The 57,671-nt window shown below is 59.2% G+C and carries 48 protein-coding genes and 1 pseudogene (1 of these 49 running past the window's edge); 27 read left to right on the forward strand and 22 right to left on the reverse strand.

Going from position 1 to position 57,671, the window contains the following annotated elements; translation table 11 throughout:
* The first annotated feature begins 1,691 nt into the window (after positions 1–1,691).
* The 7 genes from DIE15_RS15305 (at position 1,692) to DIE15_RS15340 (ending at position 10,036) form a co-directional block, all read left to right on the forward strand.
* The gene (locus DIE15_RS15305) at positions 1,692–2,135 is read left to right on the forward strand and encodes a hypothetical protein (protein WP_124833706.1); all 444 of its coding nucleotides are present in this window, start codon (positions 1,692–1,694) and stop codon (positions 2,133–2,135) included.
* 119 nt (positions 2,136–2,254) lie between these two features.
* On the forward strand, positions 2,255–3,868 hold the full coding sequence (locus DIE15_RS15310) for a recombinase family protein (protein WP_124833806.1): 1,614 nt from the start codon (positions 2,255–2,257) through the stop codon (positions 3,866–3,868).
* Positions 3,865–4,767, forward strand: coding sequence for a ParB/RepB/Spo0J family partition protein (locus DIE15_RS15315; RefSeq protein ID WP_046544129.1), 903 nt, complete (start codon positions 3,865–3,867; stop codon positions 4,765–4,767). Before DIE15_RS15310 ends, DIE15_RS15315 begins: the two co-directional genes overlap by 4 nt.
* Complete coding sequence (locus tag DIE15_RS15320; RefSeq protein ID WP_069353979.1) at positions 4,764–5,666, forward strand: plasmid partitioning protein RepB C-terminal domain-containing protein; 903 nt, start codon at positions 4,764–4,766, stop codon at positions 5,664–5,666. The genes DIE15_RS15315 and DIE15_RS15320 overlap by 4 nt, the downstream gene beginning before the upstream one ends.
* A 1,031-nt stretch (positions 5,667–6,697) precedes the next feature.
* Entirely contained in the window at positions 6,698–8,233 is a 1,536-nt protein-coding gene (locus DIE15_RS15330; protein WP_260428266.1) for a recombinase family protein, read from the forward strand.
* A complete protein-coding gene (locus DIE15_RS15335) occupies positions 8,226–9,140 on the forward strand; it encodes a ParB/RepB/Spo0J family partition protein (RefSeq protein WP_069353976.1) in 915 nt (304 codons plus the stop codon). The genes DIE15_RS15330 and DIE15_RS15335 overlap by 8 nt, the downstream gene beginning before the upstream one ends.
* Entirely contained in the window at positions 9,137–10,036 is a 900-nt protein-coding gene (locus tag DIE15_RS15340; protein WP_069353975.1) for a plasmid partitioning protein RepB C-terminal domain-containing protein, read from the forward strand. Before DIE15_RS15335 ends, DIE15_RS15340 begins: the two co-directional genes overlap by 4 nt.
* A gap of 353 nt (positions 10,037–10,389) precedes the next feature.
* Here the strand turns inward: DIE15_RS15340 and DIE15_RS15345 are convergent, their stop codons facing one another.
* The 5 genes from DIE15_RS15345 to DIE15_RS15365 all read right to left on the reverse strand — a co-directional run bounded on the left by DIE15_RS15345 (position 10,390) and on the right by DIE15_RS15365 (position 14,865).
* Positions 10,390–11,451 carry a hypothetical protein gene (locus tag DIE15_RS15345; RefSeq protein ID WP_124833708.1) on the reverse strand — a complete coding sequence of 354 codons (1,062 nt, stop codon included), beginning with the start codon at positions 11,449–11,451 and terminating at the stop codon, positions 10,390–10,392.
* Between the two features lie 80 nt (positions 11,452–11,531).
* On the reverse strand, positions 11,532–12,542 hold the full coding sequence (locus DIE15_RS15350; protein ID WP_124833709.1) for a hypothetical protein: 1,011 nt from the start codon (positions 12,540–12,542) through the stop codon (positions 11,532–11,534).
* A gap of 56 nt (positions 12,543–12,598) precedes the next feature.
* Positions 12,599–12,901, reverse strand: a complete 303-nt coding sequence (locus DIE15_RS15355; RefSeq protein WP_124833710.1) for a DUF6388 family protein — start codon at positions 12,899–12,901, stop codon at positions 12,599–12,601.
* A gap of 242 nt (positions 12,902–13,143) precedes the next feature.
* The gene (locus DIE15_RS15360) at positions 13,144–13,710 is read right to left on the reverse strand and encodes a hypothetical protein (RefSeq protein WP_069353647.1); all 567 of its coding nucleotides are present in this window, start codon (positions 13,708–13,710) and stop codon (positions 13,144–13,146) included.
* Positions 13,711–14,088: 378 nt separating this feature from the next.
* Positions 14,089–14,865 (reverse strand): HNH endonuclease, encoded by a 777-nt coding sequence (locus DIE15_RS15365; RefSeq protein WP_124833711.1) that lies wholly within the window; start codon positions 14,863–14,865, stop codon positions 14,089–14,091.
* A gap of 335 nt (positions 14,866–15,200) precedes the next feature.
* Here DIE15_RS15365 and DIE15_RS15370 point away from each other — a divergent pair, with 335 nt between their 5' ends.
* The 3 genes from DIE15_RS15370 (at position 15,201) to DIE15_RS15380 (ending at position 19,912) form a co-directional block, all read left to right on the forward strand.
* A complete protein-coding gene (locus DIE15_RS15370) occupies positions 15,201–16,790 on the forward strand; it encodes a hypothetical protein (protein WP_124833712.1) in 1,590 nt (529 codons plus the stop codon).
* Positions 16,787–19,279 carry a hypothetical protein gene (locus DIE15_RS15375; protein WP_124833713.1) on the forward strand — a complete coding sequence of 831 codons (2,493 nt, stop codon included), beginning with the start codon at positions 16,787–16,789 and terminating at the stop codon, positions 19,277–19,279. The genes DIE15_RS15370 and DIE15_RS15375 overlap by 4 nt, the downstream gene beginning before the upstream one ends.
* Positions 19,280–19,444: 165 nt before the next feature.
* Positions 19,445–19,912 carry an HAD domain-containing protein gene (locus DIE15_RS15380; RefSeq protein WP_124833714.1) on the forward strand — a complete coding sequence of 156 codons (468 nt, stop codon included), beginning with the start codon at positions 19,445–19,447 and terminating at the stop codon, positions 19,910–19,912.
* A gap of 16 nt (positions 19,913–19,928) precedes the next feature.
* Here DIE15_RS15380 and DIE15_RS15385 read toward each other — a convergent pair whose 3' ends face one another.
* The 8 genes and pseudogenes from DIE15_RS15385 to DIE15_RS15415 form a co-directional block, all read right to left on the reverse strand.
* Positions 19,929–20,405: a 3'-5' exoribonuclease gene (locus tag DIE15_RS15385; protein WP_124833715.1), complete on the reverse strand. Its 477-nt coding sequence runs from the start codon at positions 20,403–20,405 to the stop codon at positions 19,929–19,931.
* 76 nt (positions 20,406–20,481) lie between these two features.
* A complete protein-coding gene (locus DIE15_RS15390; RefSeq protein WP_124833716.1) occupies positions 20,482–20,817 on the reverse strand; it encodes a helix-turn-helix domain-containing protein in 336 nt (111 codons plus the stop codon).
* 110 nt (positions 20,818–20,927) lie between these two features.
* Complete coding sequence (locus tag DIE15_RS37695; protein WP_260428267.1) at positions 20,928–21,998, reverse strand: hypothetical protein; 1,071 nt, start codon at positions 21,996–21,998, stop codon at positions 20,928–20,930.
* 399 nt (positions 21,999–22,397) lie between these two features.
* Positions 22,398–22,763, reverse strand: a pseudogene (locus tag DIE15_RS38145) (TniQ family protein); the annotation flags it as partial.
* Entirely contained in the window at positions 22,760–23,755 is a 996-nt protein-coding gene (locus DIE15_RS15400; RefSeq protein ID WP_124833718.1) for a TniB family NTP-binding protein, read from the reverse strand. The gene DIE15_RS15400 and the pseudogene DIE15_RS38145, both read right to left, overlap by 4 nt.
* Before the next feature lie 11 nt (positions 23,756–23,766).
* A complete protein-coding gene (locus DIE15_RS15405) occupies positions 23,767–25,746 on the reverse strand; it encodes a Mu transposase C-terminal domain-containing protein (protein ID WP_185734473.1) in 1,980 nt (659 codons plus the stop codon).
* A complete protein-coding gene (locus DIE15_RS15410; protein WP_185734474.1) occupies positions 25,709–26,272 on the reverse strand; it encodes a TnsA endonuclease N-terminal domain-containing protein in 564 nt (187 codons plus the stop codon). The genes DIE15_RS15405 and DIE15_RS15410 overlap by 38 nt, the downstream gene beginning before the upstream one ends.
* 391 nt (positions 26,273–26,663) lie before the next feature.
* A complete protein-coding gene (locus DIE15_RS15415) occupies positions 26,664–27,074 on the reverse strand; it encodes a helix-turn-helix domain-containing protein (RefSeq protein ID WP_124833721.1) in 411 nt (136 codons plus the stop codon).
* A gap of 376 nt (positions 27,075–27,450) precedes the next feature.
* Here DIE15_RS15415 and DIE15_RS15420 point away from each other — a divergent pair, with 376 nt between their 5' ends.
* The 5 genes from DIE15_RS15420 (at position 27,451) to DIE15_RS15440 (ending at position 35,094) form a co-directional block, all read left to right on the forward strand.
* Complete coding sequence (locus DIE15_RS15420; protein ID WP_124833722.1) at positions 27,451–27,759, forward strand: hypothetical protein; 309 nt, start codon at positions 27,451–27,453, stop codon at positions 27,757–27,759.
* Between the two features lie 580 nt (positions 27,760–28,339).
* Positions 28,340–30,019: a class I SAM-dependent DNA methyltransferase gene (locus tag DIE15_RS15425; protein WP_124833723.1), complete on the forward strand. Its 1,680-nt coding sequence runs from the start codon at positions 28,340–28,342 to the stop codon at positions 30,017–30,019.
* Between the two features lie 35 nt (positions 30,020–30,054).
* The gene (locus tag DIE15_RS15430) at positions 30,055–31,308 is read left to right on the forward strand and encodes a restriction endonuclease subunit S (protein ID WP_221624175.1); all 1,254 of its coding nucleotides are present in this window, start codon (positions 30,055–30,057) and stop codon (positions 31,306–31,308) included.
* On the forward strand, positions 31,301–32,026 hold the full coding sequence (locus DIE15_RS15435; RefSeq protein WP_185734476.1) for an abortive infection family protein: 726 nt from the start codon (positions 31,301–31,303) through the stop codon (positions 32,024–32,026). Before DIE15_RS15430 ends, DIE15_RS15435 begins: the two co-directional genes overlap by 8 nt.
* Positions 32,023–35,094 (forward strand): type I restriction endonuclease subunit R, encoded by a 3,072-nt coding sequence (locus DIE15_RS15440; protein WP_260428268.1) that lies wholly within the window; start codon positions 32,023–32,025, stop codon positions 35,092–35,094. Before DIE15_RS15435 ends, DIE15_RS15440 begins: the two co-directional genes overlap by 4 nt.
* Before the next feature lie 303 nt (positions 35,095–35,397).
* Here the strand turns inward: DIE15_RS15440 and gyrB are convergent, their stop codons facing one another.
* From gyrB to dnaA, 3 genes are all read right to left on the reverse strand, one after another.
* Positions 35,398–37,872 carry a DNA topoisomerase (ATP-hydrolyzing) subunit B gene (gyrB, locus tag DIE15_RS15445; RefSeq protein ID WP_057924829.1) on the reverse strand — a complete coding sequence of 825 codons (2,475 nt, stop codon included), beginning with the start codon at positions 37,870–37,872 and terminating at the stop codon, positions 35,398–35,400.
* 192 nt (positions 37,873–38,064) lie between these two features.
* Positions 38,065–39,171, reverse strand: a complete 1,107-nt coding sequence (dnaN, locus tag DIE15_RS15450; RefSeq protein ID WP_006756934.1) for a DNA polymerase III subunit beta — start codon at positions 39,169–39,171, stop codon at positions 38,065–38,067.
* A gap of 169 nt (positions 39,172–39,340) precedes the next feature.
* Entirely contained in the window at positions 39,341–40,918 is a 1,578-nt protein-coding gene (dnaA, locus tag DIE15_RS15455) for a chromosomal replication initiator protein DnaA (protein WP_221624176.1), read from the reverse strand.
* Between the two features lie 421 nt (positions 40,919–41,339).
* On the opposite strand from dnaA, the gene rpmH reads away from it, so the two are divergent.
* From rpmH to yidC, 4 genes are all read left to right on the forward strand, one after another.
* Entirely contained in the window at positions 41,340–41,474 is a 135-nt protein-coding gene (rpmH, locus tag DIE15_RS15460; RefSeq protein WP_004198824.1) for a 50S ribosomal protein L34, read from the forward strand.
* Positions 41,475–41,489: 15 nt separating this feature from the next.
* Positions 41,490–41,951, forward strand: coding sequence for a ribonuclease P protein component (gene rnpA / locus DIE15_RS15465; RefSeq protein ID WP_006756936.1), 462 nt, complete (start codon positions 41,490–41,492; stop codon positions 41,949–41,951).
* A 75-nt stretch (positions 41,952–42,026) separates the two neighbouring features.
* On the forward strand, positions 42,027–42,293 hold the full coding sequence (yidD, locus tag DIE15_RS15470) for a membrane protein insertion efficiency factor YidD (RefSeq protein ID WP_006750110.1): 267 nt from the start codon (positions 42,027–42,029) through the stop codon (positions 42,291–42,293).
* Positions 42,294–42,301: 8 nt separating this feature from the next.
* Complete coding sequence (yidC, locus tag DIE15_RS15475; RefSeq protein WP_057924671.1) at positions 42,302–43,966, forward strand: membrane protein insertase YidC; 1,665 nt, start codon at positions 42,302–42,304, stop codon at positions 43,964–43,966.
* A 128-nt stretch (positions 43,967–44,094) separates the two neighbouring features.
* On the opposite strand, the gene DIE15_RS15480 is transcribed toward yidC, so the two are convergent.
* A complete protein-coding gene (locus DIE15_RS15480; RefSeq protein ID WP_057924670.1) occupies positions 44,095–44,532 on the reverse strand; it encodes a helix-turn-helix transcriptional regulator in 438 nt (145 codons plus the stop codon).
* A gap of 337 nt (positions 44,533–44,869) precedes the next feature.
* Between DIE15_RS15480 and mnmE the strand changes: the two genes are divergently transcribed.
* Both mnmE and DIE15_RS15490 read left to right on the forward strand, forming a co-directional pair.
* A complete protein-coding gene (gene mnmE, locus DIE15_RS15485; protein ID WP_124833727.1) occupies positions 44,870–46,264 on the forward strand; it encodes a tRNA uridine-5-carboxymethylaminomethyl(34) synthesis GTPase MnmE in 1,395 nt (464 codons plus the stop codon).
* Positions 46,265–47,104: 840 nt separating this feature from the next.
* Positions 47,105–49,447: a DUF5010 domain-containing protein gene (locus DIE15_RS15490; protein WP_124833728.1), complete on the forward strand. Its 2,343-nt coding sequence runs from the start codon at positions 47,105–47,107 to the stop codon at positions 49,445–49,447.
* 133 nt (positions 49,448–49,580) lie between these two features.
* Here the strand turns inward: DIE15_RS15490 and DIE15_RS37700 are convergent, their stop codons facing one another.
* From DIE15_RS37700 to DIE15_RS37010, 4 genes are all read right to left on the reverse strand, one after another.
* On the reverse strand, positions 49,581–49,706 hold the full coding sequence (locus DIE15_RS37700; protein ID WP_260428269.1) for a hypothetical protein: 126 nt from the start codon (positions 49,704–49,706) through the stop codon (positions 49,581–49,583).
* 149 nt (positions 49,707–49,855) lie between these two features.
* Positions 49,856–51,214, reverse strand: a complete 1,359-nt coding sequence (locus tag DIE15_RS15495) for a diguanylate cyclase (protein WP_124833729.1) — start codon at positions 51,212–51,214, stop codon at positions 49,856–49,858.
* Between the two features lie 110 nt (positions 51,215–51,324).
* On the reverse strand, positions 51,325–51,573 hold the full coding sequence (locus tag DIE15_RS15500; protein WP_057924665.1) for a DUF2795 domain-containing protein: 249 nt from the start codon (positions 51,571–51,573) through the stop codon (positions 51,325–51,327).
* A gap of 103 nt (positions 51,574–51,676) precedes the next feature.
* A complete protein-coding gene (locus DIE15_RS37010; protein ID WP_162840546.1) occupies positions 51,677–51,847 on the reverse strand; it encodes a hypothetical protein in 171 nt (56 codons plus the stop codon).
* A gap of 152 nt (positions 51,848–51,999) precedes the next feature.
* Between DIE15_RS37010 and speG the strand changes: the two genes are divergently transcribed.
* From speG to DIE15_RS15515, 3 genes are all read left to right on the forward strand, one after another.
* Positions 52,000–52,542: a spermidine N1-acetyltransferase gene (speG, locus tag DIE15_RS15505; protein WP_124833730.1), complete on the forward strand. Its 543-nt coding sequence runs from the start codon at positions 52,000–52,002 to the stop codon at positions 52,540–52,542.
* Between the two features lie 489 nt (positions 52,543–53,031).
* Complete coding sequence (sap1, locus tag DIE15_RS15510) at positions 53,032–53,379, forward strand: surface attachment protein Sap1 (RefSeq protein ID WP_057924664.1); 348 nt, start codon at positions 53,032–53,034, stop codon at positions 53,377–53,379.
* A 176-nt stretch (positions 53,380–53,555) separates the two neighbouring features.
* Positions 53,556–54,110 (forward strand): YaeQ family protein, encoded by a 555-nt coding sequence (locus DIE15_RS15515; protein ID WP_057924663.1) that lies wholly within the window; start codon positions 53,556–53,558, stop codon positions 54,108–54,110.
* A 10-nt stretch (positions 54,111–54,120) separates the two neighbouring features.
* On the opposite strand, the gene DIE15_RS15520 is transcribed toward DIE15_RS15515, so the two are convergent.
* Positions 54,121–54,534, reverse strand: a complete 414-nt coding sequence (locus DIE15_RS15520) for a VOC family protein (protein WP_034179392.1) — start codon at positions 54,532–54,534, stop codon at positions 54,121–54,123.
* Positions 54,535–54,974: 440 nt separating this feature from the next.
* Between DIE15_RS15520 and ada the strand changes: the two genes are divergently transcribed.
* From ada to gshA, 3 genes are all read left to right on the forward strand, one after another.
* Entirely contained in the window at positions 54,975–56,066 is a 1,092-nt protein-coding gene (ada, locus tag DIE15_RS15530; protein WP_057924662.1) for a bifunctional DNA-binding transcriptional regulator/O6-methylguanine-DNA methyltransferase Ada, read from the forward strand.
* Positions 56,063–57,037 carry a DNA-3-methyladenine glycosylase gene (locus DIE15_RS15535; RefSeq protein ID WP_057924661.1) on the forward strand — a complete coding sequence of 325 codons (975 nt, stop codon included), beginning with the start codon at positions 56,063–56,065 and terminating at the stop codon, positions 57,035–57,037. Before ada ends, DIE15_RS15535 begins: the two co-directional genes overlap by 4 nt.
* A 477-nt stretch (positions 57,038–57,514) precedes the next feature.
* Positions 57,515–57,671, forward strand: partial view of a glutamate--cysteine ligase gene (gene gshA, locus DIE15_RS15545; protein WP_185734478.1) — the start only. Its footprint extends 1,457 nt past the window's final position; only the first 157 of its 1,614 coding nucleotides appear in the window; its start codon is at positions 57,515–57,517; its stop codon lies off the right edge, out of view.

Raw genomic sequence — 57,671 nt, forward strand, 5'->3', positions numbered from 1 at the left:
GACCGTGAAACGACTCTACGCCGATGATAGTGCGGATTCCCGTGTGAAAGTAGGTAATCGTCAGGCTCCCTAAGCCAGAAACCCCCGCCCGAACAGGCGGGGGTTTTTGCATTTGTAGCTCGGATTTTCTGCCGCAGGAAATCTGTCGGGCGGGTTTAGACTTCGATGAACGACGAGATCTGCGAAGCAATCAGACGCGGCGCCGGTTGATGCATCGCGATCGGAGAAGTGTCTCCGATTGTCACGTTTTGCTGGTTGGGCGAGGTATCGGTGATACGAGCAGATATGTCATCGTGCTGTATGAGTAGAATCGCAGGACCGATGCGATGGCGGAGCGACAGCTACGATCGGTGATTGATGTTGTAACGGTTGTTGAAGTTGAGTGCTGAAAACTGCGCGGCTATTTGGGCTAGGGACGGGCACAGCAAGACTTTCCGAGCGTTGAGCCAGCCGCCGAGGCAACAAGGGCCGCATAAAGCGGCCCTGCCAATTTACAGCGCAAACGGGTTTCGGCCGCCCGGTTGGCTTCGAAGACCTTCACCAAGCGCTCTTTACCCACCTGGATGGCGACAACGTCCGCCCACTGTGGGAGGACGTTCGTATTTCACGGGTGAGTGATGGCATCGACGTGCAACTTCTGCGTGAGGACGGTACCGTACGCTCGATAAATAAGATTTTCACGCGCGTCACCTGCCCCCAGTCTGGGGCTCCCGGTTCGTCAGGATGAGGACGATAGGCCTCCGCAACCATACGGTAACCGTCGTCGATTGGGATGACAATCCGGTTGTCCGCGGTCTCGTCGAATTTGCCAAAGCCCCATTCAACATACTTAAGCGGAGATTCGGCCGCGCGCAAGTCCGCCAGCCGGCCATGAATTGCCCGACCAACGGCCTCCCCGTAATTCAGCTTTGCCGAGCGCGGGCTCTCACACACCTTTCGGAGCTTCTCGTCTTTAAACGCCAGTTTTATGGGCATCGTATGAACTATGCCGGCGGCCGAGAAGCTGGCCAGCCTACGTAACGCTTACATGGAGAGCGTTGTCGTCTGTCTTTATGGATTGCGCGAGCTTCTGCGGGACTGCAAGCCATCGGCCCGAAAACCCGGAGGCACGCTTCACGACCGAGATTTTATCAACAACCCAGAATAGACCGATGGCAGGCGATGCAAGCAGGCTGCCAGCACCCTGGATTGTCGTCGCGACCGAGAAAGTGAGAACCACCTCAAGACTGTGGCCCTCGCTTCTGCCGCTGTGACATCAATTGGGTGCCGCTATCTGAGCTATCGGAGCGCATCCACCCATAAATGTCTCAGTGGATGCGTCCCAAAATCTCAGGTTATGGCTCCCGCTACAGTGTCGGGTGTCGTAAATATTGAAAATTCGCCCCATTGAATTTATTGGAGTTTTTCACTAACTCTGTCACGGCGCTTCGAGCTTTTTGACGCGAATAGTGAAAAAACTCGGCAGCCACGCCACAAAACGTGAAAATTTTTGCGGGTGGACCGCAGAGGCCCGCGGCACAAGGCTCTGCGCCGCGCGAGCTGAGCGTCGAACTGATAGGCATGAATCGCACAAGCATCGCGAGCGGCGGAAAATCTGCGAGGGTGGGACGCCGCGTCCCGCGAGCTGGCTTCAACTGACCCTGGCCCCGAACACGTCCGACCCCACTGCGATTCCTCTGTGGAGCACGGCCATGAAATCGGATCGGATCTGTGCCGCCTGCGGCGCACCCTTCACTCCGCTCTTACACATCCCGCATCAACGCTTCTGCTCGGCCAAGGCGTGCCAGCGTGCTCGCCGGCGTGCATGGCAGCACCAGCGCATGCGAGTCGATCCCGACTATCGCGAGAATCAGATCCGCGCCCAGGCCAACTGGCGGGCCCGACATCCTGACTACTGGCGGCACTACCGCGAGACGCACCCGGCCTATCGAGATCGCAATTGCGCGATGCAGCGACGACGAAATGTGCGGCGCACCGCTGGTGCTGTTGCAAACATGGACGCGTGGTCGGCCCATCGCCCGCTGGCATCTGGGTTCTATATCCTGCGCAACGCGGTTGAGGCCGGCGTTGCAAAGATGAACGCGTGGACGGTGCACATCGCCGTGCTGTCTGAGCCGAGGCCTGTTCCGGCGTGATTGCAAAGAGATGACGTGTACGACAAGGGTCTATGGCCTGCTACCTTGGCTGTGTACTCGCTCGCATTCGACGTCGTTGCAAGGCGCGACGCGTCCGCCGATACAAGTCCATGTAGTTGATGTCGTGGACGGCGCAGCGAGGAGCGGTTGCCGGTGGGAGCTGGATCGTGGACCTCGAATGCACATGCGAATCCGTTGGCGAGCAGACTTGCAGGATGCGGGCTGCTGAATACGTTCGGATGTCGACGGAGCACCAGCAATACTCGACGGAGAATCAGCGTGATCGGATTCGCGACTACGCTGCTCGTCGCGATCTCGAGATCGTGCGGACCTACGCCGACGAGGGTAAAAGCGGTTTGCGTATCGATGGGCGCCAAGCGCTGCAGCAGCTGATCCGGGACGTGGAAACCGGCATGGCCGATTTCCAGGTGATCCTCGTCTACGACGTAAGCCGTTGGGGACGATTCCAGGATGCAGACGAAAGTGCCTATTACGAGTACATCTGCCGGCGCGCCGGCATCCAGGTCGCTTATTGCGCTGAACAGTTCGAGAACGACGGCTCGCCGGTTTCGACGATCGTCAAAGGTGTGAAGCGTGCGATGGCCGGCGAGTACAGCCGTGAGCTGTCAGCGAAGGTCTTCGCAGGTCAATGTAGGTTGATCGAACTCGGTTTCCGGCAAGGCGGCCCGGCAGGCTATGCGTTGCGCCGGATCCTGGTCGACGAGCATGGCCTCATGAAAGGGGAATTGCAACGCGGTCAACACAAGTGCCTGCAGACGGACCGCGTCATTCTGATGCCCGGCCCGGATAGCGAGGTGCGTATCGTCAACCTCATTTACAGCTGGTTCATCAATGAGTCACTCAATGAGCACGAGATCGCCGCACGCCTGAACGGCATGAATGTTCAGACGGACCTTGGGCGTCCCTGGACTCGGGCAACTATTCGGGAGGTGCTGACCAACGAAAAGTACATCGGCAACAACGTCTACAACCGTGTCTCGTTCAAGCTGAAGAAATCGCGCGTCACGAATCCGTCGGAGATGTGGATACGCAAGGAGGGGGCGTTCGAATCCATCGTGCCGAGCGAAACGTTCTATACCGCGCAGGGCATCATGCGGGCGCGCGCGCGGCGCTACTCGAGTGAGGAGCTTATCGAGCGTCTGCGAAACCTGTATCGAAGCCGAGGCTTTCTATCGGGCGTCGTGATCGACGAAACGGAGGGTATGCCGTCCACCTCGGTTTATGTGTATCGCTTCGGCAGCTTGATTCGTGCGTATCAGACGGTTGGCTTCACGCCAGGACGTGACTATCGTTATATCGAAACGAATCGCTTCATTCGGCAACTGCACCCAGAGATCGTTGCCGAGACGGAAAAGAAGATCGCAGATCTCGGCGGATCCGTGTCGCGTGATCCGGCGACAGATCTGCTGACCGTGAATCGGGAGTTCACTGCCTGCATCGTGCTGTCACGGTGTCAGGTGCGCAGCAGCGGCCGTAACCGCTGGAAGGTCCGGTTCGACACGAGCCTACTGCCGGATATCACCGTCGCAGTCAGGTTGGACCAGAGCAACTCGACGGCGCTCGACTACTACCTGCTGCCGCACATTGATTTTTGGCAGCCTCGTATCAGCCTCGCGGACTGGAATCCGATCGAGTTCGAGAGCTATCGCTTTGACACGCTGGACTACTTATACGGTATGGCACAGCGTGCTCGGCTGAGGAGACGAGCATGACTCAGCGTGAACAGCCCGGCGAGGTTCGGATGATCCCCATCAGCCAGATCGAGGTGATCAATCCTCGCGAGCGCAATGGTCGAGTCTTCGACGAAATCGTCAGCAACATCAAGACGATCGGCCTGAAGAAACCGATCCTGGTCACGCCACGGGCAACGGCAAGTGGCGTGGAGAAGTATCTGCTCGTGTGTGGCGAGGGGCGACTGAAGGCGTTCCGATCGCTCGGCGAAACGACGATACCAGCGCTGGTGGTGAGCGTGAGCGACGAAGACGCTTTCATCATGAGCCTGACGGAGAACATCGCGAGACGACAGTGCCGACCGCTCGAACTGCTCGCCGGCATACGCGAACTGCAGGAACGCGGATACGCCCCGAAGGCGATCGCCGAGAAGACGGGCCTCACACAGCACTACGTGCAGGGAATCCTGACGCTGCTGCATCAGGGCGAGGAGCGACTTGTGATCGCGGTGGAGAAAGGCCGAATCCCGCTGAACGCAGCGTTATCGATTGTTGGTGCCGGCGACGACGATGAGGCGATCCAGGCCGCACTGCAGGAGGCATATGAATCGGGGAGATTGCGTGGGCGCCAGCTGATGGACGCTCGGCGCGTCATCGAGCGGAGGAAAGCGCTCGGCCGCACGGCGAATCGAAACATGACGCGCAAGGTGATGGACGTGACCACATCGAGCCTCGTCCGAACGTATCAGCATGAAGTTGAGCGGCAGAAGACGATGGTGCGGAAGGCAGAGTTTACGCAGCAGCGGTTGCTGTTCATCGTCGGCGCCCTGAGGCAGCTATTTGCCGATGAGAACTTCGTCAATCTGCTGCGCGCTGAGGAGCTAGCGACTTTGCCGAAGTATCTGGCAGAACGTGTATGGCCGAGCGGGAGTCCAGCATGACCGGCGTAGCACTTGGGTTCATTCCCGAACCACTTTCCGTTCCAATCGCGAGCATCTTGCCATCGCGACGCACGCCTGCCGGCATGATGAACTCGCGAAAGTTCAAGCAAATCAGAAGCTCCATCGAAGAGGTGGGCTTGATCGAGCCGCTTTCCGTGACGCCGGTCGACCAGGCATCGGGCAACCACGTCCTGCTCGATGGGCATCTGCGATTGATCGCGTTGCAGGAGCTCCAGTTCAACACCGTGTCCTGTCTAGTTGCAACTGACGACGAGAGCTACACGTACAACAACCGCGTCAATCGACTATCGACCATCCAGGAGCACTTCATGATTCGTCGGGCGGTTGAACGAGGTGTGTCCCCGGAGCGGTTGGCGAAGGCGCTGTCGGTAGATGTGTCTCAGATCATCAAGAGGATGGCATTGCTGGATGGGATTTGCGCTGAAGCGACCGAGCTCCTGAAGGACCGGCAGTTTTCGCCGGAGCTCGCGCGAGCGCTCCGGAAGATGAAGCCGACGCGGCAAGTCGAATGTGTTGAGCTCATGGTGGCAGCAAACAACCTGTCCGTCTCGTACGCTGAAGCGTTGCTCGTTGCGACGCCGGCTTCGCGGCTGGTCGAAGGGAAGAAACCGAGGAAGCTTGCCGGCGTGAGCCCCGAGCAAATGGCGAAGATGGAGCGGGAGATGAGCAATCTGCAGGGGCAGTACAAGGTGGTCGAGCAGACTTATGGACAGGACGTGCTCAACCTCGTGCTCGCAAAGGGCTATCTCGCGAGGCTGCTTGAGAACGAATCCGTGCGCCAGTACCTGCAAGCCCAACAAGCGGATTTGCTATGCGAACTGCAGTCCGTCGTCGATACGATCGCCTTAGAGCAGCCGGCCCTCGATCCCACTGCCTGAGCTCAGATAGTTTGGCGGAGTATCGTTTCAAAAATCGGTCTGCTGATCACGAAAATTGCGTGATCCAAAATTCGTATGTTGAGACGTTGCGAATTCGTCTAAAGAATTTTACCTTTATGTCGTTATGTGCTTAAAGGGGCTCACTGCGTGTTGCAGTCGAGTGGTTCCATAGCCTAGATCGTGAAAATAATGAGCAATATGACTTGTACTCACTGCCGCACTGGGGTTCCGCGCGGCGCGACGGTTTGCACCGGGTGTCAGGCTGAAGTTGAGTATGGGCCCGCAAGAGGACTTTTCGGCGCGGCGCTACTTGCTGCCGCGTTCGCGGGCTATCAAGCGCATCGCCACCTGCCCGAGTCCATGTCAGTAGGTGGCTGGGTTACAGGTGCAGTGGTGTTTGTTGGGCTTAGCCTGCTCATACAAAAGATGTTCGGCGACCGCGTCGTGTTTAAGCGCGTGTACAAAACCCGGCGATAGCTGCAGAGCATCACGATTTCTCAGTCGGCCATGTATCGGCGAGGCTGCTCATATGTGCCTGTCATGGATCGTAATGAATGCCCTCTTCTAACTACTGCCGGCAAGTAGACCGAGCGCCTCACGAAGTAGCGCTATCGACATTTCAATTTGCGAGGCGGATGCATCGCTTCGTCCTGCGAGCGACAAATACGCTTCGTGCACTGCATTCGAATGTTTGGCCAGAGCTACCAGATGTGGGCCGCTTGGTCCCCGAACCGCAGAGAGCCAGTTCTGTACGGTGCGCTCGCTAGCACCCGTCCACCGCGCCAGTGTTTTTATCGCGCGCCGTGAACCTCCCACTTCTCCTTTGAGCGCAAGGGCGATGACGAGTGGGTATTCGCTTCCCACCTTTGATGTCTCGTTGTCGCGCAACTTCTTGCTTGTTTTCGGCAACATTTTTCGCGTCTCCAAAACTATAGTCGTTTGACGGAGTGTCTTGACGCAGGCGGGCGTGGGGTAGCTTGCCGGAGGGAGGCAGCGTGGTCCGCTCGACGCGACAGGCAGCGCATGAGGGCTTGGATACCGAACGCCGGGCGGTCGCGTACGTCCGTATGTCCACGGAGCATCAACAGTATTCGACCGAAAATCAGCTGGACGTCATTCGCGTATTCGCGGAGACACGAGACCTCGAGGTCGTTCGCGTCTATGCCGATGAAGGGAAAAGCGGTCTACGTCTCGACGGCCGGGATTCGCTTAAGGCATTGCTGCGCGATGCAGAGTCAGGCAACGCGGACTTCTCTGTCGTATTGGTCTACGACGTTAGCCGATGGGGGCGATTTCAGGACCCCGACGAAAGTGCCAGCTACGAGATTCGATGCAAGCATGCTGGGGTGAAAGTTCTCTATTGCGCAGAGCAGTTCGAAAACGATGGGAGCCCCGTCTCCAGCATCATCAAGAGTGTGAAGCGGACAATGGCGGGGGAGTACAGCCGCGAGCTCAGCGTGAAGGTTCATGCTGGGCAAAGCCGACTGATCCGTTGCGGAAATCGACAAGGCGGTCCTGCCGGCTACGGATTGCGCCGCATGCTGGTCGACCAGGCGAGAGAAATCAAAGGCACGCTCGCGCGCGGCCAGCAAAAATCCATTCAGACTGACCGAGTCATCTTGTCTCCCGGCCCGGCAGAAGAAGTGGACACTGTTCGCGGTATCTACAGCGCCTTTGTCGAGGATGGACGAACCGAGACCGAGATAGCAGCGTCACTGAATGCCGAAGGCCTTCGGACTGATAGAGGGACTTTGTGGACGCGTGGCACGGTGCATCAGATTCTCATCAACGAAAAATATGTTGGGCACAACGTTTGGAACCGCACCTCGTTCAAGTTGAAACAACAGCGGGTTAAGAACCCACCCGAGCAATGGGTGCGAGCGGACAACGCGTTCAAGCCAATTGTCAGTCCCTTGTTGTTCGAAGCTGCACGGCAGATCATCATGGCACGCTCATATCGTATGAGCGATGCCGAGATGCTCGAGCGCTTGCGTCAGCTTCTTCTGAAGAATGGTTTTCTGTCAGGCATCGTCATTGACGAAGCTGTCGGCTGCCCGTCCAGCAGCGCGTACATGCACCGCTTCGGGAGCCTGCTGCGAACCTATGATCTGATCGGCTACTTGCCGAGTAGAGACTATCGCTACGTGGAGATTAATCGGCAACTGCGCCGACTTCATCCTCAGATCGTCGCTCAGGCGATACAAGCTATGACGGAAGCCGGAGCAGATGTCGTGAAGGATGCGCGATCCGATCTGCTATGGGTCAACGACGAGTTTCGTGTTTCTCTCGTTCTTTCCCGTTGCCGGCCGACCGCAGTCGGAAGCAATCGGTGGGTGATCCGCTTCGACAATGCCCTACTGCCCGACATCACTGTCGCGGCGCGTATGGAGTTCGATGCCAAGTCGATCCGCGACTACTTCTTACTGCCCGCAGTCGAACTGCGGGTCGATATGGTGCGCCTTCAAGACTACAACGACTTTGGGTTCGAGGCATATCGCTTTGACGATCTTGATGTGCTCTGCCAACTCGGGCGTCGTGCGGCACTCAAGGGAGTTGAGTATGAATGATCGACTGGACAGGCTCGGGTCAACACTCGCGCGTAGCGACGCGATTGTGCAAATTCCGTCGAACCAACTTCGAGTACTGAACCCGCGTACACGAAACCCATATTTCTTCTCCCAGCTAGTCGAGAACATTGCCACGGTTGGACTGAAGCGGCCCATCACAGTGGCCAACGGAGGTAAGAACGAGGAAGGAGATTGGTACGAGGTGCTATGCGGGCAAGGGCGACTCGAGGCGCTCAAGGCCTTAGGCGAGACGATGATTCCGTGTTGCATCGTCGAGGCCAGTCAGATAGATCGCTTTTTGATCACACTGACCGAGAACATTGCCCGGCGGCGGCACTCCGCAGTGGAACTCATGAACGGCCTGCAAGTACTTCGAGCCAAAGGCTACACAAATGACCAAATCGCAAGAAAGACGAACTTGGATCCCGCGTACATCAGCGGAATTCTTGTGCTGCTCGAAAGAGGCGAGCAGCGGCTGCTACAAGCCGTCGAGAAGCGTGACATGCCACTGTGGCTCGCCGTTGAAATTGCGCGCTCGTCTAGCGAGGATGTGCAAGCAGCTATGCTTTCCGCCTATGAGTCGAAGACGCTGAAGGGCGAACAATTGATTCGAGTGCGGCGAATCATAAGTAAGCGGGAGGCAACCGGAAAGAAGATGAGCGGTCGACTGCATTCCAGGGACAATACGACGCCGCAGAAATTGCTCAAAACATATCAGACAGAAGTCCGAAGGAAAAAAATCGTCCTTCAGAACGCGAGAATTCAGGATCAGCGTCTGCTGCTCATCATCTCTGCGATCAAGCACTTTTTGTCCGACGAACATTTCCGAACATTGCTCCGCGCAGAGGGGATAAAGGACATCCCCGAAGCGGTTGCGACGCGACTACCGCAGGAACTGCTGCCATGACGACCGTTAAGCGAGGCTTCGAGGAACGGATCATTGAGGTGCCGATTGAACTGATCCACCCGGGCTCACCCCTCTCCAAGGGGATGGTCCTGACGCGCAAGTTTGGCTCGATCATGACCTCGATTGAGAAGCTGGGCATCATCGAACCGTTGGCTGTTTTCCCGTCAACCGAGCGCCTGGGACACTATGAACTGCTAGATGGGCGTTTGCGACTTGAAGCGTTGAAGCAGCTCGGTCGCGCTGTAGCACCGTGCATGATTTCGACGGACGATGAGGGATTCACGTTCAATCGGCATATCAACCGCCTGTCCGCAGTGCAGGAACACAAAATGATTCGGGCCGCTCTCACGAAAGGCGCGTCCGAAGAGCGCATTGCAGAAGTCTTACGGACCGATGTTCGTAGTATTCGTGAGCGAGCGACGATGCTCGACGGCGTCGCGCCTGAAGCTGTTTCTATCCTCAAGAACCGGCAGGTACTGCCCAAGATATTCATTCTGCTCAAGAAAATGAAGCCGTATCGGCAGATCGAGGCGGCCGAAATGATGGTGGCGGCGAACAAGTTCACAGTCCCATACTTGGAGATGATCCTCGCGACAACCAGGCCTGAAGGATTGAATGACTTCGCGAAGCCGAAGAAAAAGAGCGAGATATCGCCGGAGGATCTAGCTCGCATGGAAGCGGAGATGGAGCGCCTGCGTGAAGACTGCCAAGCTGTTGAGACGGAAGTGGGCGATACCATGCTCGCGCTGGTCGTCGCCAAAGGGTTCATGAGCCGCTTGCTCCGTAACAACAATATCCACGGGCATCTGAAACGGTATCACGGCGACTTGCTGGACAGCCTCGTCTCGACGATGGACGCCATAGCAGCCGACAATCGGGCATCGGAACAGGAGTAGCCCTACACGGACTCCCTCACTTCATCACCATTGTGCCTAACGCGCATGTGAATGTGGAAGCGGTCGGGCCGAGCCGCTTACGAAAATGATAGAAGTTATGCAAAAAATTACGACGCAATTCGAAGATGCCAAGTCACTTGCGGCTGAGTTCGATCGAGATATATTCGGCTGGTATAAAACTCAATGGAAGCAACGTACGGAAACGAGAGCGGTACTTCCTGAGGGGATCGTGGTGCCATTGGGATAGCGAGGATTGATCGAATTTTGATAGCCCACGCTTGCTCGGGCGACAAAGGAAATTTGTCAATTTAATTTGTCGCCGTGATATTTTGATGGGCGAAATTGATCGTAAGTTAATTCACGGTCGTTTTTGAGGTGGCGTGGTTACATGGGATTACTCCCTCTAGAGTCGGGAGAATAGCCTTTCGTTCGTCCGCGTTTAAAAGGCGTATCGGCCGTGCTTTCGTGCTTGAGCTATTTTTTGAGCCCCAAATGCTCGTAAAAACATACGCCTTCGATTGATCTGGGCCAACAAATACAATTTTCCTCAATGGGCCAGAAGCGGGATCATCTCCAGTGCATGCCTTCTCATCCAGCATATCGAACTCCCATGCCAATTTAGAAATTGCTAGTGTTTCAATGTCTGACATTCCTATTGCGTTTTGGGCGCCGTACGAGAGACAAGTTGTAAAGAAAGCTGCTATTGCGGTCGCGGCAGCAATGATGCGCACCTTGACGGGAGTTCTCTTGTTCTTGATTTCAAATAGGCCAAAAAGTGGAAAGATAAGGGCTTGAAGTGCTAGGAGCAATAGTGCTGTCCAAAGCGACAAAATGCCAATTGATGACATGAATACACCCGCACTGAAGGCAATGGGAAGGTGCATTGATGCTCCAAGGAAGTGCGCAGAAATCCGACTGGTCGCGTCGGAGTGCCCAATCCATATTAATATTGCCAACCCTGTCCATCGAATCCAAGCACAGAACGGACAATTTAGTGCTTCGACTAGAGTGTCTCTTCTGCAAAAATGAACCGCGAGTGCTGCTAACGGCAGCATGCTCGTTGCGATTAGTGTAATCATGGCGTTGAAGACATCAGTTTCTTTATAATATAGAAAAAATAGTTTAAGGGCGGATGCGAAGAGGGTCGTGTACAGTAGGACTACACGAGGCATAGAGAACTCTTTTGTAATGGATTCGCTGAAGGCATCCATCTTTTGACGAATATGGTTTCTCTCAATAAACAGCCTAATTCTCTTTCCGATAAAAATCGCGCAGTGCGTCATGCTGGTGATGATCCAGCTGCGTCTGATAAACCGTAAAAACTTGCTCAGTATCAGTATCGTTGAAATTGCAGCGCCTGGTGTGGCCAACACTAGAAGAGCGCCGATTATAATTTTGATGGCATAGGCAATCATTTTATTTTAAATGAATTGTGTGTGATGGTGTCGTCGGGTTGCTGATTCAAATATCGTTTCCGAGATGCAGGGGGCAACCCCTAACCTTTGGAAAGCATACGTTGCGCGTGGGCGACATAGGCGAGCGGGCGATTCATCGGAGCACGATTGCCTCGAATGCTGTTGATCGCTTGATAGGCGGCACCTGCGAGCGACAGTGCGGCACCCGCATATGCAGTTACGTTACCTGAGTCTGTTGCCTGAAGTGTCAGGCCGGCACCACATAATGGGATTAATGCTCCAAGGGCTACCGATCCGAACGACGGGCGCATAGCATCCTCGATTTCAGCGATATCGGATTTGCAGTTCCGCAAAAATGCTTCGTTAGCACCAACACGATCGTCAGCATCCGGAAGAGTTGCAACATAGACACAATGCGCTTCGATCCGAGCGCGCAGAGGGGGGAGAAGATGGCCGTATTGACTCTTGAATCGCAGAAGCTTGTCCAACTGCACGGGGCCAGTTGGAGTCGGAAGTAGGTGCTGCAACACGACTTCTCGAGCTTTTTGGCGATGAAGGTCCCGTGCCGATGACTTAGGGCGAGCCAGTAACCCGGCGGCAAAAGTCATCTTATTGGTCACGGGCGTTGCATTGACCTCAGGGATCGCCCCCAAGCATGCAGCCAGATAGGACATGAACATGGTCGCTGTGGTTGTCTCCACGTCGTACCACGGCCAGTCGACTTCCTTGGCCAGGCCAACCTCCACTAAGAAGCGAGGTATTTCACCAAGCTTCTCTGCATGAATTCGGGTGAACGTGTGTCGGGGGGGATGTTCTGGGGTGCGCAGGCGGAGCCACTTCAGCCGGTGTTCAATCAATGCGATGAAGCTGTCATCGAAGCGGTCTAAACGATGGATGTACGCAGCAGGTATTACTGGTTCCACAAGGCCTTCGTTGAGTAACACCCTCATGAACCAGTTCATCTGTTCGGGATGGTTCATATGGTCCATCGGAACGATGGATGATAGTTTGTCCCAATACAAGAGCGACTTCACTGTCCACGCGTCGTCAGGAAGCGTGATGTAGGGAAAATAGAGTGCGTTGGCGCGCATGTGGTTCTTGTGATCTATAGTTGCGTCGATTTGCAACGAGGTGGTATGTCTTGCGACTAGCGCAAGCCGATAGCACGCTCTATTGCTTCTTGGCGGACCTGGAGAATCTGCCGTCGCTCCGCTTCTGAATCAACCGCAAATTGAAGTAGATATTCGAAGGGATCGATGCCCAAACTTTTTGCAACTTCCCCCAAGGCGGTAGCAGCTTCGATTCGGCGGAGTTCGTCAAGATCAGCACCAATGATATTGGCAACTTCTTGAGATAACTTGTCGACACGTGCCCTGGCCGCAGGAAATTGTGACAAGAATCGTTCGTAGCCGACGGCGATTTGTTGAGCTGATAGCAATGGTGAACTCATAGATGTATGTTCAGTGTCGAAGAGGTATTCCGAGAAAGATTCGATCCCAGTTGACAGAGTGCATCGAGATGCTGGAGCACGAAACAGTCGAGGCCAGCTCAAGAGAACATGTCTAACATATATTCAAGTGGGTGACTGTAATGTGGCGTGCTCCGTACGGGGTTGACTCATCTATTTTGACTCGAGTTAATTAGAACGTCCTGAGGAAACGGTAGGTAAATTTTATCCGAGGACGTCTTCATTCAGTTTTCACGATAGCAGATTGCGCCAAAGACGAACATAAAGGCGGCCGTAGCCACCAGCCAGGGAAAGACCTGGGTTCCATGTATGGCCGGCCACTTACCAATTAAGAGAACCAACGTTGCTGCCGAACAGTGAGTCAAGATCGAAGATACTTCGTCCGATATCTTGCCCGAGAAGCGGACGGCCCATTGCTCCATCTTAATTGGACGTCCTCTGCCAAAGCAGCGACTTAATTTAATGCAGACGTAAAGGACAATGATGAAAATTGTGTCGACCAGGATTGCTGCGGAGCCGATCAGAAAGACGGCCGTTATGTCGATCGGTTGGTCGGTGCCAATGTTTCCTACCACGAGAAACGGAGAGGTAAAGCTGCGTCCGAGCTCGTTGAACGCGCTGATGAACAGTGAGGTTCTCAACAGGACTGCGACGACGGCCCATATTACAAGAACCTGTGGCACCCTCCTCTTCATGAACTGACTAACTCTCGAGAGAGTAACGAAGTTCTTCATCATCTGCCGCCCGTCGATTATCTGCCACTCGTCTTTTTTGGGCTTTGTGCTGTTCATTTTGGTTGGTCCCCGATTCGTACGGATTTTTGCATAGTGCACCCAGCAAGAACTCTATTTTCACTGTTCTGGACGTAAATCGAACGGATATCACATACCTTTGCGCTTCCTCAAGGCGCAAATTATCAGCATATCAAGCGTTAGGCTGTTGGTACTCGTTGATCGAACACGCCGCGGCGATCCAAGGGCATCGGGTGCGCCACTCAGGGAAAGCGACCAAAATATGGCCATCGCGTACGACGGCACGACCGGTTTCAGGGTCATCGAGAATTTCCGCCCGCGCGTCGCCATCCTCGAGATTGATTTATCTGGCATGAACGGCTTTGTCCGCATTCGCGTCCACCGTGGGGTGCGCTCCGGTGATATTTTCAGGGCCGCTCAGGTGGACGACCTGAGCCGTGTTGCGAGGACATCAACTGCGAGTGGCGGGTCCGAGCGATGAATCATCGCGTGACAGTTGGCGCACAAAGGGATCAAATCCTTAATCGGATCGATGACGTACGAAGCCCCGACCGAACTCAGCGGCCGCAGGTGGTGCACGTGAATGTAACCGCGTCCGATGTCGCCGTAGACTGCCTCGAAGTCAAAGCCACAAGCAGCACACCGATACCCGTGGAAGGCTAGACAGGCCTTGCGCGCGACGGGGTTACGTTCGTAAGCGTTTACCGTCACGCGCTTCATCGCACCTTCGAGGATCGTGGGTGGTACGGCAGCAGCCATGTCTGTCGGAATTTCCTCAGCCAAGGTGCCTTCACCTCCATGGGCGGCGTTCGTAAAGCGCCAGCGCACCCGAGCGGGTATATCGTCCGATACAGATATGGCGCGGCCCAGACCGGCGTACGTGAAGTTGTCGCGATCATTCTGGCGCCAGAAAATGTGAACTTCCGCGTCAGGCGCAGTCATCTTGGCAATCATCGGCTGAGTTCGATGACTCCTGGTTTTGCCGCTCCAAACCAACTCATCGCCCTCGAAGCGGTTACCGTAGTCGTGCCCAGTCCGGCCCGGCGTCCCAACGCCGCAAAAGACGAGAAAGGTTCCATCATGTTGGACGTATCCCGTGAGCCAACTTCCGCCGCTCGGCAGATCGGGAAGTCCAACTGCCAGCGCGACATCACGACGGCTATAGCTGCCTCCCACATCGAACTGAAATTTCATAGATTATCGTTCCCCGGACACGCCTCAGTTTGGTGTCATGCTACCGCATAGGCTTTCAGGCGACCGCCGGTGCATTGCGATGTGTGCAACTGGCATTTGAAAGGTGCAATCCGGCACAGATGCTTTTCGGGGCGTCTTTGGACACGAGATGGAGCCGAAACGAAAGTCAGCCGGAATCGTAGAGCGGTAGTCTCACCGTTGATCAAACGGACGTCGGCAAAGGCCCAAACCGTGCCCGTCGCTATGGACTCAATGTCGTTTGCGATGATCCGTTAACTATATACACACAGACGGTCGCCAAAAGCCTCGAACAATAACGACAAGAGGAGAAACAGATGAACGAAGCATTCAAGTCTGCCGGCACGGGGTTGCCCATGTGGACGTCGAAGGAAGACAAGCGTGGCCTTGATCCGCTGGGCATGCAGACCACCAGCATCGCCCTTTATCAGGAACTGCTTCCGGGCATTAGCAACGTGACGTTGCGCATGCGTTATTACGGCTTCTATGCGTGGGTCGCGCAAAACTACGCTGAACGGATCGGAGAGACATCGGTGGAGCGCTGGTGCATTTGTCTGCGACGTGCTGAAGCGCTGTACGCTCTCGTCGCGGCGGTGGCGAACAGCGAGCGTGGCGTGGCAGGCGTCATCTGGGCGAGCAACAAGTTGGCGCAAACCGCGTCGGGAGATCTGGTGTTTCATCCGAACACAGATCGGGGCAGCCATCCGCAGTATCTGAAGCAGAAGTTCGGTGCATTTGGTGCGGCTTATGGCTCGCAACTTATCGAAATCGGGGCGCTTGAGTACGTCGACGCGCATCAGGTGCCGGTACCGACAGCGGATGTCGGCGACCGGCTTGCGAAGCTGTTCAACACGTCGGTCGGCGACGCCGCCGAAGTCTTCTGGCATGCCGCTCACGAGGGCACGGTCTCGCGGCAAGAGCTTGTAAAGCTGGAGATCATGCTGCCGTCGCGCATCGAAGCGGGTAGCGAGGAATGCCGTTTGTACCAGGACTTGCTGTTCGCCAAGCTTCATCCGAAGCGGCCTGCAGCGGTCGTGCGCAGCCAGACCTTGCGCCTGATCCTGCGCGCGGCGCAGGCGAATGCCTCTGGCATCGACGTGGAGCAGGTGCGCTGGACGCTTTATGCCGGGCGAAACGCGGACGGCGAAGCATTCGATGACGTTCCCTCGACCGAGGACGAACGCTGTTTCGCGTGGAGCGTATATCACGCCAACGATCTCCTGCACGTCGCCTACGAGGCGATTCTCAGGTTCGTGCTCGATGTGCTTGCACTGACGCCCGCTGGCCTGCCACTGGAACACCTGGTCGCAAGAGTAGCCGAACGGCTGACTGACGCGTTGGCGCACCATGAGGCTGGCACATGGGACGTGCTCCTGACGAACATCCGGCTCGCCACCGACCCGTGGTCTGACAGCGATGCACTCTCCGAATATCGGCTTCACAACGACGTGCTCGCCATCAGCGATTCGGACGAAACCGACGGCGATGCCATCGCTGCGCGGGCGGTCTTGCTGCTGGCCGTTCTGCACAAGCGGTGGGAGGACCGGTTGGAGCGGGTCAAGCTGTGTTGCCCGGTCGTCGCGGAAGGCGAGTTCGTACAATCCATCGTGACTGAGCTGTCCGACCTGCGCGCGCATGCACATCTCCCTCTGCCCGAACTGCTCATGCGGTTGGTTCGGTGCAGGATCGTCGAGCGGCACCTTTGGGTGGCGATTCAGAAGTTCCGTGGACAGGGCGATTACACTTTCCTGCTCGAATGCGATGACGGACGCGTGCGGCTGCGTCAGGGTACGGGGCCGGTACTGACTAATCCGCGTCTGTCGTCCGCAATTACTTTTCTTAGAGACCTGCACCTATTGAACGATGCAGGTCCGACTACCGCCGGCCTTGAGGTACTCGCCGCATGAAGCTCTTCAACTCCTTTGCGGAAACGGGCTATCACACCACCATCGTGACGACCTTCGGCGTGGACTTTGCCGCCTACGAGTCGATCGCGCTGCCGCGCTTACGCGAGGCGGGCAGCAGCAACAATGTTTTAGTCGCCGATGCGCGGATGGTCGCGCAGGCCATGGAAGGCGGCCTCCGGCGACCGCGGTTCGCTGGCCGCCGCTATTCGGTTGTCGGCATTCAACCGGCTGGCGTCTTTCACCCAAAGCTAATCCTTCAGCTCGGGAATGCGTCGGGACGGCTGATGGTCAGTTCCGCGAATATGACCGCGGCAGGCCTCGCGGGAAATCTCGAGGTCATCGGAGAAGTCAGGACCGATGAAGCCGATCCGTCTGCCGTGCCGATCCTGCGCGCCGCACTCGACTACCTTGAGCGCTTGCTGCCTGAGGTGTCGGTGGCGCGGCGTCAACTGGATTGGGCTTTGAAGCGGACACGCTGGCTGGCGGAGGCAAAGCCTGGCAATGGCACCGTGATGTCCGACGACGGTGGCGTGCTGGCATTTCTCGCCAGCGGCGGAAGGCACGGCATCGGCGCGCGCTTCATCGAGCGGATCGGCGCGCGACGGGTCACGCGCTTCATTGCGGTCAGCCCGTACTGGGACGCGGACCTCGGCGCGCTCGATCGCTTCAGGCATGAACTTACGCCTGCTAGGACGGCAGTCCTGCTGCGCCCCAACACGCGGCTTTTTCCCGTGCATCGATGGCGGAACGACGCGAACGTGAGCCTACACGACCTCAAGGACGTAAAGAGCGCAGGCTCCAGCCGCTTCGCGCACGCTAAGATTTTTATCGCCGAAACGGAGACGGCCGACTGCGTCCTGTTCGGCAGCGCCAATTGCACGACGGCGGCCCTGGGCGCGGAAGAAGGGGACGGTGTCAATGAAGAAGCGTGCTTGTATCGCGAGACCGCGCCGGGCCGGGCGGCCGAGTTGCTCGGGCTGGATAGTGCACTGATCGATGCGACGGCCATTTCACCGGAGACGGTCGCTTCATACCATCCCGCCGACGATATCCCGATGGCAGAGTTTCAACGCCGCCTGCCAGGACGCTTCGAACTCGTCGGCGACCGGCTGTACTGGTGGCCGCCAACTGGGCTGGATGCAACCCACGCGGAAATCGCGCTGTTCGACAGCACTGGCGCGCGCCTGACGGTTAGCCTTGAGCGCGTTGGAAGCGGTGCCGAACGTATTTGCTATCGATGCCGTGCTGAGGCAGTGCCACACTTCGCGCAAGTGAGCGCGGACGGCTTTGAGTCGTCGCTCGCTATCGTGACCATCGAGCAAGCCCTCAAGGAAGCGCAACGCCGCTCTAGGAGCCGTGCCGTCGATAACGCGCTCGCGTTACTGGACGACGAGGATGCCATCGAAGGGCTGTGGCTGCTTGAAGTGATTCAGAAACTTCAAGCAGCGGAGCGCGAGGCCGAGACCACAGCCGGAGGTCGGGCATGCGGTCACGAAAGAGAGGAGCGCGACCGGCAGGGTGAAAAGGATGAAGGCGTTTCGCGCACGCTGAGTTACGAGCAGTTTATCGCTGGCCGCAGAAAGGCCGCTGACGGAGAAGACGATGCATCGGTCAGCCATCTGACATCGTCGCATCAGGAGTCGGTGCGCGGGTTCCTGAATGCGCTCATCGGGCGCGGACGGCTGCCCGTTGAGACCGGCGACGAAGACGACGCGGCGGGCCAGAACTGGTCGCTTGGCGATGAGACGTCGAATGGCGACGGCGCGCTCGATAACGACGACCGGTTCGGCTCGGACGATCTGGTGTCGTCAATTAAAGTCGATGCCGCCACGCAGCGTTTCCGACGTCAGCGCCAGTACGTCAACGACACGCAGAAGAGTCTCATCGAAGCCGTTGAAGACTTCATCGAACTGCTCCAGAGCGAGGCCTCGAAGCGCGATCTAGATGTCGTGGACTTACTGCGTTTGCGTGCGCTGCTCGTCGTGGTGTTGGGCGCCGGCAGCCGGAAATCCAACTTGATGCCCGGGGATACCAATACGAAGGTGTCGCGGCAGCAAGTGCTGCCGAGTGCGGGCGATGCAAGCTGGCAGCGACGTGTCACCCGGCTGCTCTATGAGCTGTTCCGCACGAGGAGCGGCGGACAGCCACTGATTGCGCGGGTTGTCGTAGATCCCGGCCTCGGCAGCGGACTGCCTGAGGATGTGCTCGAGTGCTGGGCGACGTGCTTCTGGGCCCTGTGCGCAATGCGCGTCTTTGTTAGCGAAGAGGGAGTCCCGGTACAGAACGGGCACCGAGAGGATCGATTGGCTGCGGCCCTCTATCGCTTCGCCTCTCTGCTGCCAGAAGAAGCACTTGGCGATGCAGTGAGAGAGGTCTTCGCAGGCATGTCCCATCGTTACGGAGCGCGCCTCGGTGTAAACGAAGCGGCGGTGCTTGAGGAGCATGCCCGCCTTTGCACACAAGCGCAGGAGGTGGCTCAATTTGCGTGACGACCAAGGACACTAGCGAGAATTGTTCGTCCGCGACATGTCAGTATTGCTTCAGCGGGGCGAGGACCTACGAAGACTAAGTGCGGTCGCCTAGAATGCTATTGGGTACCAGCCCAAGTGGTGATGGCGTAATCTCGATCCGTTTCTGCGAAGTTGAGTCTAGCTATGAGCAAGAGGACAACGATATTCCTCGACATCGATGGAGTTCTACATCCAAATTCTGTGGGCGAGCTCGAATACGGGCCCAACGGACCGGGGGTGGTCGGGCAGGGAGTTTGTTCACTGCAGACCAAGCTGGCCGAACGGGTCAGCGGGAAAGCAGTCGACATCGCAATCCACAGCACCTGGATTTATATGTTCGACCTCAAACGCTTGCAAGATGAGTATCTGCGCGAGCTGAGCGCAGCTACCAAAATTTATCTCACGAACCGGCGTATCGAGAGCCGCTCGCTACGGATAACGGACTATATGCGAAGGCATCGGCTGACTTTAGCCGATGTCCTGATTCTGGACGACGCCCCCAAGGAATTCGCATCCGCCCCGGAACTACTATCCCGCCTTGTCGTATGCGATCCGGCCCGCGGGATAGACGATCCCGCCATACTTCGACAGATTGATGAGTTCGTTTCATAAGCGATACTGATCGATGTCAGTCGGATCTCGATTTCGCAGGATGCGTAGACGCAGGTCTATCTTGCATCGCGTAATGCAGAGCGCGGGCATCGTGTAGTGCATGGTGGCGACCGCCGAACTGTTTGTAGTAGGACTCCAACCGAACCTGGTCTATCTGGTCACGTATGAGAAGCCCCTGCCAGCCACTCGGTACACCATCGAGGATATCTACAAGAAGATCCCAGTCTCCTGCAAAGTCCATGCAGAAGATGCCGCCCTTGAATGGGCGCAGCCACTCGTGAAGCGCCCGCTGGAGATCTTGGCGCGAGAACACACGGTCAGGATATTGACCTAGTTGCGGCAGCACCGCTTCATGGACAAATGCACTACAGGCGCGTCGATCGACGTCGTTGCACTCGGCGTAGAACTCCCGGCCATCATCGGCGACCAACGCAACGCTGATTAGATGGCAGTCGATGAAGTCGGTGAACTCTGTATCAACAAAGATTCGCATTGTTCCCCCTTGGTGTTGAGCACCAGATTGGTAACGACATAAGGATGGCGTTTCGCATTCGCCATGTAGGCTCGCGTTACTCTGTCGGCGCTGGCACAAGCCGTGACTCGACGATCGAGAGAAACTCTACAATCGAAAAATCAAGTCCTCTGCACAGCGCCACGACGGTGTCGAGCGTTGGCGAACGGCGGCCCTGCTCCAAGAGCGAGATGTACGTCCGGTCTAGGTTTACAGCAAACGCGAGCGTTTCTTGCGTGAGATTTTGCGATGTTCGGAGCTTTCGCAGTGTGAGGCCGAATGCGACGTTATGATTGCCGCGAGCTGGATAGGTGTCGGACTTAAGAAGATAAGGAGTATCGCTTTGCGATGCACTGCTTTGTATTTTCTCAAGATCGATAGGTTCGATTTTCATTGGATGTGAAATTGTAGGTCGATTCTCAACTGCGCGAACCGTCGCCGGGTGAGATCGCCCAGCGACGATTCGTGCTCTTGCCGGTTCCTGCTGTAGTACGCGGCTACTTGTTAAGTGGCAGAGACGTCCGCAACGCGATAGAAATACTGTCGTGAGCGATCCACTGACGGCCCCGTGATTGCGTCGACCCCCCGTTCGCTGAGGCGGCGCAGAGCCGCCTTCGGAGAGACGTTCCAACGTTTGGCAATATCGACCAGTGAGACGTAGGTTGATCGGAACTTCACAACGTCATCTTTAGTGACTAGATCTATCGTTCGACCATTGACCCGATACACATCATGAGGCAATAGACCAGATCGGATCAGGTGATACGCAACCTCCTCCTTTATTGAAAGCACCTGTGCGACTACCTGGGCGCTCATCGTCGATGGCGGAAGACGCTTTGCATCGCAGATAACCGAGCGGACGTCGTCCTTGTGCACCAGATATGCTCCAATTCCGCGGACGCCTGAGGCCTTCCCGAAGGTTCGTACTGCACCGCTAAGCAGCGACTCAATGACGCTCACGAACACTGCATTGTCTCTACACATGTGCCGGAGTACATGCCTGAGCAGCAGGGTCTCCTCGGGCGAATGGTCCGCGCGGTCGCATGTTGGAAGGTCAAGCAGGCGGCGCACTTCGTGCACAGATATAGACCACTTGCTCCTATGATAATTCGGAGCTTCCCCGATCAAGCCGGCGCTCAGCAAGATGCGAATGCGGCGACGGCTTATGCCGAGTAGTTCACTAGCTGCGTGTAGATCGATGACATCGCGAAGAGCGGCCCTCGTCTGCGCAACACTATTCGCGTCCGCGACAGCAAAGCGTCGTCCCATAGGACTACGTAAAATACGAGCATTGAGTCCGCCAGTCGAAATCAACCGCCAGATCACGCCACGCGAGCACCCCAATTCTCGACGAATATCGGCTGCGGAAAGCACGGTGTGCCACTTTCGCTTGCTGAATGCGCGATGCCGTCCATCGATTGCCCCATACCAATGGCCATCAAGGTAAGCTTCGAACTCTCGCCTCATGAAGTCGAATTCATTGCCCGCGAGTGTCTTGTAGAGTAAGCGATAAAGGGCGGAGTATTTTCGACGAATGCTCGTTTCTGTCGTGGTCCTTTCGTCGTACTTGGCCATCATAGTCTGGAAGCTATATGGCCAGTGCAGCAAAAGTTGAGCGCATTGATCCACATAGTTTGCGGCCGTGCTCAAATTCTGAAGCCCGGGTGTCCGACCATGACGATGTGTAGGGCGAGCGGATATGTGCGGCGCCAACGCATGGAGCAGGCGCAAGAGTTGAGTCTGTGAAAGGCGTGCAAAAGGCGTGACAAGACGTCGCGACGCTCGTTGCTCGGAACTGACTAGCTGCCTCGAGCCGTTACCGCTGTACCACTGCATTAACGTCGTATGCGTTTCCGGTGCTCGCTCCATTGTCATCTCGGTAAACCTCCGACCACACGTGCACTGCATGTGGGATCCGCTCCTCCACGTCAGCACCTTGCCGCATGCATCGCACGACTCTCTTAGCATCGTGTTGTGTGTTGGGCATGCTACGAAAATGCTTAGCGACCATGCTGACCTCATGTAGTGGTCTTCGGCCAGGCATGCTGGGCACCAGCGCATACGGATTCTATTGAGCCACGACTCCTTCTCAGGCGAAGCGGTGTTGCCCTCCCGTTTAATCCATGAAGGCCACGGCTCCGGCAGGCAGTTCAGTTGTTTGGTCGAAATGAAGGTTAGATCGGTAAGATCTTCGATAGTGACGGGATTTTTTTGAAGGATGTCCTTGACGAAATCGAAGCTTCCTGGGTATCCATTGATACCCAGGAGCCGGCGCAGATACTCAGTGAGATTCTCGTCTTTGTGAGGTGGATCGCGGAGTAAGAGAGGTGTGCGGCTCATCTTGCCCCCCTCCTCGACTGACGGCTCGTCTTGGGTTTCACACCAATGCTCTCTGCCGCAAAGGGTTCTAGCCGTCTGTCTAAGCGACGAAGACAGAAGTCCTTGTTAAACGGATTGAGTTGGCCATAGCCAGCCTCCCAAATTTGTTCGACGAAGGCTTGTTCTAGGATGGCTTCTGAAACTGTTGTCGAATCGGAGCGGAATGCAAGCATCAGCGCGCGTTGAAATAGCGAGACCAGATACCCGATCCGACCATCGGTCGCGTAGTACAGTCGCTCGAGTGCCTCATACGACGATAGCTGGAGTGCACATTGAATTGGTAGCGCGTCGAATAGCGTCGACACAAGAGTCACAAATTCCTGAACCCGTGTCTCGTTGTCGAACGTCATCGGGTTCATGGGTAGAGCTGCCGAAAATCGACGTCGAAGCTGCCCGTTTGTAGCGACAAGTACCTCAGCACGACGAATGCCGACGAGAACGACGGGCTTCGCGATTCGATCCGCAAAGTACTTGATCCAATCGCCCACCTTGTAGATCGTCGGTGATTGCCCTCGATCGTGGACATGCTGCAATTCGTCAAGTATGACCATGTCGACCGAACATGCGTGAATCAGGCCGATCAACCGTTCGGTCTTCGACGAGTTGGTCCCTTTGGACGGAGCCGGGTCTCCAATTTTTGTCAGCAGGCACTCGGCAACCGAGCTGATAGTCGCAAGCGCCGGGATGGAAGCATAGAGAACAGGTACGACGTCTCGGTGGGGTTCAGAGTAGCGCTGATTTTCGCCCTCGATAACTTTGCATACCGTAGTTTTTCCACATCCAGTTTCACCGTACAGCGCCATACATTCGACGAGCCCAGTTTTTCGGTACAGGGACAGCGATTCCGATATGCTGCGATAGGCGGTCTCGAATTGTGGAAACATGAGGGTTTCACGGCGAAACCGATCCAAGGCATCCAACTGCTTCGCAGACAAGGCTGAGATTTCCTTCATTTTTCCACCCGTTAGATGATGTTTCGCTGGATTCGATTTAGCTTTGCAGAAGAATCCAGGGTGTTGACTGGGGAGGTCATCACACGGGATTTTTGAGGAGGCGGAGGGCTCGGCGTTGCGTTTCCGGACGGGTTTTCATTGCTCACTCCTAGCGCCTTAGCCGCCTTTCGGCGCTGCCGGAGATGCTTCGAGTTTGCGAGGCCAGATAGGGCCTCGGCAATCTCGATGCGCGCTTCCATTAGGCTTGTAGCGTGTTCGCCGTTTTCCTCGCTATCGCGACAGTACTTCCTGATCAATCTATGCTGTGCCAAGCGAAGTCCGTTGGCGTAGTCTGCTTGGACGGCCGGCACGCGAATTTTCTCTTGCCCGTCGGGCGCCCAAAGCCATATAGAGCCGAGGTCTTCCGGGTCGTACGCAACTCGAACACGTACGCCTATGCCGTAGGTCGAGATGATGGGTAATAGATCGTCGCTAGCGTAGTAAAGGCCGTTGAGCAACACGCCGTCATGGCGTAGGCTGCGCCTTTTGTAGATTCCAAGGTGCAAAGCGATTTCTTCGGCTGATGCGGGAAGTTTCTGAGATACACCGACGATTCCCTCTTCCCACTTTTTGCTCGGAGTAGTACCGATACCCTTGTGTACGGTTTGTGCGTAGACGTCAAGAAGCCACTTCTCAAACAGATGGGTGAATTCTGAAATTGTCAGGACGGCGCAGGTAAGCGGATCGTAGTCGCCGCGAGCTGAGAAATGTGCGAGGCTGGTACCCGGCAATCTATGGGCAAAGGAATAATTGCAAGTTTTTAGAAAGCGCTCTATCACACCTTTGAACTGCGGTTGTTTCTTTGGACAAAACAACAACTGCATTTGCAAATCGAAGCAGGCGGCGGCCAGTGAGTCGCTGTGAAATTCGAGGCCGTTGTCGCACACCAGCATTTCGAACCGACCGAAGCAAGGCCAAGGGTTCTGTACAGTCAGGTTTGGGACGACGGCTCTAGCTGGTTTCTTTGGAAGAAGTGCATGTCGGACGGCGCGCATGACCGCCAGCGTCGACGTGTCGTCAAAGCTAATGTAATAGCCTAACGGCATTCGGCTGAAGACGTCGATCAGCATTGTCAAGGTTGGTCGACCACATGGAAGCCATGTTCTTTCGTCTACGAGAAATACGTCGAATGGTGTATGGTCGACTTCCACCCGCTCAAGGACGCGGGACACCTGTACACCTCGTCGAACTATTCGATATCTTCGGTCAGCGGCAGATTTTCCTTCATTGAGTAAAGTGATGTCATACTCAGGTACTCTGTCGAACAATCGGTACAGAGTCCTCGTATTGGGAATCTGAAGATGCTCGTTTGCCGGGAGAAAGTGATTGGCTTGGGAAATCTTTTTCGACAGGCGATCCTCAACGTTCTTTATCGCAAGTTTGCAAGCGATGGCTGCTTCCTCAACAATGCTTTCCATGAAGAGGTCAATGACTTTCTGGTTCGTTCGGGGTTTGCGCGGGCCTTTGAGATCGTGTCTGGGTATTAGCCTGCGTGGATCGTTTGAAACTCCAATCGCTTCGCACCAACGATAAACGGTTGTGGGACTCGGAGGTTTTTTATCGTTGAGCGTCTGGGCTACTTTCAGTATGAATGGACGTAAAATTTTTGGTGTGTATGATGGACGGCCATTTGATAAAATGAGATCTACGTATGCTTTGCGCCGGAGTGCAGCTACTTGCACTGACTTTTTAAGCTCGCAAAACGGACGGCCATATCGGGATCGCAAAGCGTTTTCGTCAGATGGGACGTCTGCCTCTGTGAGGCGTAGGGGTATGGCCACCACTCGTCCCTCCGCGTAGGCCTCCAAAATCTCCTGCCTTGTCTTACGGACCAGAGCCAATGTCTCGCAATTCTCAAGTGTGATGCTTCCGTTATCGAGTGTGCGTTCGATGCGAAATCTCGCGCCATCGATCTTAAAAACCTGTCCCTTCGTCAATGAGAAACCATTCATGCTTGCTCTCCAGAGATATGTCGACGGGCGTGTCATGGCTGAGTGGACGGTCGAGGGGGCATGTCGCATGTCCACGCATAAGAAGATCGACGACGGCACTCGAACCGAGAAGTTCAATAAGGCATCCTAAGGTATGGCTTTCAGAACGAAGTATCGTTCTAAGGCTGCGGCGAATTGCATCGTAGTCGACTGCAGTGAGTGGCGCTTCGTATCGCAGGCGCCTGAGGTTTGTCAATCGTGGTTGCTCGCGGATGAGCTCATCCGTCAGAACTCGGAAGGGCAATCCGAGTTGATGCATGTGTTCTTCGATGTGGTCGAATTTGGCCCGGATCTCCGGGGCGGCCAGACGACGCGCAGGCTTGATCTCGACAAGGAATTGCCGGCCATCCTTCAGTTCTAGCTGATAGTCGGGTGTGTAAAGACGGCTCCGGTCTCCATCGGGAAAGGAGATGCGTATTGGCTGTTCCCGATAGGACGCGATTTGGGGCGACATTTCGAATAGGACACATGCATCAGCTTCCAGCAAGTGTTCGTATCCGACCATTCGGCTATTTTTGCGACTCGGGAAGAGTCCACGTGGAATTCCGCCAGACCGCGTCACGATTCTGCGGACTGGTTCGTGGCAGGCGGCCCATGGAAGCGGTATCGAATACCTCGTTTTCACTGCTACTCCTTTTCAGGCGTGAGCTACCCCCTCGACAACCAACTGTTGTCGAGAATTGCGCCAAAGATGGGCGAGCGCTATCCACGATTCGACAAAGGTTGCTCGAATCGCATGGGGTGGCGGATCGACAGGAAAAAGAAGGGCTTGACTCTGAGGGCGGAACGGAAGAGACTCGGCGGTGACTAAGCGACGGATCTCTATAGGTCCCGACCAAAGAGCGCTGCAGGCCCTTCCGGTCTGTGGCGCTTTTTCTTTACATGGTCCCTCCTTCGATCACGTCGACATTGTGTGGAGCGTCAGATTTTCGGTTTCGCACCAATGCCGCGTGAACGCTTGCGATAACCTCTACGTCTTCTGGACTCAATTGCGGCAGGTCCTCCGCGATGGCCATGAACACGGCGTGCTTGCGGGGTGACAGCTCTTCCGGCAGGCGGAAAAATCGCTGGGACCTGCGCGCCACGTTGAATAACTGGCGAATTCGATCGCTGTCGAGCTCCAAAGCTCGACCTAACATATCCAAGAACGGCGAGCCGTCTGGCGTCCGCCGTCCAGTCTCTACTGCACTGATATAGGTGTCGTCTACGCCCATGCGCGTCGCGAGCGCTGCCTGAGTCAGGCCAAGCTCGACGCGACGATCTCGAACGAAGTTTCCAAGGGCGGTCATCGGGTCGACTACATTTAGAAGACGGGAAGGTAATCAAGGATAACGAGCCCTTCGTTCGCCGGCAATCGATAGGCATTGGCATGGGCCGTTGAAGAGGAAGCGGACAAAACGCGATGTTTGTCTTTTTCGAGAACAATTAAATATTTAATTTTGCTACAGAAGTGAATGTGTCCGTCAATATTCTGACGATAGCGCTTGTTTTTGTTAATTGTGATTTGCGCCAGGCTATACCCCCTTCTGGGGAATTCATGGACGCAATTCGGTACCTTTCGCACGCGAATGTGTGGCCGAAGCGAGATGATATTTTTCTATCGCTTTCCGTCCGCATTAGACATGCCAAGCGTGCTTCGTGCATTGCATCATCGTTCGGTGATGGATGATGTCTGCGTCGAGTTGGCAAATTAATCGAACGGCAAACGCGGCGGCCCGAGACGCCACGAAGATCTACGGACAACTCACGCATTCCGGCGAACTCATTGGGGCAGGGATATCGGCCTTAGCCGAAAAGCATCATTTTTTGTGCGGCGATATCAGGCAGGTAATGCCTCGTATCTTCCAAATATCGCCATCCTGGTATATGTGCGCTCGTGAGCGCTTTGAACACTTACGCGTGATTCCCGAAACGCTGATGAAGCAGGTCATGGACGGTGACGAAGTCCTAGAGTCGCTCGACCCGATCGAATAAATCGAAAGCCAAAGTAATCGTCCTGGACGAGGAGCAGGAGCCCTATTTTCTACGATTTCCTCAACGCGAACGACGCGGGTTCACGCGCAACTTGGAAAAGGAAACGTACGTGTTTGTCAACGGTGCCCGCGTGCCCGAGGGGATGTACGGATGTCGCGGTGTGCGGCGCTGGGCATTCGTTCTGGTCTTGCAGTTATCGTCTATGGAAAGCGTCCGCGCGCGCATCTGCACATGGAAGTCGGTCCTCCCCCTCGATCGACTGGTTGCTCAAGGGGCTTTCCTTGCAGGCTTTCCGTCGACCGACAGGAGCTTGCCCTTCTGTTGACGGGTCTCATTGAGGCGATCTGCGCTCTGCCGCGGCACTGCCCGAAACATCGACCAGGGGTGCTTCCGGTTCGGATGGCGCTGCTTCGCAGCCCGGGAAAAAATTAGCTGAGAGCGGCGGAGAAGATGCTGAACTACCGAAGTATACGATGAGATACCGATATAATTCAACGATTCTAGGACCAGTCCGCTCGGCCTCCGCCCGGTGGCTTCGGGGACTGCCATCCACTCCGAGCACAGGGCAAAAGTTGCACACATGGCCAACAATAACGACGTCTCCTACACAGACACCCTTTGGAAATCAGCAGATGCTTTGAGGGGCCAGATCGACGCTGCAGAGTACAAGCACGTCGTACTTGGTTTGTTGTTCCTGAAGTACATCTCGGACTCCTTTGAAGCACGGCGCGAGGAACTCAAAGCCGAGCTTGCTGCCGAGGGCATCACGGGAGCGCAACAGGAAGCGCTGCTCGAAAACCGTGACGAATATACGGCTGAGCGCGTATTTTGGGTGCCGCCGGAGGCCCGTTGGGCAACCCTTCAGGGGCAGGCGACCCGCTCCGATATCGCTACGCTCATTGACGAAGCGATCCTTGTTGTTGAGCGGGACAATGCGAACCTCAAGGGTAAGCTTCCGCGAGACTACGCCCGCCGTGGTATCGAGCCAGTCAAACTCAAGGGATTGATCGACTTGATCGCAGACATCGGCTTTAAGGGCGATCGCGCCAAAGCGCGAGATACCCTCGGACGTGTCTATGAATATTTTCTGGGTAAGTTTGCCCAAGCTGAAGGCAAGCTTGGTGGCGAATTCTTTACGCCGCGCAGCGTAGTCCGTGTTCTGGTGGAGATGATTGAACCTTACGAGGGGCGAGTCTACGACCCTTGCTGCGGTTCAGGCGGCATGTTCGTTCAGTCGGAAAGCTTTGTCGAGGCACACGGCGGGAGCAAAACCGATATCTCGATCTTTGGTCAAGAGTCCAACCCGACCACTTGGCGGCTAGCACACATGAATCTTGCTATCCGATCCATCGAAGCCAACCTTGGGCCGCAGCCGGCCGATACGTTCCTGCGTGATTTACATCCGGACCTGAAAGCGGATTACATCCTTGCCAATCCGCCGTTCAACGTTTCTGACTGGTCTGGTCAACTGCTGCAAGACGACGTTCGTTGGCGCTATGGTACGCCACCCGCAGGCAATGCCAACTATGCATGGATTCAGCACTTTATCCACCACATTGCGCCTCCCAACGGACACGGCGGTGGTGCTGCTGGATTCGTCATGGCCAACGGTTCCCTGTCGAGCAACAGCGGTGGTGAGGGAGAGATTCGCCAGCGTATCGTTGAAGCCGACTTGGTTGATTGCATCGTTGCGCTACCGACGCAATTGTTCTTTACCACTGGTATCCCCGTCTGTCTCTGGTTTCTAACCCGAGACAAGACAGGCCGTAACCTCAAGCAAGGTGGTCGCGAACGGAAGGGTGAGACGTTGTTCATCGACGCCCGGAAGTTGGGCCGCATGCAGACACGAACTCTGCGCGTGCTTAGCGGAAGCGAGGAGGGAGAAACTATGCTGTCCGGTGGAATGGGTGACCCGAAGCACGATACCGACATTGGCCGCATCGTATACGCGTTCCGCCAATGGCGCGAGGAGCCGAGGCCAGATTGGTGGGACGAAGAGGAACATGGCGCTTGGTCTTATCGCGACATCCCAGGATTCTGCAAGGCTGCCAACATTGACGAGATTGGCAAGCATGATTTCATCCTCACCCCAGGCCGATATGTCGGTGCGGAGGCGCAAGACGATGACGACGAGTCGTTTGAGGAAAAGTACACGCGGCTCCTGGCTGAATTGGATCGATGCTTTGTGGAAGCGGAGCGATTAACAGGGGTCGTTCGCGCGAGGCTCTCAGGCGTGCCTACTGGGACGGTCAACCAGTGAGCGACGCTATGCAATTCTTGCCACTCGAGCAATGCATGTCAGCGATTATTGATTATCGCGGCAAGACACCACGCAAGACCGCGTCAGGTATTCCCCTTATAACGGCGAAGATCGTTAAGGGTGGTCGAATCGAGAAGCCAAATGAATTCATCGATCCGCTTGAGTACGACGCTTGGATGCGCAGAGGGATTCCAAAGGCTGGTGATGTGGTGGTTACCACCGAAGCCCCGCTTGGTGAAATTGCGCAACTGTCTGATGACCGGGTTGCCCTTGCGCAGCGGCTGATTTTGCTGCGTGGCAAGCCGGATATTCTCGACAATACGTACCTCAAATATTTAATGATGTCCGCCGACGTTCAGTCACAGCTTCATGGTCGAGCGTCGGGAACAACTGTCGTTGGCATAAAGCAGAGTGAGCTTCGTAAGATCGTACTGTCGCTGCCTCCGATTCATGAGCAACGTACGGTCGCCGGCGTACTAGCCGCACTCGATGAGAAGATTGAGCAGAATCGAAAGACCGCGCGGGTGCTGGAAGAATTGGCACGGGCGACGTTTCGTGCGTGGTTCGTGGAGTTCCAGCCGATCAAAACGAAGGCCACCGGTCAGGCATCGTTTCCATCGATGCCACAACGCGTCTTTGACGGTCTGAATCCCCGCTTTGTGGACTCTGAAATCGGCCTCATTCCAGAAGGATGGGAAGTGAAGCCGATTGGCGATGCTGTTTCGATTAAAGGTGGCGGGACGCCCAGCACGAAGAACCCGGAGTACTGGGAAGCGGGCACCCATTGTTGGGCGACACCGAAGGATATGTCGCGCCTTACCTGCCCTGTATTGCTCGACACCGAACGGCGCATAACGGACGCTGGTATTAACTGCATCAGCTCAGGTCTGCTTCCGTCGGGCACGGTTCTGATGTCTTCTCGGGCACCGGTGGGCTACTTGGCGATAGCAGGGATTCCTACTGCGATAAACCAAGGTTTCATCGCAATGATCTGCGATGGACCGTTGCCTCCAACCTACGTGCTGCAATGGACGCATGCATCGATGGATGTAATTCAAGCGCGGGCGAGTGGTACGACCTTTCCCGAGATTAGCAAGTCAAACTTCCGATCTCTACCAGTTGTTGTCCCGCCCCCTGAGGTAGTCGCCGCGTTTCGAGAGTTGGCGGACCCCATTTTTGAGCTGCTTACGGCTACAGTCAAAGAGGAAGAATCGTTGGCGTCAATTCGAGATTGCTTGCTCCCGCGTCTTCTCAGCAGAAATGTACGTACGGAGACCGTCAATGGCTGAAACGCCCATCGCGCAAGTGCGCTTTCAGATGGTTGGCGCTCGCGCAGCTCTTGCGGATGGTCCAGTGGCGGAGGCGATTGAGCAACAGATAAATGCGATCGAGAACACGCTGGATAGCCTGCCTGACTTCGCGTTTGATCTCTCAAAGACGCTGGTTGAATCAGTGTGCAAGACAGTTCTCGCAGACATCGGCCAGCCAGCAGATCCCAACTGGGATGCACCGAAATTGCTGCGCGAAACAACCAATCGGCTATCCCTTCTTCCTCGCAATCATCCGGATCCGCAAAGAGCAAGAGAGTCGGTTGAGAAGACCATCCGTGGTCTGTTGCAGACTATTCAAGGGCTATGTGAACTCCGGAATAACTACGGGATGGCGTCGCATGGACGGGACAGTTTTACAGCGCGCCTTGACTTGCGACAGGCCATGCTGGCAGCTCAGGCTGCCGATACCATCGTCTCATTTTTATACCGCATTCACCGTGATGCATTGATCCAAACGCCTGGTGCCCGTGTCTACTACGAGGATCATGCGGACTTCAATGAAGCATTCGATCGCGATTATGAGGTCATAAGGTTTGGTGAACTGGAGCTGCTGCCAAGTCGTGTGCTTTTCCACGGTGACAGGGAGGCATATAAGGCAGCGTTGAATGAGTTTATTGCCGAACGTGATGGGATGAACGGCGGAGATAACGCGAATGCAAACGAGGCGTTGGAATGATGATGAGCTCACCAACTGAAAGACTCGTTGAAGATGTCACCATGGCTTACTTTAGTGCGCTTGGTTTTACAACCAAGAGCGGCGCTGACATCGACAAGGCTGGGGAGCGAGGCGCACCGTCACAATGCATTCTTCAAGGGCGGTTGAGTGCAGCGGTCCACCGGCTTAATCCGACGCTGCCAAGCGAAGCGTGCGAACAAGTTGCCCGCACGCTGTCTCGCCACCCGCATCCGACGCTGATACAGAACAATCGTTGGTTTCACACCCTTCTGACCGAAGGAGTAGAGGTCGAGTACCGAGACAGCACAAGCGGCGAGACTCGGGGAAGGCGCGCACGCCTGGTTGATTTTGAGAATCCTAACCAGAATGATTTGGTGGCGGTGCGCCAACTCACAGTTGTGGCGCCCTCCGGGAAAACGATCCGTCCCGATGTAACCGTGTTCCTCAATGGCGTCCCAATCGCGGTGATTGAGCTCAAAGACCCTACTGACCCAAGTGCGGATTTGAACACTGCAATCGCTCAGTTGGGGCGTTATATGCAAAGCGCCCCTGACATGTTTGTGCCGAATCTGCTGATAGTGGCCTCGGATGGGTTGTTGACTCGAGTGGGTTCTATTACCAGTGGTCCAAGTCGCTTCATGCCTTGGCGTCCAGCGCAAGGCGGTCGACCCACCTTGGAGGCCTTGATTCGTGGGTTGTTTGACCCATTGCAGTTGTTGTACTACCTGCAGGCCTGCGTTACTTTCGAAGAGGACGAACGCGGAGGGCTCACCAAGAAGATAGCCGGGTATCACCAATTTAGGGCTGTGAGCAAAGCAAGTCAAAGCGTGCTCGCGAAGCTTAAGCACCCCCTCGGCACAGGTGATGGCCGTGGTGGCGTGGTCTGGCATACGCAAGGCTCGGGTAAATCGCTGACCATGTTGATGCTGGCCGGTTCACTGATTCGCGAGCCAGTAATGGCGAATCCGACCATTGTGGTGGTCACAGACCGGAACGATTTGGATGACCAGCTCTTCAGTACGTTCGCGGCAGGCCGAGCATTGCTACGACAGACGCCGGTTCAGGCGGAGAGTCGTGGTCATCTGAAAACGCTGCTTGACCGCGCTTCCGGCGGGGTGATTTTTACTACGGTCCAGAAATTTACTGAGGCGCACGATGCGATCTCGGATCGAGCGAACGTGGTAGTCGTTGCCGACGAGGCACACCGAAGCCAATATGGTTTTGTTGAGGGGGGCGCACGCTGGATGCGTGAAGCCCTTCCAAATGCAACGTTTGTTGGCTTTACGGGTACCCCGCTAGAGCGCGGTGACAAGAATACTATTCACGTCTTCGGCGAATACGCCGATGTCTATGACATCCGTCAGGCAGTGGAGGATGGCGCAACGAAGCCGCTGTACTACGAGTCGCGCATTATCAAACTGACAGTGGACGACGCGGGAGCAGCACTCGCTGAAGCGGAGTTGGAGCAAGCTGCCAAAGCGGATGGTGCGGGCGAAGATGTCGCCGATCAAATTCGCATCTCGCTGGAAGCACTGGTGGGGGCGCCCGAGCGACTTGAACGCATGGCAGCATTCGTCGTCGAACACTGGGAAAAGCGCCGTGCCGCGATGGAAGGTAAAGCGATGATCGTGACTATGAGTCGTGACATCGCCGCGCGTTTGTACGAGGCAATAAAGGTTCTGAGGCCGGAGTGGCATGATTCGGACGACGAGCGTGGTGCTATGAAGGTCGTCGTGTCCGGCGAGAATGGTGAGCCGCAGCCGCTCGGTAGTCATATCCGAAGCAAGGTCGCTCGCAAGCGGTTGGCGGATCGGTTCAAAAATCCGGATGACGAGTTTCGGCTGGTGATCGTTTGCGACATGTGGTTGACTGGGTTTGACTGTCCCCCTGCGCACACGATGTACCTCGATAAACCGTTGGCCGGCCACAACTTGATGCAGGCCATTGCCCGCGTTAATCGTGTGTATGGTGATAAGCCCGGTGGTCTGATCGTCGACATGCTTGGCCTTGCGGATCAGCTGGCCGATGCGTTGGCTCTGTACACTCAAGCCGGTGGTACCGGAGAGGCGGTTCAGCAAGTACAGGACGAGGCTGTACCTGCTATGTTGGCCGCATTCGAGAAGTTGCGCGATTTTTTCCACGGTTGCGATTACAGTACCGCGCTCAATGTCGACCCGCACGCTGCGCTGCAAGTGTACGTCGCCGCGGCGGATCACGTTTTCGCGCAATCGGATGGCTGGCAGCGTTTGCGTGTCTTGGTGAAGGAGTTATCGAAAGCATTCGCGTTGGCTGTGCCGCGCTACGAAACGGAAGCGGTGGCACAGCATCTGGCATTTTTCCAGCATGTTGCAGCGATCATCCGGAAGCGGTTGGCAGATGAATCGAGCGGCTCGGGAGGATCGCATCGGCGTGATGTCGAAATGGCGGTCCGACAGGTCATCGGGGCCGCAGTCGACGCCGACCAGGTCATTGATTTATTCGCGGCAGCAGGTCTCGACGCAGCACGTTTGGACATTTTGAGCGACGAATTTCTGCAGCGTGTCGCGGCGCTAGAGCAAAAGAATCTCGCGTTGGAGACCCTGCGCAAGCTGCTGACCGATCAGATTCGTGTTACGGAGCGAACCAACATCGTCCAAAGCAAGAAATTTCGCGAAGCGCTCGAAGACGCCATGTTGCGCTATACCAACAAAGCAATTACGACGGTCGAAATGATCTCGCGTCTCTTGGATTTAGCAAGATTTATGCGCGAAGCATTGCACCATGGTGAAGAGCTTGGTATGACCTCGGAAGAGGCTGCTTTTTATGACGCTTTGGCGGAGAATGGGTCGGCCAAAGAGGTTATGAAGAGCGACACACTTAGGCTAATGGCTCGAGAACTAACCGAGATGGTAAAGAAGATGCCGAAGCTAGATTGGACGCAACGCGAATCGGTGCGGGCTGGGCTCAGGAGAAGCGTGCGGCGGTTGCTTGCCAAGTATGGATACCCGCCGGATCTTTCGGAAGACGCGACGCAACTCGTAATACGCCAAGCAGAGTCGTCAGCAGCTGAGGCGGATGAAGAAAGCTAATTGGCTGGAGCAATGCGAAAGTCGGTAGTTTGATCCGCTTCTACGAGAAAGGGTTACAAGCTAATGCTTGTAACCCTTTGCATTTATTGACGGATGGAACGAACTCAAGCTTGCACACAATGGCATCAAAATGCCGACTGACGCGCCATATAAGCTCAAGCTCGAACTTGCTCGGGCGCCATTAGAAATGGTTGCTTGCAGCGCTTTGTATCCGCTCTAGAGAATTTTCATTTATGCAGTCATCAATTTCCAGCATTTGTGGCGCATTTTTCACTTAATGTGTCGCTCGACATACAGACTGCGTTAGACATCAATATTGCCGGCCCGCAGAGCATTGCTCTCGATAAACGCCCGCCGCGGCTCCACATCATCCCCCATGAGGGTAGTAAAGATCCCATCCGCAGCAATCGCATCTTCGATCTGCACGCGCAGCAGGCGCCGCACAGCCGGATCCATCGTTGTTTCCCACAGCTGCTCGGGGTTCATCTCTCCCAGCCCCTTATACCGCTGTTTCGAGACGTTCCGCTCCGCATCAGCAAGCAGCCACTTCATCGCGCTCTTGAAGTCGTTCACAGCCATGCTGCGCTCACCACGCTTGATGACCGCACCTTCGCCGATGAGCCCCTTGAACGTATTCGCGGTGGTCACGAGCTGCTGATAATCCGCCGTGTGCTGGAATTCCTGGTCGATGACCGAAACCCGTACATTGCCGTGATGCGTACGCTCGACATGCAGCGACCGCTGTTCGCGAACCGGGTCATACGAAGGCACCACGCGCACTTCGTTCTTCAAAGCCTCGTCATGCAACGCAGCGTGCAGCGCCTTAGCCGAAGCGTCGGTCGAAGCCTCGTTGGAGAGGTCGATCACTACGCCGTCCATGATGGCTTCGAGCGCCGCCGGGTCGTACAACCGGCTCAATCGCTCGATTACGCTCTTCGATAGCAGATACGACCGCGCCAGCTCACCAAGCGCATCGCCGGAAATCGCCGCAGCATTCTCACCTGGCACCAGCTCAGAGCCTTGCAGCGCCAACCGCAGCATGTGCGCGTTGAGCTCTGTATCATCCTTCAGATACCGCTCATCCTTCCCCGCCTTGATCTTGTAAAGCGGCGGCTGCGCGATATACACGTACCCGCGCTCGATCATGTCCGGCATCTGGCGATAGAGGAACGTGAGCAGTAGCGTCCGGATGTGCGCACCGTCGACGTCCGCGTCGGTCATGATGATGATGCGGTGATAGCGCAGCTTGTCGAGGTTGTAGTCTTCCTTGCCGATCCCGCACCCAAGCGCGGTCACGAGCGTGACGATCTGTTCCGACGACAGCAGCTTGTCGTAGCGGGCCTTCTCGACGTTCAGCACCTTGCCGCGCAGCGGCAGGATTGCCTGGAACTTCCGGTCACGCCCTTGCTTGGCCGAGCCACCTGCCGAGTCACCCTCGACGATGTAGATTTCGCACTTCGCCGGGTCTTTCTCCTGGCAGTCCGCGAGCTTGCCAGGCAAGCCGACGCCGTCGAGCACGCCCTTGCGGCGCGTCATCTCACGCGCCTTCCGCGCAGCATCACGCGCACGCGCAGCCTCAACGATCTTCCCGCAAATGATCTTCGCGTCGATCGGCGTTTCGAGCAGGAACTCTTCCAGCGCCTTCGCGACGACTTCTTCAACCGGCGCGCGCACTTCGGACGACACCAGCTTGTCCTTCGTCTGCGAGCTGAACTTCGGCTCCGGCACCTTCACGGAAAGCACGCACGACAGCCCTTCGCGCATGTCGTCGCCGGTCGTTTCGACCTTCGCCTTCTTCGCGATTTCGTTATCGGTGATGTACTTGTTGATGACACGCGTCATCGCGGCGCGCAGGCCGGTCAGGTGCGTGCCGCCGTCGCGCTGCGGAATGTTGTTGGTGAAGCACAGCACGTTCTCGTTGTAGCTGTCGTTCCACTGCATCGCGACTTCCACACCCACGCCATCCTTCTCGCCGTTGGCGAAGAAAACGGTCGGGTGCAGGTTGGTCTTCGTCTTGTTGATGTACTCGACGAAGCCCTTCACACCGCCGGCGAACGCGAAATCGTCTTCCTTGCCCGAGCGCAGATCGGTGAGGCGAATCCGCACGCCGTTGTTCAGGAACGAAAGCTCGCGCATCCGCTTCGCGAGGATGTCGTAGTGATACTCGACCGTGCCGAAAATCGTCGGATCGGCCATGAAGTGCACTTCGGTGCCGCGGTTCTCGGTGTCACCCGTCACCAGCATCGGCGACACTTCCACGCCGTCCACCATCTCAAGCACGCGATCCTGCGCGACGCCACGATGGAACTCCATGAACCGCTTCTTGCCGTCACGGCGCACGGTGAGGCGCAGCCAGCTCGACAGCGCGTTCACGCACGACACGCCCACGCCGTGCAGACCACCGGAAACCTTGTAGCTGTTCTGGTCGAACTTGCCGCCCGCATGCAGCTCCGTCATCACGATTTCAGCAGCACTACGCTTCGGCTCGTGCTTGTCGTTCATCTTCACGTCGGTCGGAATCCCGCGGCCGTTGTCGGTCACGGAAATCGAGTTGTCGGCGTGAATCGTCACGTGGATGTCGTTGCAGTACCCGGCCAGCGCTTCGTCGATCGAGTTGTCGAGCACCTCGAACACGAGGTGGTGCAGACCGGTGCCGTCCGACGTGTCGCCGATGTACATCCCGGGGCGCTTGCGCACCGCTTCCAGACCTTCGAGGATCTGGATCGACGAGGCGCCGTAGCTGCTGTTATCGGGTTGCGAATTGTGCTGTTCACTCATGGATATCTTCCGGTTCTGCGAGGCCACTCTCGTGGCGGCGCGGTGCGTTTCAGCGAGGGAAATCGCCGGCCGCTCCAGTTTCCTGGCCTGCCCGAAGCGCCGAAAAGGCGCCAAAGGGACGGGTTGTCAGTTCGCCATAAAAACGCCAAAGGGGCTTGCCGCCCCCTGGTGTGTGTTGTGATGTCGAGCGCGTCAGATGCGCATCGGCATCACGACATACTTGAACTCGTCGTTCTCGGGCACGGTGATCAGCGCGCTCGAGCTGGCGTCGCCGAGGCTCACCTGCACGGTGTCGACCTTCAGGTTCGCGAGCACGTCGAGCAGATACGTGACGTTGAAGCCGATGTCGACGGTATCGCCCTGGTACGCGATTTCGAGTTCTTCCTGCGCCTCTTCCTGATCGGCGTTGGTCGACATGATCTTCAGCTGGCCCGGCGCGATGATGCAGCGCACGCCCTTGAACTTGTCCGAGGTCAGGATTGCCGCACGCTGCAGCGAACGCTGCAGCTCTTCACGGCCGATCTCGAACGTGTTCTTGTGCGCCTTCGGGATCACGCGCTGGAAGTCGGGGAACTTGCCCTCGACGAGTTTCGACACGAGCTCGACCTGGCCGAACGTGAACTTGGCCTGGGTCTGCGCGATGTCGATGGTGACGGTGTCGTCGATGTCCTCGAGCAGGCGCTGCAGCTCGAGAATCGTCTTGCGCGGCACGATGACTTCCTGGCGGCCGAACGTGCCGCCTTCGAGCTTCATCGACGAGAACGCGAGGCGGTGGCCGTCGGTGGCCACGGCCATCAGCTGGTCGCCGTCGACGACGAGCAGCATGCCGTTCAGGTAGTAGCGGATGTCCTGCTGCGCCATCGCGAAGTGCACCATGCCGAGCAACTGGCGGAACGACTTCTGCGGGACGGTCAGGGTCGCGCCGAAATCCTTGGCCTGCGCGACGGTCGGGAACTCGTCGGCCGCGAGCGTCTGCAGTGCGAAGCGGCTCTTGCCCGATTGAACGGTGAGGCGCTTGTCGGCGAGCGACAGCGTAACCTGGCCGTCAGGCATCGCGCGCAGGATGTCGAGCAGCTTGCGGGCCGCGACGGTGGTGGCCACCTGGTCGCCGCCGACGCCGAAATCGGCGCGCGTGGTGATCTGCAGCTCCAGGTCGGTCGACAGGAATGAAACGTCCGGGCCGTTCTTGGTGATCAGCAGGTTGGCGAGGATCGGCAACGTATGGCGGCGTTCGACGATGCCGCTGACCGTTTGCAGCGGCCTGAGGAGTGTGTCTCGTTCGGTCTTGACCAGTTGCATAGAGTTCCTTCGTTGAGTAACGGCCTGCAGCGCAGCAGCCTCGCAGCGCCCCGCCGGCCGGGCTCTTGGCCCGCCGCACCGGGGCGGTCAAACCTGTATTGTGCCTTAAAACCGAACCGCCCCCCTTAAATTGGGGCGGAGGCCGAATTATCAAGCGCGCCTCGCGCGCTCAGCCCTTGAGCGTCTGTTCCAGCACGTGCAGCTCGTGGTTGAGCTGCGCGTCCTTGCTGCGCTCGTCGGCGATCTTGCGCACGGCGTGCAGCACGGTGGTGTGATCGCGCCCGCCGAACAGTTCGCCGATCTCGGGCAGGCTCTTCTGCGTGAGTTCCTTCGCCAGGTACATCGCAATCTGCCGCGGCCGCGCGATGTTCGCGGGGCGCTTCTTCGAATACATGTCGGCGACCTTGATGTTGTAGAAGTCGGCGACGGTCTTCTGGATGTTCTCGACCGAAATCTGCCGGTTCTGCACGGTCAGCAGATCCTTCAGCGCTTCCTTGGTCAGCTCGATCGAGATCTCGCGGCCGTGGAACTTCGAATACGCGAGGATCTTGCGCAGCGCGCCTTCGAGCTCGCGCACGTTCGAGCGCAGGTGCTTCGCGACGAAGAACGCGACGTCCTCCGACAGGTTCACGCCTTCCGACTGCGCCTTGCGCATCAGGATCGCGACGCGCATTTCCAGCTCGGGCGGCTCGATCGCGACGGTGAGGCCGGAGTCGAAGCGCGAGATCAGGCGATCGTCGATGCCCGAGATTTCCTTCGGATACGTGTCGCTGGTGATGATCACCTGCGCCTTGTTCGCGACGAGTGCCTCGAACGCGTAGAAGAATTCCTCTTGCGTGCGCGACTTGCCCGAGAAGAACTGGATATCGTCGATCAGCAGCAGGTCGAGCGAGTGGTAGTAGCGCTTGAAGTCGTCGAACGCCTTGCGCTGGTACGCCTTCACCACGTCGGACACGTATTGCTCGGCGTGGATATAGCGGATCCGCGCGCCGGCCTTGTCGAGCAGCAACTGGTTGCCGATCGCGTGAATCAGGTGGGTCTTGCCGAGGCCGACGCCGCCGTACAGGAACAGCGGGTTGTACGAGATGCCGGGGTTGTCCGCGACCTGGATCGCGGCGGCGCGTGCAAGCTGGTTCGCTTTACCGGTCACGAAGTTGTCGAACGTGAGCACGGGGTTCAGCTTCGAGCGTTCGTACATCGAATCGGCTTCGCCGCCGTTCGCGGGCGCGGCACCGGGGCCCGGGCGCCAGGTGCGGCGGCCGGCGGCCGCTTCGTGCGCGGGCAGGCTCGGCAGGTCGATGTCGGCGTCGTCGGCGTTCAGGTGGTGCGCGGCGGCCGCCGACGGCGTCATGGGCACGTCAGCCGGCGCGGCGGGCGCAGCCGAAGCATTCGCGGTCAGGTTGGCGGCGATCGCAGCCACCGTCGCGGCCGGGCCGGTCGGGACCAGCGGCGCGCGCGGGGCGGCCGATGCTGCCCCGGCGGCGGCGCTGCGCATGCCGGCCTTCGGATCGAGGACAAACTGGACTTCGATCGGCGTGTTCCAGAATTCCCGGGCCAGATCCGAGATCCGACCCGAAAACTGGCTCTTGACCCAGTCCAGCTTGAAGCGGTTCGGCGCGGCGATGGACAGCGTGTTCGCCGACGCATCGAAGGCCACCGGGGCCAAGGGTTTGATCCACGTCACGTACTGTTGGGGCGTCAGCTCGCGCTCCAGCAGTGCGGAACAGTGTTGCCAGAATTCGTTCATCAAGTAACTGTCGTTTTTTGCGTGCACAGTGCGGCTCGCCGGCGCCCTTGTCGCGGTTGCGCAACAAGGCCCGAAGCGGTCGTGCGAGCGTGCCTCGGACGCCTGCGTCACAGTCGTGCAAAGGCAGGCGAGCGCCGAAGCGGCGTGCGGGATTCTTGGAGATAAGGCGAGATTCTAACGCCAAACGCGGCCACAGCGGGACTTATCCACAGGCTGTGATTGTGGGTCGCGGGGCCGGATCGGAGTGGGCCGGCACAGGCGATCGACTCCTAAAGTATTGACCGTCAACGGAAAAACGGTTTAAATAGCGGGTTCCGCGAAAACCAATCCTGTATTCCCGGCGATTGCGTTCGCCCGAATGCCTCCGGTTAAGGGCACGCGGTCCCCTGAATTTCGACATTCTCGAACAAGTGAGAACATCATGAAACGTACTTACCAACCGTCCGTGACGCGCCGCAAGCGCACCCATGGCTTCCGTGTCCGCATGAAGACGGCAGGTGGCCGCAAGGTCATCAACGCTCGCCGCGCGAAGGGCCGCAAGCGCCTCGCCATCTAAGGCAGGTTGCGCGCTGTGTCCGCCGTCCGCAGTCCTGCGGAAGGTACCGTCGAGCCGGGTGCGAATCCGTCGCAGACGAAAGCCGCCTTCCCGAAAGCTGCGCGACTTCTGAAAACGGATGAATTTTCATCCGTTTTTCGTTTGCGCCCCTGGCGGCGCTCCGCGCACTTCGTGATCTACGGCAAGCCGACCGGCCAGCCTGCCCGCCTGGGGCTCGTCGTCGGCAAGAAGTATGCGCCGCGTGCAGTAACCCGTAATCTCGTGAAGCGGCTGGCGCGCGACGCGTTTCGCTTGCGCCGGGCCGAATTCGCCGGTTACGACTTGCTGCTGCGGCAGCACACGCGCTTCGACAAGAAAGCGCTGCCGAGCGCGGCTTCCGCCCCGCTCGCGGCGATGTGTGCGGCCGAAATCCGCGAACTGCTCGACAGGGCGGTCCGGGAGATCGCCCGCCGGGCGTCGAAGCCCGCGTCCGAGTGACGCATCCGTGCCCGGTGCGGCGTTCGCGCCCGCCCGGCCGGTTTTGACGCGGCGTCGAACGGCGCCGCCCAAGGTATGGAAACGGTATTGATCGCCTTGCTGCGCTTCTACAAGGTTGCCGTGAGCCCTATGCTCGGCAACCGTTGCCGTTTTTATCCTTCCTGTTCGGATTACGCGCGCGAGGCAATCCAGTATCATGGCGCCGCGCGCGGCACGTATCTCGCCGTCAGGCGCGTGTGCCGATGCCATCCGTTTTCCGCGGGCGGCATCGACCTCGTCCCGCCGCCCAACTCCGACACTCGCGCTCGCGGCGAAGCCGACGCGCGGTCCCATCGACTCTGAGACAACGCATGGATATCAAACGCACCGTCCTATGGGTGATCTTCTTCATGTCAGCTGTCATGCTGTACGACAACTGGCAGCGGTCCCATGGACGCCCGTCGATGTTCTTCCCGAGCGCAACGCAGACGGCCCCCGCGGCTGCCGGCGGTGCATCGGGCACGGGCGCGACGACGACGACCGCAGGTGAAGTGCCTGCCGCCGCAGCGGGCGCCGCACCGTCGACGACGGCACCGGCCGCACAGGCGCAGCTCGTGAAGTTCTCGACCGACGTGTATGACGGCGAAATCGACACGCGCGGCGGCACGCTCGCGAAGCTGACGCTGAAGAAGCAGGGCGACGGCAAGCAGCCCGACCTGTACATCACGCTGTTCGACCACACGGCCGGCCACACGTACCTCGCACGCTCGGGCTTGCTCGGCGGCGACTTCCCGAACCACAACGACGTCTACACGCAGGTCAATGCGGGCCCGACGTCGCTGACGGGCGACCAGAACACGCTGAAGCTGTCGTTCGAGTCGCCGGTGAAGGGCGGCGTGAAGGTCGTGAAGACCTACACGTTCACGCGCGGCAGCTACGTGATCGGCGTCGACACCAAGATCGACAACGTCGGCACGGCACCGGTCACGCCGACGGTCTACATGGAACTGGTGCGCGACAACACGGCCGTCGAAACGCCGATGTTCTCGCATACGTTCCTTGGGCCGGCGGTCTATACGGACGCGAAGCACTTCCAGAAGATCAACTTCAGCGATCTCGACAAGAACAAGGCCGACTACGTGACCTCCGCCGACAACGGCTGGGTCGCGATGGTGCAGCACTACTTCGCGTCGGCCTGGATTCCGCAGCAGGGCGCGAAGCGCGACATCTACGCTGAAAAGATCGATCCGACGCTGTATCGCGTCGGCGTGAAGCAGCCGGTCGCCGCGATCGCGCCGGGCCAGTCGGCCGACGTGCAGGCGCGCCTGTTCGCCGGTCCGGAAGAGGAGCGCATGCTCGAAGGCATCGCGCCGGGCCTGGAGCTCGTGAAGGACTACGGCTGGGTGACGATCATCGCGAAGCCGCTGTTCTGGCTGCTCGAGAAGATCCATGGGCTCGTCGGCAACTGGGGCTGGGCGATCGTGCTGCTCACGGTGCTGATCAAGGCCGTGTTCTTCCCGCTGTCGGCCGCGAGCTACAAGTCGATGGCGCGCATGAAGGAAATCACGCCGCGCATGCAGGCGCTGCGCGAACGCTTCAAGAGCGATCCGCAGAAGATGAACGCCGCGCTGATGGAGCTGTACAAGACCGAGAAGGTCAATCCGTTCGGCGGCTGCCTGCCGGTCGTGATCCAGATCCCGGTGTTCATCTCGCTGTACTGGGTGCTGCTCGCGTCGGTCGAAATGCGCGGCGCGCCGTGGATTCTGTGGATTCACGACCTGTCGCAGCGCGACCCGTTCTTCATCCTGCCGGTGCTGATGGCCGTGTCGATGTTCGTGCAGACGAGCCTGAACCCGACCCCGCCGGACCCGGTCCAGGCGAAGATGATGAAGTTCATGCCGATCGCATTCTCGGTGATGTTCTTCTTCTTTCCGGCTGGCCTGGTGCTGTACTACGTCGTGAACAACGTGCTGTCGATCGCACAGCAGTACTACATCACGCGCAAGCTCGGCGGCGTCAAGAAGAAGCCGGCCTGACGCTCGTGACACACGCGGGCGGTGAGCCGCTCGCGATGCACGTAAAAAAGCCGCATGGTGCGATCCATGCGGCTTTTTCATTTCCGGCGGGTGGCGCGGCGGCGCGTGCGTATGTTGGCCGCCGCCGTTCAGGCCTTCTTTGCTTCGATTTTCGCGTCACCGCCGTAGAACTGCTCGATCAGTTCCTGGACGAGGTAACGCTGATGCGGCGGCAGCGCCTCGATCTTCGACGCGAGTTCGATCGTCTCGGGCGTCGGCGGATAGCGTTCGTCACGCGGCAACGGTTGCGGCGTCGTGTGCTCGATCACGCTCGGCGACGGGCCGTAGTGCAGCCAGTGCAGTTCGACGCGCAACCACTCGGCGAGCGTGTCGAGTTTGTCCGGCGTCGGAATCGTGCGGCCCGTCAGCCATTTGTGGGCGGTTTGCGGCGAAACCGGCTGCGCACCACGGTGACGCAGATTGAATCGGTTCGCGAGCTCCGTCGCACCGGTGACCTTCTCCGGGCTGCGCCGCAAGGCGAATTTCAGGCGTTCCGAGAACGCTGCTTTTTCTTCGGGTGTCGGCATGGAGTGATTGTGCAATTTCACCGACGCGTCTCAGACAACCATATAAGCTAAACATAGCCTATTCGGATGAATCTCAACCTGTCGCGGAGCATACGGCAGAATTGGGGGCCCCGGTGTTGGGCCGCTCTGACGGGCATACTCGTCCGAAATGGACAGTACACGGCTGTCCGGGATTGATACTCGACTTAGCTCCGTCGGGATAAATTCGGGCGAGTTCGAAACCGATGAGGCGTCCGGTGGCCTGCGGGCCGGCACGCTACAATGCCGGCGTCTCGATGCCCGAACTGTTGCGCGGGCGCACCATTCACTGTCTGCTTACCCGATTCGTCCGATTCCCATGCTCGCTACCGATTCCGATCCGATCGTCGCCATTGCCACTGCTGCCGGCCGGGGCGGCATCGGCGTCGTCCGCGTATCGTTCGGGCGCGTCGGCGAGGCGGCCGCGCTGCCGCTGATCGAAGTGTTGTGCGGGCAGCGGCTCGCACCGCGGCATGCGAGCTACGTGCCGTTCCTCGACGAGCACGGCGCGCCGCTCGACCGCGGGATCGTGCTGTATTTCCCCGCGCCGCACTCGTACACCGGCGAGCATGTGCTGGAACTGCAGGGGCATGGCGGGCCGATCGTGATGCAGCTGCTGCTGCAGCGTTGCTTGGATGCGGGGCGAAGCTTCGGGCTGCGGCTCGCGGAGCCGGGCGAGTTCACGCGGCGCGCGTTCCTGAACGACAAGCTCGACCTCGCGCAGGCCGAGGCCGTCGCGGACCTGATCGAGGCGAGTACCGAGGCGGCGGCGCGCTCGGCCGGGCGCTCGCTCGACGGCGCGTTTTCGCGGCAGATCCATGCGCTCGTCGAGGACGTGATTACGCTGCGGATGCTGGTCGAGGCGACGCTCGATTTCCCGGAAGAGGAAATCGACTTCCTGGAGGCGGCCGATGCGCGCGGCAAGCTCGCGAAGATCCGCGAGCAACTGGCGCACGTGCTCGGCGATGCGCGGCAGGGTGCGCTGCTGCGCGAGGGGCTGTCGGTCGTACTGGCGGGGCAGCCGAACGTCGGCAAGTCGTCGCTGCTGAATGCGCTTGCCGGCGCGGAGCTGGCGATCGTCACGCCGATCGCCGGCACGACGCGCGACAAGGTCGCGCAGACGATCCAGGTCGAAGGGATTCCGCTGCACATCATCGATACAGCCGGGTTGCGCGAGACGGAGGACGAAGTCGAGCGGATCGGGATTGCACGCACGTGGAGCGAGATCGAGCGCGCGGACGTCGTACTGCATCTGCTCGATTCGCGCACGGGGATGACGGCGGATGATGAGATGATCGCGGCGCGGTTTCCGGGCGGCGTGCCGGTGGTGCGCGTGCTGAACAAGACCGATCTCACTGGCGTGCCGGCGTGCGTCGAGCATCCGGCGGCGGAAGGTGATCTAACCGAGGTGCATCTGTCGGCGAAGCGTGGCGACGGGATCGACATGCTGCGTGCGGAGCTGCTGCGCATCGCGGGATGGCAGGCGGGTGCCGAAGGCGTTTATCTGGCGCGCGAGCGGCATCTGATCGCGTTGCGGGCGGCGCGGGAGCATCTGGCGCAGGCGGCCGATCATGCGGAGCAGCGCGCGCAGTCGCTCGATCTGTTTGCGGAGGAGTTGCGGCTCGCGCAGGAGCAGCTCAATGCGATTACCGGCGAGTTCACTTCGGATGATCTGCTGGGGGTGATTTTCAGCAGGTTTTGTATCGGGAAGTAACGCGTCACGAAAAACCGTCCCGTTGCCGGGATGAGTGCCGTCGTGATCGACGATGTAATCCGGGCCGGGTTTTCCGCGTTATCCCACCGGGTAAAAGATTTTCGTTTGCGATTCATCCGGGCCTGCTGCACTGGGAGCGAACCACACGACGGCGGTCATCCGAATACCCCATGCCACAGCTGAAACAGCTGATCACCGTCCGGGGTTGTCAAAGTAACGCGCTCCAATTACTGTCCTTTCGATGGCAAATTGTCTGGTGTTTTTCGCGATTTCGCCGCTTCGTTTCCCGAAGCGACGAGGACGTGTTGCGCGACCTGAATCCGCTGGGCGCTGATAGAGCCGTCAACAAATCCATAAACAGACAAATTACGGAGACGGCTTTGACTACGCGACGGGCATTTATCGGGACGCTCGCCCTTTCTCCTTCGATTCTGATTTCACTGCCGGCCGATGCCCGCTCGGGCGGGCTGGATGGGATGTACATCAATGCGGTCGCCATTGCGACAACCGGGCGCGTGCCGACCGAGGACGAGAAGGAACAATGGCAGCGCGTGCTGGACACTAGCGGGAGGGAGGCGCTGCTTCATTCCGTGCTGGTCAGTCCGGATTGCTGCCGGTTTCTGGTCGCGAATCTCTACCGGGGCTTGCTCGGGCGCGAACCCGATCAGGGCGGCGGGCAATCGCTGAGCGAGGTGGCGCGCACGAGCGGCCTCGACGATGCCATCGTCGCGATACTGTCATCCGACGAGTATTACGAGGTCCGGGCAGGCAGCAGCAACCGCATGTACGTGACGGCACTCGCGTGCGATGTGCTCGAGCGGTCGAGCGTCGACGACATGGATGCCATCGTCGGCAGGCTCGACGGCGGGGCGAATCGCGCGACAGTTGCTGGGGAGCCGGGCCGCTGTCTCGACGAAGGTCGAGTATGCAGTCGGCGCATACCTGTCTCGTGCCGCGGTTCCAGCGGATGTCACCCAGTTCGGCGGCGATGGTTCCACGGGGCGCGTGATCGCCGCGGTGCTGGCGAGCGACGCCTTCTATCAGCGAGCGGCACGCACGTCGTTCATCGCCGGCAACGACAGCATGCGCATTCTCGGCAGCCTGATGGCCGCCGCGGGCGTCGACTCGCTCGATCCGGCGGTGCGGGCACGGTTGCAGCGCCGGGCCGAACAATACCTCAGCGGCGACATCGGTCTGAATGTCGTCGCGTACGAACTGTTGATGGAGGCGCGTCCGCTAGTGTCGCGATTGTCGCCGAGGCGTCTGAAGCTGGCGGAGCGGGCGGTATCCGTCAGCCGGCGTGACGAATCGAAGGCGCATGCATTGCCCGCGCCGAAGGGCGCGCGTGTGGCGCGTGCCGGGCAGGTCGCCGATACCCGCGCATCGCGCGCGAAGGCGGCGGCCTATCTGGCATCGACCGCGTGCCTCGGATGGGATCCGTCGGTCCTGCGCAGGGCGCCGCCGGGTTGGCGGGACGCGTCGGGCGAACTGAACGTGCCGGTCGATCTGCAGGATCCGCCGCCTAGCTATCGCGGCGACGAGCGCGTCGTCTGCACGACGTATTTCTACTGGTATGACGTGATCAACGGCGCGGACTACCTGAAGAACCCGGATGGTGCGCAAGCGAGCGGCGACGAGTATGCGTTCGCGGTCACGCCAAGTGACCTGAAGGGGTTGAGCTACACGTTGCCGGCCTGGCACGACGAGCAATTGCGCGACGTCGTCAGTGCCGGCATCGACGTGATCCTCCCGGTGTATTTCGGCTCGCCCTTCGCGAGCGGGGATGACCTGACGCAAGCCGAAATCAGTGCGAACCGGCCATCCCGTTTCAGCGATCCGGGGCTCGTCCAGATCGTCGCGGCGCTGAACCGGCGCAAGCAGAGCGGGCAGGCGGTGCCGCGGGTCGGGATGTTCTATGACACCACGACGCTGACGCCGAACAATGCGAAGTCGTGGCACGTCGATTCGGCGGTGTATGCGGGCAAGGCGTGGTTCTACGAGACGGTTCGAAACTTCTTCTCGATCGTGCCGCCCGAGCACTGGGCGTGCATCGAAGGGCGGCCGGTCATCTACGTGTATCACCCGAGCTTCGCAAAGCGCGTCGGCGAGGATCTCTATCCGTTCGTGCGTCACCGGTTCCAGCTCGAGTTCGGTGTGGATCCGTATATCGTGTCGGCCTCCGAAGAGGAGGCGCCACGCGTCACGGATCCGCGCGGCCTGAAGTCGATCGCATCGCGCTTCGTGAACGCGTCCTATTTGGATCAGCTTGCCGATCTGCTTGGCGGCAACGAGTTCTTTGGCCGGGCCGGCCAGTCGACGACCGGTTTCGTCAATCGCCTCTATGAAAAGATCTATCGCCGCGCGCCGACGCAGGACGAGTTGCGGGCGCTCGGGCCGATCGCGAATGCACGAGGGCGGGTCGCGGCAGCGCACACGCTGCTGGGAACGGCGTCTGCGCGTGTGGCGCTCGCCGCCGATCTCCATCAGCGGCTCATGCCGATCGGGCAGTCGTTCGATACGCTGCAGACCGAGCTCACGTCACATGCACCGGTCCGCAGGTTCGTCCAGGGCGGTGATTACTACGTGCTGCTCGCCGACCTGCTGGCGTCCGACGCGTTCTACCGATTCAGCGGCTCGAGCACGGATGCACTGGTCGAAGGCGTATTGCAGCGTGTGCTGTGGCGATGCACGAATCCGCAGTGCCGAACCTGTTCGACCACGTCGACCGACGGTGCGATGCGTGACGAATTGCGCGTTCGCCTGAAGATGCGGGACCGGAGATCGGCGCTACTCGCCTTCGTGAAGCAGTATCCGACCGCGGACGCGCTGGTGTCGTATGCACTGTTCTATTATCTCGGCCGTTTCTATCCAGGTCCGTTCGACAGCACGTTTTACTGGAGCGCGGCAATCTGTCCGACTTTCCGAGGCGTCGTGTCTATCGGGCCCGGCTACAGCCAGAAGAACCTGTCGTCACGTCATCCGATCGAAGTGCCACGCGAGAAAGGCGCGCTGTATCGACGAAACTGGGAGCGAATCCTCGCGATGGACCCTCGGCCGACGATGGTGCACATCGAGACGTGGAACGAGTTTTTCGAGGGGACGGCGATCTGCGACAGCAAGGAGTACGGCCGCCAATATATCGAACTCACTGCCGAGTATGCGAAGCGGTACAAGGCGACGTGAGCAAGTTGCCGACGTCGCAGTCGCGCGACCGCGTGCGATGCTCAGGCGACTGGCTCGGATGAGAGAACGGGCCAGTCGAGGCGCCCGTCGCGCGACTGCAGGCGCGCGGGGGCGAAGACGGGAACCGGCAACATCAATCCCAATGTCGATGATGATGGTAATACCCGCCACCACCGTAATACCCGCCACCATCCGGTACCACGACGCAGCCGCTCAACAGCACGACCACGCCGGCAATCAGCAAAAGGGCTTTCTTCATCACGTTCACCTGCTCGGATTCGACATGAACCCAGCATAGCGAGCGTCCTCAACACTGGCTGTAAGCGATCGTTTCCCTGACCCGCAATCCGTAACGGCGGATTATTCCGGTCACAATGACCGTAACAATTTCCCAATCCGCAGACGTTTTCACGCCACGACGACGCGGTTTCGCCCCGCATCCTTCGCGCGGTACAGCGCGGCATCGGCGGCTTCGATCAACGCATCGGGTGTCGACAGGTCATCGGCCGCCACGGTCGCGCAGCCGACGCTGACGCTCACGCGTCCTGGCTGCGACGCAGGCATCGCGAGATCGAGCCGCAGCACCGCTTCGCGCGCTTCTTCGGCCACGACCCGCGCACCGCGCGCGCCGGTGTTCGGCAGCACGATCGCAAACTCCTCGCCGCCGTAGCGCGCGACGATATCCGCAGGACGCCGTACCGCACCGGCCAGCGCATTCGCGACCGCGATCAGGCAAGCATCGCCCTTCACGTGGCCGAACGCGTCGTTGTATGCCTTGAAGTGATCGACGTCGACCATCAGCAGCGACAGCGATTCGCCTTGCCGGCGCGCCTGCAGGAACAGCGTGTGAAAGTGATCGTTGAAGTGGTTGCGGTTGAATGCACCGGTCAACCCGTCGCGCGCGGACGATCGAACCAGCGTCGCGTGCGCCTCGAACAGTTGCTGATACAACTTCGTCACTTCCCAGGCGAGCACGCATACCAGCACGCCGGGCGTGAACATGCTGAACACGCGCGCGAGATACCAGCCGATCGTGAAGCGGTTGGTGGTCAGCAGGTTCAGCGTCGTGTCGGTGAGGCACGCGAGCACCGCGATCGCGAGCCACAGATCGAGCGTCGTGCGCAGCCGGCCCGAGGCCACTACGGCAACGAGCGCGAGCGCATTGAGGCTCCACACGGCCAGTGCAATCCCGTTGACGGGTAGCACGGCCGCGTCGCCCGGCGGATGGAACGCGGGCGGCAGCGCGACGTTCAGCGCGAGCACGCACAACAGCGCGGCCGCGACGGCCGGGCCGCCGACCAGCGCGAAGGCCCACCGGCGTGTCTGCGCCGCGCCGACCGGCGCACGCGTGAGTCGCTCGCGCGCGAGCAGCGCGGCCATCACGAAGCACGGAAAGCCCGCATGCCAGAAGATCCACATCCACGCGGCGGTTTGCGGACGCGCGCCAAGTAAGCCATGCGGCGCAAATACGCCGGGAAAGGTGAGCAGCTGCAGCGCGACGGCGAGCGCGGTGAACGCGTAGGCGCCGCCGAGCGCACCGAGCACGGGCTGGCGCGTCACGGTGAACTGCGCGCCGAGGAAGAACGCGGCGATGCTCGCGGTGGTGAACACGGTGAGCGCGCACATCGGCATGAACGGCTCGACGGCCGGCAGCGCGACGTTCGCGCGCGGCACGGCGATCCCGAGCGCGAGCACGATGACGAGCGCTGTCAGCGCGCCGAACCACAGCTGACGACGCGTCGTATGCTGGATCAGGATACCTTCCATGGATTCCCCCGGGCGCTCGTGCGGTCACACCCGGTCTTGGCGCCGGGCAGCATGCATCCGGCCGCGGCGCGACCGGTGCGGCCCGATCCTATCGCGTTATTCGCGTGCGCTCAAATACCGAGGCCGGGACCGAAGTTGCCGGCGACCCAGCGCGTGACGGCATCGACGTCCGCATAGTCCTGTTCGGGCAGGCCGTCGAGCATCGACAGCACTTCGTTGCTCGCGCCGGCGTCGCGCGCGGCGTCGACGATCGCATCCTTGTTCGCGGGGTAGCGGACGGCGGCCAGCACGTCGGCGATCTGCAGGTCGATCGCTTCGCTGGGGATGTCGTGCGGAGGGAGAGCGGGTTTGTCGTTCACGTCGGCGTCTCGCTGATTGAGCGGGAATCGGTTCGTTGCGGAAGGGGGCTGCACCGTTCGGAGTACTCCGCCCGAACGGAGTCCTGCGGTGAGGGCGATCGACTCAGTGTCCGCGCCGCGCCCGGCGCCACGGATGCTTCCAGTCGATATGCGGTGCATTTTCGTCGCGCGGATGCTGGCGCCGATGTTCCTGCCACAGTTCGTCGGAGAACAGCGCAGCCACGATCACGAGTGGCAGCACGAGAAAGATGCCGAGTATGACTTGCTCGATCACGATAGCCTCCTTGCGGTGGCAGGAACCCTTACTCCCATTCTAGGCTCTGAACCTCGCCCGCGGTCAACTTCTTACAGTGCGGAACGCGCGCCCTTCGCAGCGGCGCCTCACGGGTGTTTCACGTACGCGCGGGCATCAAAAAGGACACGAACATGCAACTTCAGAACGACAAGCACACGCTTGCACTGCGGCCGCTGGAGCGCCAGGACCTGCGTTTCGTTCACGAGCTGAACAACGACGCAAAGATCATGCGCTACTGGTTCGAGGAGCCGTACGAAACCTTCTCCGAGCTGTCGCAACTGTATGACCGCCACGTGCATGACCAGCGCGAGCGCCGTTTCGTCGCGGTCGATCCGCGGGACGAACTGGTCGGTCTCGTCGAGTTGATCGAGCTCGACTACATCCATTGTCGCGGCGAGTTCCAGATCATCATCGCGCCCCAATGCCAGGGGCGTGGCTATGCAGGGCAGGCGACGCGTCTCGCGATCGAATACGCGTTCAAGGTGCTGAACATGCGCAAGCTGTACCTGATCGTCGATACGTCTAATGCGGCGGCCATCCACGTGTACGAGAAATGCGGATTCCAGCACGAGGCGGAATTGAAGGAAGAATTTTTCGGAAACGGCGCGTATCACAACGCATATCGCATGTGCATCTTCCAGCGCGATTATTTCGAGCGTCCGCAATCGGTCTGAATAACGCCGGGTAAAAAAACACGGACGAACATGGCCTGCGGCCCCGCTGCCGCAGGCCCCGGACCACTCGGGAAAATACGGGTAAATACGAACGCGCTTATACCTGGCATTTTTCTTGTATCAGGTAAATCGGCTCTTGCACTGCGGTAAATTCATATCGTTTCGGATGACTTTGTGTGCAATGCATCAAAATGGTCCTGATATCGAAATGAATTATCCAAACCGTTCAACGGGTGCATTGTAACTTTGCTGAAAGCGTTGTCGGACAACGCTCTGCGCCCGGCGACACGGGGCGGGTCGCCGGCCGGCAGGCGCTGCGCGGCACGCGAAAAGCGCGTGCGCACAGGGTGCGACAATTCGCCGCTATTGCGATCGCACAACAAATGTGCTTGATATCGCTTGCCGGTCTTCTAAAGTGAAAAACGCGGGTTCACGATCACCTTTAAACACATAGCTAACCCAGCCTGCCTGCAAGCCTGGAGACAGAACATGATGAAGCGAACCGGTGTCCTTTTTGCCCTCGTCGGTGCATTTTCCGTGGTGTCGATCGCCCAGGCGGGCGGCGATGCGGCTGTCCAGCCGAAGCAGGAAATCCAGCTGACGAAGAATGCGTGGGGCTGTCTGTCGAAAGACAATCTGGACTCCGTATTGAGTCACGAACGTGACGGCAAGTCGCAGGCGAAGCAGCAGTACTTCGACGACTACCGTTGCCTGTCGGTGCCGGAAGGCCAGCGCTTCCGCGTGGTGTCGGTCGATCAGGGCGACGTCCAGTTCGTCAGCGCCGACAACGGCGACCAGCAGGGTCTCTGGACCGATTCGCGCTTCGTCAAGCAGTAACCCGCACGCGCACCTCTCGCACCCGTGCGCCGGCCCGAGCCGCCGGCGACACGGCCCCACACGGCCCGGCCGATGCCGGGCCGTCGTGCTGTGGAACGCATGTCGAGCGCCAGGCGGCGCGCATTCGGTATCATCACGGCCCGACCGAACCGAATGCCCACCCGGGCCGTATCCGCATGGCGCTGAAATCCACGATCTACAAAGCCGAGCTGCAAATCGCCGACATGGATCGGCACTACTACGCCGATCACGCGTTGACGGTAGCCCGTCACCCGTCGGAAACCGACGACCGGATGATGGTGCGCATCGTCGCGTTCGCGCTGTTCGCGCACGAGCGTCTCGAATTCTGCAAGGGGCTGTCGGACGTCGACGAGCCCGATCTGTGGCAAAAGGACCTGACGGGCGCGATCGACGTGTGGATCGAAGCCGGCCAGCCCGACGAACGGCGCATCTCGAAGGCGTCCGGCCGTGCCGGACAGGTCACGGTGATCGCATACGGCGGCAAGACCTCGGATATCTGGTGGCAGGGCGTGCGCAGCAAGGTGGAGCGGCTGCGCAACGTGCAGGTGCTGTCGCTGGCCGACGGCGTCGCGGCAGCGCTCGGGCGCCTCGCCGAGCGCACGATGCGTCTGCAGTGCACTGTGCAGGACGGCACTGCGTGGATCTCGAGCGCCGACCACGATCCGGTCGCGGTCGAATGGACCGTGCTGAAGGCGCGCGCCGACGCGTGACGGCCGGCGCTCAGCCGATCGCGGCGGGCGGCCCCTTGAATTCCAGCATGTTCCCTTCGGGATCGAACAGATAGATCGACGGCCCGTAGCCGCCGGCGCCGTAGCGTTCGGCGGGGGCGCCGGGGCGCGCGCCATGCGCGGCGAAATGCGCAATCAGCGCGTCGGGGTCGAACGGCTCGACGCGCAGGCATAGATGATCGAGATTGCGGCCGGTGCCGGGCGGGCCGCTGTCGGGACGGTCGATGGGGCCGCCGACCGATAGCAGGTCGATCAGCGCGTCGCCGGCGCGCAACTGCACGAGGCCCAGGTCGGGCTGTTCCTTCTCCACGTGGCAGCCGACGGCATCGCAGTAAAAGCGCGTCATCGCAGCCATGTCGGTCACGCGCAGCACGATGTGATCGATCGCGCGGATGGTCGGTTTCATGAGCGGTGCACTCCTTCGCGGATGGCGTGCACCGAGTGTAGACCGCGCCGGCAGCGGATGTCGGAAAGCGCCACGGTCGACGGACGAAAAAAAGCCCGTTCACGCAGAGCGGAACGGGCTTAATCCATATCAGGAGGAGACATGGAGGAGACAGTTCCAACTATACACACGGCGATGGTGCGTTGCAATATTCCGAGTGTAAAAAATGGTCAGGACGGCGATTTGTCGCAGCTGCACTGCAGCAAAATGATGGTGAGGCAATGACAAAAGCGTGACAAAGGCGGCGCCGAAGCAGCGCTCGCGCGGCTTTTCGTCCGATCGATCGATTGCGATGCGCCCCCGATTTCGTCGGCGCGAATCACAGAGCAAGATTCAGGGCGCGACGGCCCAGGCCGATGTCTAGAGTAGGCACCATCTACACTAGAGAGTACGAGGTTCAGATGAAAACCGCCTATCCGACCGACGATGCCCGCTGGGGCGCCGTGACCGCCCGCGATCCGCATGCGGACGGCGCGTTCTTCTATGCGGTGCGCACGACCGGCGTGTTCTGCCGCCCGAGCTGCGCGTCGCGGCTGCCGCGGCGCGAGCATGTGTCCTTCTTCGCCGATCCGGCCGCCGCGCGCGCGGCTGGCTTCCGCCCGTGCAAGCGCTGCCAGCCGGAAGGGCTGCCGCGCGAACTCGAAATCGTCAATCGCGCGTGCGCGGTGCTCGACGCGCATCCGGAGCGGCTCACGCTGCAGCAGCTGAGCGACGCCGTGCACGTGAGTCCGTTCCACCTGCAGCGGCTGTTCAAGCGCGTGGTCGGCGTGTCGCCGCGGCAGTATCAGGCCGCGCAGCGCGGCGCCGCGCTGCGCGAGGCGCTGCAAAGCGGGCAGCCTGTCACGCAAGCGGCCGTCGACGCCGGCTTCAATTCGCCGTCGCGGCTCTACGCATCGGTGCCGCGCGAACTGGGGATGGCACCATCTGCATTCCGTCGCCAGGGCGCCGGCTTGCGGATCGACTTTGCGACCGCGTCGACGCCGCTCGGCACGGTGCTCGTCGCCGCGACCGAACAGGGCATCTGCCGGATCGCGTTTGGCGACGAACCGGCGTCGCTCGTCGGCGAGCTGAAGGACGCGTTCGCGCGCGCCGAGCTGGTCGAAGCGTCGTCGCGGCTCGCGCCGTTCATCGCGCAGATCCGCGCATACCTGGACGGCACGCGGCACGCGTTCGACCTGCCGCTCGACATCGCGCCGACCGCGTTCCAGCAGCGCGTCTGGGAAGCGCTGACGCACATCCCGTACGGCGAGACGCGCAGCTACTCGGAGATCGCCGAGGCGCTCGGCGCTCCGCGTGCGGTGCGCGCCGTCGCATCGGCCTGCGCATCGAACCCGGTCGCGCTCGCGATTCCGTGCCACCGTGTCGTGCAGAAGGGCGGCGCGCTGGCAGGATATCGCTGGGGCGTGCGCCGCAAGGCGACGCTGCTTGCGTCCGAGGCGCGCCATGTGCGCGACGATGAAACCGAAGCCGTTGCGGAGGGCAACGCAGTTTGAGCATCGAAACCACCACCATTACGTCGATCGCGGACGGCGGCCAGGTGCCGCCGTCCGCGCAGATGGAACTGCGCTTCAAGGCGCCGTACGACTGGGCGCGCGTGCTGCGCTTCTTCAGCGGACGTGCGATTCCGGGTGTCGAACAGGTCGTCGATGGTGTGTATCGCCGCATCGTCGATCTGTACGGCGATGCGGGCCGGCTCACCGTCACGAAGCATCCGCGTCGGCATTGCCTGATCGCGACGGTCGAAGGGGCGGCCGCGCGCCGTGTCGACGATGCATTCGCGCACCGCGTCGCGTCGATGTTCGATCTCGGCGCCGATCCGGCCGCGATCGGCGGCGGGCTCGCGCGCGATCCGTGGTTCGCGCCGCTCGTGGAAGCGGCGCCGGGGCTGCGCGTGCCGGGCGCCTGGTCGGGATTCGAGCTCGCGGTGCGCGCGATCGTCGGCCAGCAGGTGAGCGTGAAGGCGGCAACGACGATCGTCGGCCGGCTCGTCCAGCGGGCTGGCGAGCGGGTGGTGCACGACGACGGCATGCCGGCGTCGGACGGCGCGCCCGCCTGGCGTTTCCCGACACCGGATGCGCTTGCCGCATGCGATCTGGAGAAGATCGGGATGCCCGGCAAGCGGGCCGCGGCGCTGACAGGCATGGCGCGCGCGGTGGCGGCCGGCCACGTGCCGCTCGATCCTGCGCAGGCCGACCTCGAAACATTGCGCCGCGCGTGGCTCGATCTGCCCGGCATCGGCCCGTGGACCGTCGAATACATCGCGATGCGTGCGTGGCGCGACCCCGACGCGTGGCCGGCGTCCGATCTCGTGCTGATGCAGTCGATTACCGCGCGCGATCCGTCGCTCGACCGGCTCGCGAGCCAGAAGCGGCGTACCGAAGACTGGCGGCCGTGGCGCGCGTATGCGGCGCTTCATCTGTGGAACGACGTGGCGGACCGGGCCGGCGGCGCGCGCGGCGGGTGATGGTCGCAGCGGCCGGCCGGCGGGTGCGGCCGGGCAAGACCGCGATGCAACCTGCGGCGGGCACGGGCCCGGCGGCGATCGGTCGGTCCTCCTCATGGTTGCGACGCCGGGCGGCGATCGAACCGCTCCTGTGCCTGTTGCCCCTGATGTGAGGTCGACCAAGCCTCGACCGTATCGTATGGCCGGTTCGGCTAAGCGGGTTGCACCTGTCGGCGCCGCTTCGCGCACCGTTCGCGTTCCTTCCGACGAATTGCGCGTGTTCGCCGCGTTCGTCGGTGCCGACGGCGGTCGGCCGCGCGCGACGATCGTCGCCATCGGTCCGCCCGGCGGCCAGCGGCGGCCGTCGCGCACCGCCCTGAGCCACCTCAAGCGCGTGTTTCGGCGAGATGTTAAAGTGCCCGCTACCAACGAAGCGACCAATAATCCAGCCGGCCGCGCGTGGCGTTCTGCGCGCGGCCGTCACGCACTTGCGTCTCCATGTCGAACACCATGACTCACCGCCAGTCCGAACTGCTGCTGAATCGTCTCGAAGCGCTGAGCTCGGGCCCGACGCGGCAGCATCTGCCCGACGGCCTGCGCGGCATCGAAAAGGAAAGCCTGCGCGTGACGCGCGACGGGATGATCGCGTTTACGC

Source organism: Burkholderia sp. Bp9031 (assembly GCF_003857965.1).
GTDB lineage: Bacteria > Pseudomonadota > Gammaproteobacteria > Burkholderiales > Burkholderiaceae > Burkholderia > Burkholderia ambifaria_A.

Excerpts from the sequence above, each read along its gene's own strand:
- DIE15_RS15305 (WP_124833706.1), top strand. The coding sequence starts at position 1,692 with ATGAAATCGGATCGGATCTGTGCCGCCTGCGGCGCACCCTTCACTCCG.
- DIE15_RS15310 (WP_124833806.1), top strand. The coding sequence starts at position 2,255 with ATGTCGTGGACGGCGCAGCGAGGAGCGGTTGCCGGTGGGAGCTGGATC.
- DIE15_RS15315 (WP_046544129.1), top strand. The coding sequence starts at position 3,865 with ATGACTCAGCGTGAACAGCCCGGCGAGGTTCGGATGATCCCCATCAGC.
- DIE15_RS15320 (WP_069353979.1), top strand. The coding sequence starts at position 4,764 with ATGACCGGCGTAGCACTTGGGTTCATTCCCGAACCACTTTCCGTTCCA.
- DIE15_RS15335 (WP_069353976.1), top strand. The coding sequence starts at position 8,226 with ATGAATGATCGACTGGACAGGCTCGGGTCAACACTCGCGCGTAGCGAC.
- DIE15_RS15340 (WP_069353975.1), top strand. The coding sequence starts at position 9,137 with ATGACGACCGTTAAGCGAGGCTTCGAGGAACGGATCATTGAGGTGCCG.
- DIE15_RS15345 (WP_124833708.1), bottom strand. The coding sequence starts at position 11,451 with ATGATTGCCTATGCCATCAAAATTATAATCGGCGCTCTTCTAGTGTTG.
- DIE15_RS15350 (WP_124833709.1), bottom strand. The coding sequence starts at position 12,542 with ATGCGCGCCAACGCACTCTATTTTCCCTACATCACGCTTCCTGACGAC.
- DIE15_RS15355 (WP_124833710.1), bottom strand. The coding sequence starts at position 12,901 with ATGAGTTCACCATTGCTATCAGCTCAACAAATCGCCGTCGGCTACGAA.
- DIE15_RS15360 (WP_069353647.1), bottom strand. The coding sequence starts at position 13,710 with ATGAACAGCACAAAGCCCAAAAAAGACGAGTGGCAGATAATCGACGGG.
- DIE15_RS15365 (WP_124833711.1), bottom strand. The coding sequence starts at position 14,865 with ATGAAATTTCAGTTCGATGTGGGAGGCAGCTATAGCCGTCGTGATGTC.
- DIE15_RS15370 (WP_124833712.1), top strand. The coding sequence starts at position 15,201 with ATGAACGAAGCATTCAAGTCTGCCGGCACGGGGTTGCCCATGTGGACG.
- DIE15_RS15375 (WP_124833713.1), top strand. The coding sequence starts at position 16,787 with ATGAAGCTCTTCAACTCCTTTGCGGAAACGGGCTATCACACCACCATC.
- DIE15_RS15380 (WP_124833714.1), top strand. The coding sequence starts at position 19,445 with ATGAGCAAGAGGACAACGATATTCCTCGACATCGATGGAGTTCTACAT.
- DIE15_RS15385 (WP_124833715.1), bottom strand. The coding sequence starts at position 20,405 with ATGCGAATCTTTGTTGATACAGAGTTCACCGACTTCATCGACTGCCAT.
- DIE15_RS15390 (WP_124833716.1), bottom strand. The coding sequence starts at position 20,817 with ATGAAAATCGAACCTATCGATCTTGAGAAAATACAAAGCAGTGCATCG.
- DIE15_RS37695 (WP_260428267.1), bottom strand. The coding sequence starts at position 21,998 with ATGGCCAAGTACGACGAAAGGACCACGACAGAAACGAGCATTCGTCGA.
- DIE15_RS15400 (WP_124833718.1), bottom strand. The coding sequence starts at position 23,755 with ATGAAGGAAATCTCAGCCTTGTCTGCGAAGCAGTTGGATGCCTTGGAT.
- DIE15_RS15405 (WP_185734473.1), bottom strand. The coding sequence starts at position 25,746 with ATGAATGGTTTCTCATTGACGAAGGGACAGGTTTTTAAGATCGATGGC.
- DIE15_RS15415 (WP_124833721.1), bottom strand. The coding sequence starts at position 27,074 with ATGACCGCCCTTGGAAACTTCGTTCGAGATCGTCGCGTCGAGCTTGGC.
- DIE15_RS15420 (WP_124833722.1), top strand. The coding sequence starts at position 27,451 with ATGATGTCTGCGTCGAGTTGGCAAATTAATCGAACGGCAAACGCGGCG.
- DIE15_RS15425 (WP_124833723.1), top strand. The coding sequence starts at position 28,340 with ATGGCCAACAATAACGACGTCTCCTACACAGACACCCTTTGGAAATCA.
- DIE15_RS15430 (WP_221624175.1), top strand. The coding sequence starts at position 30,055 with ATGTCAGCGATTATTGATTATCGCGGCAAGACACCACGCAAGACCGCG.
- DIE15_RS15435 (WP_185734476.1), top strand. The coding sequence starts at position 31,301 with ATGGCTGAAACGCCCATCGCGCAAGTGCGCTTTCAGATGGTTGGCGCT.
- DIE15_RS15440 (WP_260428268.1), top strand. The coding sequence starts at position 32,023 with ATGATGATGAGCTCACCAACTGAAAGACTCGTTGAAGATGTCACCATG.
- gyrB (WP_057924829.1), bottom strand. The coding sequence starts at position 37,872 with ATGAGTGAACAGCACAATTCGCAACCCGATAACAGCAGCTACGGCGCC.
- dnaN (WP_006756934.1), bottom strand. The coding sequence starts at position 39,171 with ATGCAACTGGTCAAGACCGAACGAGACACACTCCTCAGGCCGCTGCAA.
- dnaA (WP_221624176.1), bottom strand. The coding sequence starts at position 40,918 with ATGAACGAATTCTGGCAACACTGTTCCGCACTGCTGGAGCGCGAGCTG.
- rpmH (WP_004198824.1), top strand. The coding sequence starts at position 41,340 with ATGAAACGTACTTACCAACCGTCCGTGACGCGCCGCAAGCGCACCCAT.
- yidD (WP_006750110.1), top strand. The coding sequence starts at position 42,027 with ATGGAAACGGTATTGATCGCCTTGCTGCGCTTCTACAAGGTTGCCGTG.
- yidC (WP_057924671.1), top strand. The coding sequence starts at position 42,302 with ATGGATATCAAACGCACCGTCCTATGGGTGATCTTCTTCATGTCAGCT.
- DIE15_RS15480 (WP_057924670.1), bottom strand. The coding sequence starts at position 44,532 with ATGCCGACACCCGAAGAAAAAGCAGCGTTCTCGGAACGCCTGAAATTC.
- mnmE (WP_124833727.1), top strand. The coding sequence starts at position 44,870 with ATGCTCGCTACCGATTCCGATCCGATCGTCGCCATTGCCACTGCTGCC.
- DIE15_RS15490 (WP_124833728.1), top strand. The coding sequence starts at position 47,105 with ATGCCATCGTCGGCAGGCTCGACGGCGGGGCGAATCGCGCGACAGTTG.
- DIE15_RS37700 (WP_260428269.1), bottom strand. The coding sequence starts at position 49,706 with ATGAAGAAAGCCCTTTTGCTGATTGCCGGCGTGGTCGTGCTGTTGAGC.
- DIE15_RS15495 (WP_124833729.1), bottom strand. The coding sequence starts at position 51,214 with ATGGAAGGTATCCTGATCCAGCATACGACGCGTCGTCAGCTGTGGTTC.
- speG (WP_124833730.1), top strand. The coding sequence starts at position 52,000 with ATGCAACTTCAGAACGACAAGCACACGCTTGCACTGCGGCCGCTGGAG.
- sap1 (WP_057924664.1), top strand. The coding sequence starts at position 53,032 with ATGATGAAGCGAACCGGTGTCCTTTTTGCCCTCGTCGGTGCATTTTCC.
- DIE15_RS15515 (WP_057924663.1), top strand. The coding sequence starts at position 53,556 with ATGGCGCTGAAATCCACGATCTACAAAGCCGAGCTGCAAATCGCCGAC.
- DIE15_RS15520 (WP_034179392.1), bottom strand. The coding sequence starts at position 54,534 with ATGAAACCGACCATCCGCGCGATCGATCACATCGTGCTGCGCGTGACC.
- ada (WP_057924662.1), top strand. The coding sequence starts at position 54,975 with ATGAAAACCGCCTATCCGACCGACGATGCCCGCTGGGGCGCCGTGACC.